Source organism: Gordonia sp. 852002-50816_SCH5313054-c, from assembly GCF_001665925.1.
Classification (GTDB): domain Bacteria; phylum Actinomycetota; class Actinomycetes; order Mycobacteriales; family Mycobacteriaceae; genus Gordonia; species Gordonia jacobaea.
In genome coordinates this window covers 172658-229242 of the sequence record NZ_LZTE01000058.1, presented here as the reverse complement: position 1 = coordinate 229242, position 56585 = coordinate 172658, and the positions used below count along the sequence as shown (strand labels likewise).

Sequence of the window (56585 nt, the reverse complement as noted above, 5' to 3'; positions counted from 1 at the left end):
TCGCGTGGTTGCGTATCGCCGGGGCCGCGCTCGTCCTGCTGGTCGTGGTGCGTCCCGGCCGCGCCGCGTGGCAGTGGTCGCGACTGCGCCTTGCGGGCGTGTTCGGCCTGATGACGGCCGCAATGAATATCGCGTTCTACCTCGCGCTCGATCACCTACCACTAGGCACGACAGTCGCACTGGAGTTTCTCGGTCCCATCGCGGTGGCGGCGGCCGGATCACGCACGAGGCGCGATGTCGCGGCACTGTTTGCTGCCGTGATCGGCGTGGCGCTCATCGTCGACGTGCACTGGTCTGGGAGCGTGCTCGGCGTCGTGCTGGCCCTCGTGGCCGCCGCGTGTTGGGCGGGCTACATCCTGCTCGGCCGTCGCGTCGCGGTGCGCGGAGCGGGGATCGAGGATCTGACAACGGGTTTCGTTGTCGCGGCGATCGTGACGTCGCCGCTGGCGCTGACCGTCGGACCGGCGGTGAAGGCCGGCGAGAACGTGTGGTGGCTCATCCTGCTCGCGCTGGGGCTCGGAGTGCTGTCGACAGCGGTTCCGTATGCCCTCGATCAGGTCGTCCTACGGTCGGTGGGTCCGGCACGATTCGCCGTGCTGCTCGCACTGCTGCCGGTGACCGCCGCGGTGGTCGGCTTCATCGCGTTACGGCAGGTCCCCGCACTCACAGAGCTGCTCGGAATCCTCGCCGTGGCGGGGGCGATCCTGGTCCAGGCCGGTGGTCGGTCGCGGTGAAGACGGCGACCCCCGAAGAGCACCGCAAAACCCACTCCCACCTGTGTGATCGCGCTCTCATGGTCCGAGCAGATACCCTGTTGAGCGTCGTAGAGTCCACATCCGGTGCCCGAAACCGGATCGCCGACGGCCCGCACATGCCTTCGGGACGTCGAAAAAGATGAAAGAGAGCTCAGTGAGCGCTGTCCCCAACTTCCGCAATGTCGCGATCGTCGCGCACGTCGACCATGGCAAGACCACGCTGGTCGACGCGATGCTCCGCCAGTCCGGAGTGTTCGGTGAGCGTGCCGAGCTCGTCGACCGCGTGATGGACTCCGGAGACCTCGAACGCGAGAAGGGCATCACCATTCTCGCCAAGAACACCGCGGTGCATCGTCGTCAGCCCGACGGCACCGAGGTCGTCATCAACGTCATCGACACCCCCGGTCACGCCGACTTCGGCGGCGAGGTCGAGCGCGGCCTGTCGATGGTCGACGGCGTCGTGCTGCTCGTCGACGCGTCCGAGGGTCCGCTCCCGCAGACACGCTTCGTGCTGCGCAAGGCTCTCAGCGCATCGCTGCCGGTCATCCTGCTGGTCAACAAGACCGACCGTCCCGACGCACGTATCTCCGAGGTCGTCTCCGAGACCCACGACCTGCTGCTCGACCTCGCCTCCGACCTCGACGACGAAGCCGCCGCCGCTGCCGAGCAGGTCCTCGACCTCCCGGTCCTGTACGCGTCGGGCCGCGCAGGCATCGCCAGCACGGTGGAGCCCGCGAACGGCGAGGTCCCCGAGGGCGAGAACCTCGACCCCTTCTTCGACGTCCTGATGGAGCACGTCCCCGCGCCCAAGGGCGACGCGGATGCTCCGCTGCAGGCGCACGTCACCAACCTCGACGCCTCGCCGTTCCTCGGCCGCCTCGGGCTGGTCCGCATCCACAACGGCACGCTCAAGAAGGGCCAGACCGTCTCCTGGATGCGTGAGATCACCAAGGAGGACGGCACGGCGGAGCCCGTCGTCGAGCGCGCCAAGATCACCGAGTTGCTCGCGACCGTCGGCGTCGAGCGCAGTCCCGCGGAGTCGGCCGTCGCAGGCGACATCGTGGCCATCGCCGGCATCCCCGAGATCATGATCGGCGACACCCTCGCCGACGCCGAGAACCCGGTCGCGCTGCCGCGCATCACGGTCGACGAGCCGGCCATCTCGGTCATCATCGGTACCAACACCTCGCCGCTCGCCGGACGGGTGAAGGGCCACAAGCTCACCGCGCGCATGGTCAAGGACCGCCTCGACTCCGAGCTCATCGGTAACGTGTCGCTGCGCGTCGTCGACATCAATCGCCCCGACGCCTGGGAGGTCCAGGGTCGTGGTGAGCTCGCCCTGGCGATCCTCGTCGAGCAGATGCGCCGCGAGGGCTTCGAACTCACCGTCGGCAAGCCGCAGGTGGTCACGCGCAAGGTCGACGGCAAGGTGCACGAGCCGTTCGAGCACCTGACGATCGACGTGCCCGAGGAGTACCTCGGCGCGGTCACTCAGTTGCTGGCCGCGCGTAAGGGTCGGATGGACCAGATGAACAACCACGGATCCGGTTGGGTCCGCATGGAGTTCCGGGTTCCCTCTCGCGGCCTGATCGGCTTCCGCACCGACTTCCTCACCGAGACCCGCGGCACCGGCATCGCCAACGCCGTGTTCGACGGCTACGACGCCTGGGCGGGCGAGATCCGCGCACGCCACACCGGTTCACTGGTCAGTGACCGCGCGGGCAGCGTGACGCCGTTCGCGATGATCCAGCTCGCCGATCGCGGAACGTTCTTCGTCAATCCGGGCGACGACACCTACGAGGGCCACGTCGTCGGCATCAACCCGCGTGCGGAAGACCTCGACATCAACGTCACCCGTGAGAAGAAGCTGACCAATATGCGTCAGTCGTCGGCAGACGTGATGGAGACGCTGGCCAAGCCGATGCACCTCGAGCTCGAGGGCGCGATGGAGTTCTGCGCCGCGGACGAGTGTGTCGAGGCGACCCCTGAGGTCGTGCGGGTGCGTAAGGTGCACCTCGATTCGTCGACGCGTGCCCGTGAGCGTTCGCGGGCCAAGTCGCGTGATCAGGCGGCCGGCTAGTCGACCTCGCGAGTGTTGGGGTGAGTGCTGGGTGAACATCGGGACGTGATGGTGGGGGTGAGTGGGTGACCGGCAGGAGGCCGCCGATGCGGGCGCGAGCGGATGACCGTTCTCGACGGCGTAGGCACCTCCTGTTGGCGGTGCTGAGCGCTGTAGTGGTGGCGACGATGGCCGGGTGTATGTCCGACCCGCCGCCCCCGGTCCGCGAGACCGAGGCGCCACCGCAGACCCCCGCCGAGTACCCGACGGAGAAGACGATCTACGTCGCCACCGACTCGGTCGGCCAGGGATTCAATCCGCACCTGGCCGCCGATCAGAGCCCTGTCACGACGGCGATCGCCTCGATGACGCTGCCGAGTGCGTTCGAACCGGTTCAGACGCCGAACGGCGTCGTCTGGCAGCGCTCCGAAGCTCTGCTCACCTCGGCGGAGGTCACGTCACAGCAGCCGTTCACGGTCACCTACAAGATCCACACCAACGCGCAGTGGTCCGACGGCCTGCCCGTCACCGGCGACGATTTCAGCTACCTGTGGCAACAGATGTCGCGACAGCCCAACGTCGTCGCTCCCGCCGGCTACCGGTTGATCGACTCCGTGGAGTCGAGCAGCGGCGGCAAGGTGGTGACGGTCAAGTTCGCGCGTGCCTACCCGGCGTGGCGCGAGATGTTCACCTGGTTGCTTCCCAGTCACGTGCTGAAGGGCGCGCCCGCCGGATTCCAGACCGGTATGGACAGCGGAAAGCCGGTGTCGGCGGGTCCGTTCTCGGTGTTCTCGATCGACACCACCCGCGACGAGGTGCGCCTGATCCGCAACGACCGTTTCTGGGTGAAACCGTCGATCCTCGACCAGGTGGTGCTGCGCAGGGCGGGCACGGCGTCGCAGATGGTGGAGTCCGTACGTTCGGGCGACTCGTCGCTCGCGACGCTGGCCACCGGGCCTGCGAGTAGCGCAGAACTCGCCGCCGTCCCGGGTATCGCGACGCAGCGCTCGGCGACGTCACGAGCGTTGAGCATCAGCGTCAACGCGCGCACCCCGGTGATGAATTCGGTGGCCGTTCGTCGAGCGATCCTGGGAATGATCGACCCGGCGGTCGTCACCTACGCGGGCGCGGGCGACACGGTCGTCACGCCGTACGCGAACACCGTTCTCGCGCCGTCGGATCCGGGATACTTCGCGGTCGACCGTCAGCGCCCGGGTGCGGAACAGATCGACGAGTTGCTCGCCTCCGCTGGGTACCGGCGTGGGGCGGCAACTCCGACGTCGACGTCGTCCAACGGTTCGTCGGCTCCCTCGAGTGCACCGGCCACCAGCTCTGCATCGCCCTCGTCGGGAGCGCCGTCCTCCTCGACGCCACCCGACCCCGCGTCGACGATGTCGCCGGTACCCGACGGTGTCGCCGGTTTCTCGAAGGACGGGCGCGACCTGGCCGTGCGCGTCGGTGCGATCAGCGGTGACGCGAGGTCGACCGCGGCTGCCGCCAACATCGTCGACCAGCTACGCAACGCCGGTGTCCGTGCCGCAGTGGTCTCGCTGCCCAATAACGAGCTGTACGGGGTAGCCCTGACCGAATCGCGCGTCGACATGGCCGTCGGCTGGACCGGACTCGGCGTGCCGCCTGCCGCTGCACTGGCGTCCCAGGTCGACTGCGATCAGCCCAAGCCGGGTACGGCACCGAGCCTCTCGACGCCGCCGACACCAACCAGCGACGCTCCCGACCAGCAGCAGCAGTCGTCGAATCAGGACGTCTACGCGTCCAATCCCTCGGGGGTCTGCGACAACGTGCTCATCGGTCTCGCGCGCGACGCGATGGCATCCGACGACCCGCTGCCTCAGCTGACCGAGGCAGAGCCCCTGCTCGCAGCGCAGTCGATTTATCTGCCGCTCTATCAGGACAGCATGATGGTGGGTGTGACGCGCAAGGTGACTGACGTTCCGCTGTCCGGACCGATTCAGGTCTCGATCTTCGGCTCGGCGAGCACATGGAACCTCCGGTGAGCGACCAGCGATCCGATCGTCGTATGTTGCTGCTTCACGCGCACCCCGACGACGAGACAATCATGACCGGTGGCACCATCGCGCGGTATCTCGCCGACGGCGTCGACGTGCGCGTGCTCACGTTCACGCTCGGCGAAGAGGGCGAGGTGATCGGTGACGAATGGGCACAGTTGGTCGCCGACGGAGGTGCCGATCAGCTCGGCGGCTATCGGATCCGCGAGCTGACCGACGCGCTGGCCGCGCTCACCCCGGAGGGCGCCGCGCCACTGCGTCCGGAGTTCCTCGGCGGAGCGGGGCATTGGCGCGATTCGGGAATGGCCGGTTCGCCGTCGGCGGAGCACCCGCGTGCGCTCGCCCAAGCGCGCTTCGACGATGTCGTCGCAACTCTCGCGAACGTCATCGCCGACTTCGACCCGCAGGTCCTCGTCACCTACGACATGGCGGGCACCTACGGCCACCCCGACCACAAGATGGTCCACACGGCGTCGATGGCCGCGATACCGCTTGTCGAGGCCCGAACCGGGCGCGAGCTCATCGTCTGGGAGTCGGTGACCGAACACAGCGCGCTGCACCAGGGATTGGCCTCTGCGCGCAGCGTTCCTGACGGATGGCGGATGCCCGAGGCGGGGGAGTTGCCCAGCTACGCCGACGACGAGATCGACGCCGCGATCGACATCAGCGCCGCGTACGACCGCAAGGTCGAGGGCCTGCGTGCTCATGCCACGCAGGTGACCGTCGCGCCGTCGGGAACCGAGTACGCGCTCAGCAACAACATTCTGCAACCGATCATGAGTGACGAACACTTCGTGCTGCGGTCGAGCCGTGAGGGCCTCACGTCGGGACGCCGTGCCACGGATCTCTTCTTCTCAGATTCCTCGGACGACTCGTCTGAAGGCTCTTCTGGCGGAGTGGCGTGATGCGCGTCGCCGATCGTGTGCTCCTCGGATTCCTGATCCTCGATGGATTCATCGTCGGGTTGCTCTCGGTCGGCTTCGTCTACCTGCGCCTCGGCGGAACACCCGTACCGGTCGCTGCGATCGCCGCAGGCCTGCTCAACTGCCTGCTGCTGTGGCTGGCCGCGAAATACACCGACGGCCCGCTGCGGTACGGCCCGCTGGTGGCGTGGCTGATTGTGCTCGCTGTGGCAGGCATGGGCGGCCCGGGAGGCGACGTCATGCTCGCGTTGCAGGGCAGCACCACACTCGCGACGTTGCTACTCGTGATCATCGGACTCGGCGCACCCGTCGCGTTGGTCTGGTCGAGGCGGCTGCCTGAGGCCGAGGCCTGACCCGGTCCCGCGTCGGCCGCTGAGTCTTCTGGGTGGCGTCCGCCGGGGAAGCGGTAAGCGTGATCGTTAGAGTGTTCTGCATGGTGTTGCGCGCGTGGGCGAGTGACCGCCCCGCCCCAGTCGAATCGGTTCGGTCGGCGTTGGCCGCTGTGCGAGCCGACGCGGCGTCGGTGACCGACGCCGAGTGGGCGGCCTTGCTCGGCGCCGATGGCGACGAACTGCTCGAACTGTGCGCAGTCGCCGACACCGCCCGCAGGGACGTCACCGATCCCGACGTCATGACCTTCGTGGTGAACCGAAACTTCGACACCGCGGTGGTCGCGGCCGACGATTCGGCCGTCTCGATCGAGGCGCTCGTCGCGGAGGCCTGGTCGCTCGGAGCCACCGAGATTTGCATGCAGGGTGCTGTACCGGGCGACGATCGCGGCGACGTCTACCTGCGAATCATCGAAAGAATCCACGCCGCATCGCCGGACATGCACCTGCACGCCTTCCGGCCACCCGAGATTCGCGACGGCGCCGAGCGCATGAACCTCGACGTCCCGGAGTTCCTCGAGCTGGCGCGCAACGCGGGGCTCGGGTCCGTCCCGGGCACCGCGGCACAGATCCTCGACGACGAGGTGCGGGCCGCACTGCATCCCGCAGGTGCGCCGCAGCCGGTATCGGAGTGGGTCGAAACGATCCGCGCTGCCCATCGTGCAGGGCTGTTCTCCACCGCGACGCTGCTCTACGGCCACGTCGAGACGCCCGAACAGGTGGTGGCACACCTGCGACTGCTCGCCCGCATCGCCGACGAAACCCGCGGCTTCCACGAGTTGATCGTCATGCCGCTGCTGCCCGAGAACGCACCACCTCACCTCGCCGACGCTGCCACCCACTCGGTCGGCGTGCGTGAGACCCGGGCTGTCCACGCGGTCGCGCGTCTGATGATGCTCGGACACATCGACCACATCCAGGTCGCCTGGACCAAGCTCGATCGCGACGTCGTCCTCGACGTCCTCGCGGGCGGCGCCGACGACATCGGTGGCTTGCTGCTCGACGGCGAGCTCTCACCCGAATCCGGCCAGGAGGCCGGTCGGACGTTGTCCGTCGACGACATCTCGGAGATCGCTCACGAGGTCGGTCGGCTGCCCCGGCAGCGACGTACCGATTACGGCGAACCGCCGCAGGGGCGTCGAATCACGTTGCCGCAGAACGAGAATGCGCGGGCCTGCGGGTGACTGCCGACCTCTCGAGCACGCCTGACCGTCGAACTGTCGCAGAGTTCGACGTCGATGTCGTGATCGTCGGTGCGGGGTTTGCCGGGATCGGGATGGCCACGGGACTCGCCCGACGTGGCCGCGAGTCGTTCGTCGTTCTCGAGCGTGCCGACGCCGTCGGGGGAACGTGGCGCGACAACACCTATCCGGGCATTGCCTGCGACATTCCGGCGCATCTCTACTCGTTCTCGTTCCGTCCGCCTGCCGATTGGTCGTCGGTCTATCCCAGCGGTGCCGAGATCCGCGAGTATCTCGAACGGACTGTCATCGACGAGGGATTCGACGACCGACTCCGTCTCGGTTGCGAACTACTCGACGCCACCTGGAATCCCGCAGCGGCCCGGTGGACGATCATGACGTCGGACGGTGAGATCACCTGCCGCGCATTGGTTCTCGCCGTGGGGCGGCTGTCGGAGCCGCGCATCCCCGACATCGAGGGACTCGACTCGTTCACCGGCGAGGTGGTCCACACCGCCGCCTGGCGCGACGACCTGCCGCTCGACGGTGCGCGCATCGGTCTGGTGGGTACGGGTGCGTCCGCGGTGCAGATCGCCCCGCATCTCGCCGAGAAAGCCGAAGAACTCGTCGTATTCTGCCGGACGCCACCGTATGTCGTGCCGCGCGACGATCGGCAGTACACCGTCGAAGAACGCGCCACCTACCTCGATCCCGCCGTCGCGGACGATGTGCGCGATCAGCTTCTGCGCGACGCCGATGCCGCGTTCCGTCAGCGACTCGCCCTGCACCCGGACATCGACGAGATCCGTTCGCGCGCAAGAACTCATCTGCATTCTCAGATCGGTGATCCCGAACTCCGGTCGATCCTCACCCCCGACTACGAGATCGGATGCAAGCGCATCCTGTTGAGCGACGATTTCTATCCGACACTCGTGCGCGACAACGTGATCCTCGAGCCGAGCGCTCTCGACACAGTGCGCGAATCCAAGGCTCGCGCCGCGAGCGGACGCTGCTACGACCTCGACCTGCTCGTGATGGCAACGGGATTCGAGGCTGCCCGGCCTCCCGTCTCCACACGCATCACCGGCGCCCGCGGCGAACGGCTCGACGCGCATTGGTCCGACGGGATGACGTCGTACGCGTCGACCACCGTTCACGGTTTTCCCAACATGTTCGTGCTCGACGGCCCCAATGCCGCGCTCGGTCACAACTCCGCCATCTACATGATCGAGACCCAACTCGGCTACGTTCTCGGCGCGCTCGATGTGCTCTCCGACGACGGCATCCGTTCATTGGAGGTCACCGCGGACGCTGAAGCCGCCTACACCGCCGAGATCGATGACCGCGCATCGTCGACGGTGTGGTTGACCGGCTGCAACAGCTGGTACGTCGATCCCGACAGCGGGAGATTGACGCTGCTGTGGCCTGGTACGGCCGTCTCGTTCCGAGAGAGAAACGGTACGTTCGATGTAGAGCCGTATGTCGTCGAGACCCGCGAGGGGTGAGCGTGGATGACAACTGACATGACTGCAGGTAAGGCGATGACTGCACGTGAGGCGCTCGACGTGGTGCGCGCGGGCGGCAACGTCGGGCTCGCCGAGGCAACAGCGCTGCTGTCGGCGTCGGGCGACGACCTGGCCGCAGTGGCGGCGGTCGCGTCTGCGATGCGTGACGAAGGGCTCGCCGAGGTGGGTCGGGAACGGCAGATCACCTACTCGCGCAAGGTATTCGTGCCGTTGACGCGGTTGTGCCGCGATCGGTGTCACTACTGCACGTTCGTGACCGTGCCGGGCAAACTGGCCCGGGCGGGCGAGGGAATGTTCCTCGAAATCGACCAGGTGCTGTCGATCGCGCGCCAAGGGGCGGCGCTCGGCTGCAAAGAAGCGCTTTTCACGCTGGGCGACCGGCCAGAGGATCGCTGGCCGCAGGCCGCCGAATGGCTTGCCGCACGCGGATATTCGTCGACGCTCGACTACGTACGCGCAGCAGCGGTTGCTGTCCTCGAAGACACCGGCCTGCTGCCGCATCTCAATCCCGGCGTGATGAGCGCCGAGGAGATGGCGGTGTTGCGTCCCGTGGCGCCGTCGATGGGCATGATGCTCGAGACCACCTCGCGCAGGCTGTTCACCGAGAAGGGGCAACCGCACTACGGCAGCCCCGATAAGGACCCGCTGGTCCGGCTGCAGGTGCTGCGCGATGCGGGGGATCTGCGGATTCCGTTCACCACGGGCATCCTCGTCGGCATCGGCGAGAGTCTGACCGAACGCGCGGAATCGCTACTCGCACTTGCCGATATCGCGCGTGCCGGTCACATCCAAGAGGTGATCGTGCAGAACTTCCGCGCCAAGCCCGACACCGCGATGCGCGGCACTCCCGACGCTGAGATGACGGAGTTCCTCGCGGCCGTGGCGACCGCACGCATCGTGCTCGGATCGCGGATGCGGGTGCAGGCGCCGCCCAACCTGGTGTCGGGGGAGGAGTGCGCGGCGCTGATCGCCTCGGGCATCGACGACTGGGGCGGCGTGTCGCCGCTGACGCCCGACCACGTCAACCCCGAACGCCCGTGGCCGAACCTCACCACGCTCGCCGAGATCACCGCCGAGTCGGGATACGTTCTCGCCGAGCGGATCACGGCCCAGCCGCCCTATGTGCTCGACGCCGAGAAGTGGATCGACGGCGGGTTGATGAAATACGTTGCTGCGGTCTCGAATCCGGTGACCGGTTTGGCCGCCGCCGGCTCCACGGCGTCTCAACTGTCTCTGAATCGTTAATCGGGCGCTGTCGAGGCTTTTAGCTCAGATGCTGAGAGGAAAGCAGACCGAATTGGTTGGCCAGGGATGCAAGCGCGACCCTATTAGGCGAGTTCGTCTTACTGAGGGCATGTTCGATGTGGTGGCCGACCGTTTTCGGGCTGATGCTGAGGGTTTGCGAGATGTTCTGCGTCGTCATGCCTTTCGCCACCAGTGTGACTATCTCGAGCTCGCGTCCGGTCAGTCCGAACGGGAGTGGCTGAGGTGCGGCGATCACCAGCGCAGTAGGTACTGCGGAGTCGTGACGCGGAGTTGCGGGCAGGGCACGCACCAGGTGCCATTTGCCGTTCGCGTCGCACCAGCGGAATTGGCGCTCGCTCCCGGCAATCGGGGCGACTGCAGCTAGGAGATCGGAGTCCAGAGTCTCCGGCTGACAGATGTCATCACGGAGTACTCGGTAGTTACCGGTGCGGTCGATTAACCATGCGGGTTGGCCCGGAGCAAGGAAGTCCGCGACAAGTCCAGGGCGTGTGGTGACCTCGAGAAGCGAGGCGACGCTGAAGCGAAGTCGGTTGATCTCTGCGACGTCGCTGTCACTCGGGCACCGGCGATTGTCCGAGTTCACGTGCAAGGTGCCAGCGTAGAAGCCGTTTGCTGTCACCAGCCTTGCAGATAGCCCCTCGTCGAAGCCGGCACGAGTGAAGATCTCCGTCACCGAGTACGACTGACGGTAGTCGGGGAAGTCTTGCCAGCGGAGGGCGCCGGACCGTGTGCGTTCCATCTGCTTAAACAACGGATCGTTCGCGACAAACCAGCTGTTGAAGTGCGACATTACCTCGGCGGGATAGCAATGATTTGCGAGGGTGGTGTGGCTCCGAGTCAACGGATTCCATAGGCAGATGGCGCTGGCCGATGAGTGAACCTGCTCCTCGAGGGCATGAAGCAGCTCGTCGGCTCGTGTATTGAGACTGTCGGACGAGCCAACAACTTCCTGGTAAACGCTTCCGCTGTGTACATGCATTCGGTACCCCCATCGAGCTGATCCAGCGGTGACCATTGTCGCGGACTGATTTGTCGTGCGCATTACGCATGCGGTGCTCATGTCATCTCTTGGTCGCGACCCGGACATCTGCCGGTAACGAACGGGAGCGAAAGATGGGGCGTTCTCCCGATGCTCCGAATGCCCGCATCTCCGTACGTTCTTTACATCGACGGTATGTCGGTGTCCGCTCCTGGGTGTACAAGGAGCGGATCTCCGTTGGCACGTAAGGACCTCTCCAGTCAGGAGCTTCATTTGATGTCCTCGCAACCTCAGCGCGGTCTCAACCGGGCAGCGCACGCAGCGGTGCTTGTCAGCATCGTTGTCGTGGTCGGCGTGCTGGCGTCCGGATGTGGACGATTGGCCACCAACACGCAAAGCGGGTTGGGGCGGGTCAACTGTCTCGATACGGCAGGCGCGACGGTCAAGATCGGATCGCTCAACTCCCTGACCGGTGGTCTGGCGGCCAGCGAGACCGTGATTCATGATGCGATCACCATGGCGGTCGATGAGATCAATAGCGGGGGAGGGGTTCTCGGTAAACAGCTCCAGCAGATCTCCGAAGACGGCGCGTCGGACCCAACCATCTTCGCGCAGAAGGCGCAGAAGCTCGTCAGTAGTGACTGTGTGGCAGCTGTCTTTGGTGGATACACCTCAGCGAGCAGAAAGGCGATGCTTCCGGTATTCGAGAACACCGGCGGACTCCTCTACTACGGACAGCAGTATGAGGGGCTCGAGGCATCGCCGAACATCTTCTACACCGGTGCGACCACCAATCAGCAGATCATTCCGTCGCTTGATTACTTGAAGTCGCGGGGAGTCAGATCGCTGTATCTGGTCGGGAGCGACTATGTGTTTCCGCGGACGTCGAATGCCATCGTCAAGGACTACGCGCGCGCCAATGGTATAGAGATCAAGGGCGAGGATTACGCGCCACTGGGTACGACGAATTTCGCAACGATAGTCAACAAGGTCCGCGGTTCGGGAGCCGATGCCGTCTTTAACGTAGTCGTTGGGGATTCACTTGTCTCATTCTTTCGTGAATACAATGCCGTCGGTCTGACGCCGGCAAAGATGCCGGTGATGTCGATGTGCGTCGGTGAGGAGGAAGTCAAGAGCATCGGTGCGGCCTCGATCGAGGGGCAGTTCGCGTCATGGAACTACTACCAGTCTCTCGCGACGCCCGCGAATAAGAAGTTCGTTGCAGACTTCAAGGCGAAGTTTGGTGCTGGCCGGGTCACATCGGATCCGATGGAGTCTGCATACACCGCGGTCTACCTGTGGAAAGCGATGGTCGAGAAGGCGCACAGCTTTTCGCCCAAAGCTATCGTCGGGGCCGCAAAGGGCGTCACCATCGATGCCCCGGAGGGCGAGGTTGTCGTCGATGCCGAGAACCATCACGTGACCAAGACCGCGCGCATCGGCAAGGTCGCTTCTGACGGATTGATTCAACAGGTATGGCAATCGCCGGAGCCGATAAAGCCAGATCCATTCCTGACTACCTACAGCTGGGCCAAGGGCGTCGCCCGGTGATCACGAAACTTCTCGCTGTCTTCGCAGTTTCGAACTCTCAAAGGACTCATCCGTGGACACTCTCATAGGACAACTGTTCATCGGCCTCAGCCTCGGCTCGATTCTTCTGCTTGCTGCACTGGGACTCTCGCTGACCTTCGGGCAGATGGGCGTCATCAACATGGCGCACGGCGAGATCATGATGGTGGGTGCGTACGCAGCATTTGTGGTCGGCAAGGCGCTGTCGTCGTCCGGTCTCTCGCTGTTGATTTCGTTGATCGTCGGTGCCGTCGCAGCTGCGTGTGTCGGAGGCATTCTCGAGGTGTTGCTCATCAGTCGCATGTACGACCGGCCGCTCGATACACTTCTGGTGACATTTGGTGTCGGGCTGATTTTGCAGCAACTGGCGCGGCAGATCTTCGGGGCGCCTGCGGTGAGCGTTGCACCGCCCGCATGGTTGACAGGAGATGTGTCGGTACTCGGCGCTGCGGTGCCCAAGGCGCGGTTGTTTATTCTCGTGCTCGCCGTTGTTGCTGTCGCTGCACTGGTTGCTACGCTACAAGCCACCCCAGCTGGCAGGCGAGTGCGCGCGGTGATCGACAATCGGCAACTTGCCCAGACATCCGGAATCTCCTCTCGCACAACAGATCTTGTCACCTTTATGATCGGTTCGGCGCTGGCCGGCGTCGCAGGTGTGGCGCTGACACTCATTGGTCCAGTGAGCTCGACACTGGGGCAGTACTACATCGTCGACGCATTTCTCGTTGTGGTCATCGGCGGGCTCGGGCAGATCAAGGGTGCGGTGATAGCTGCGTTTGGACTCGGACTTCTCAACTCCTTTGTCGAGTTCGGAACGACGGCGTCTGCGGCGAAGGTCATCGTGTTCCTGATCGTCATCGTCTTTCTGCAAATCCGTCCGCAGGGACTTTTCGCTGTCAAGACCAGGAGCCTGGCATGAATCGCATCAACATCGACCGCTTTCGACCATGGATCGTGCTTGGCCTTGGGGCGTTGATCTTGTTCTGCCTCGCCCCACTTGCTTTGTCGGACTACAACCTCGGCTTGCTGGCGAAGTTCTTGTGCTTCGGACTAGTGGCCACCGGTATAGGTCTGGCATGGGGCCGTGGCGGAATGCTCACGCTGGGGCAGGGAGTGTTCTTCGGCCTCGGCGCATACATGATGGCCATGCACCTCAAGTTGGCCGACGCCGCGTTGCAGGGCAGTGAGGTACCAGATTTTCTGCAGTTCGGCGGTGCGACTGACGTCCCGATGTTCTGGGAGCCCTTTCGATCCGGCGTATTCACGGTGCTCGCGATCATCATCGTCCCGACGGTGCTAGCGGTAGCTCTTGGGTTGTTGGTCTTCAAACGACGCGTGAAGGGTGCCTATTTCGCGATTCTGAGCCAAGCGCTTGCGGCGGCATTTGCAGTGTTCCTGGTGGGACAACAGTCGCTGGGCAGCAGCAACGGCATCAACCGATTCAATTCGTTCTTCGGTTACGACCTGGCCGATCCGGTCAATCGGCGCATGCTCTTCTTTCTCATCTCCGGTGCAGTTCTACTTGCCCTGCTCGTAGCTTGGCAGCTCCGTCGCAGCAGGTACGGGAAACTGCTTGTGGCAGTGCGTGATCAGGAGGAGAGGGTTCGTTTCCTGGGGTACGACCCTGCGAATGCGAAAGTCGGGGTGTTTGCACTCGCGGCGCTTCTCGCATCGGTCGGCGGTGCGCTGTTCGTTCCGATCGTCGGGATCATCTCTCCAACCGATGTCGGGGTTGTTCCGTCGATCGCGTTCGTCATCGGTGTGGCCATCGGTGGCCGAGACACCTTACTCGGGCCGGTTCTCGGAGCGGTGGTAGTCGCCCTCGCCCAGACCTACCTCTCGGACAACCTTCCGCAAGCATGGCCATATCTGCAGGGTTTGCTGTTCATCGTCGTCATCGGATTCGTACCGGCAGGACTGGCGGGGCTAGGGCTGCTCGTCAAGCGCCGCAGCGCCGTTGTACGTCCTGACGCGACTTCAGACCTGGCCACCGCAACCACCACGATAACGACCGAACCGACGGCTTCTGAGGAGGTCTCCCGATGATATCGACACCGACAGCAGAACCGAGTCCACGGTCCGGCGGCAACGTCGGAATGGGATCGCAGTATCTCGAGATCCGTGATCTCGTGGTGGATTTCGACGGATTCCGCGCCATCGATGGCGTCGACCTGACGCTGTTCCAAGGGGATCTGAGGTTCTTGATCGGACCCAACGGTGCCGGGAAGACAACCCTGATCGACGCGATCACCGGTCTTGTGCCTGTTACTGGTGCGATTGTGAAATCCGGTACTCAGCTCGCCGGAATGAAGCCACACCGCATCGTGCGTGAGGGTGTGGTACGGACTTTCCAGACCCCGAGTGTGTTCGAAAACCTTTCTGTCCTCGAGAATCTCGACATCGCCGCCGGCGCTAGGCGCGGCGTGTTTGAGCGGCTGAGGGCTCGCACTGCTATCCCGCCGGCGGTCGACGATGCACTGGAGGCAACTGGCCTGACCGCGGTAGCAGATTCGCTTGCAGGCACGTTGGCGCATGGACAGAAGAAGTGGCTAGAGATCGGAATGCTGTTGGTGCAAGAGGCCAATGTCCTCCTCCTTGATGAGCCCGTGGCTGGAATGAACCATGACGAGCGACTTGAGACAGGAGAACTCCTGCGCCGACTGGGTGGATCGCGGACGGTTCTTGTAGTCGAGCATGACATGGAGTTCATGCGGAGCTTTGCCACATCAGTGACCGTTATGGCGGCCGGGCGAGTGTTGTCGGAGGGGTCGGTCTCCGATGTGCAGAAAGATCCGCGTGTTCAGGCGGTCTACCTGGGCACAACGAATGCTTCGGAAGGCTGAGAAATGTTGACCTTGAAGGGCGTTTGCACTGGTTATGGTCGTACAACGATTGTGTCGGATGTCGACCTGACCGTTGCCGAGAATTCGGTGACGGCGGTGCTCGGGCACAACGGTGCTGGGAAGAGCACCCTGATGCGAGCATGCATGGGATTGCTCAAGCTGACATCAGGAACGATCGACTTCAATGGCGAGAACATCAGCACACTCCGCCCACATCTGCGGGTGCGGCGTGGAATTGCTTACGTCCCGCAGGGGCAGGTGGGCTTCGCGCAGTTGTCGACCGCGGACAATCTTGCGGTGGTCGCAGAAAGCCGGAAGAAGGGCTCGCGGACCATCGACGATGTCGTCGATCTCTTCCCAGCGCTATCGACGATCATGGATCGCCGGGCTGGCTTGCTCTCCGGCGGTCAGCGCCAACAACTGGCCATCGCCCGAGCCCTGCTCACCGACCCGAAGCTCCTGATCCTGGACGAACCGACCGAGGGCATCCAGCCCAACGTTGTCGCCGAGATCGAATTGGCGATTGCCCAGCTCACGCAGAGCAATTCACTTGCTGCATTGCTTGTCGAGCAACATGTCGGTTTCGCGCTGGCATCTGCGGAGCGCTATTACGTGCTGCAATCGGGACGAGTTGTCTCGTCAGGCGAAGGCGGTACTGCGGACGTATCCGCAGTCCGCGAAGCGATGGCCATTTGATGAGGAGGCAGTGGAACAACTATGCATCTCACACCCAAGGATGAGGACCGTCTGCTGTTGTTTCTCGCAGCGGAATTGGCACGTAAGCGGCGCGCACGTGGATGGGCATTGTCATACCCGGAGGCGCGTGCTTTGATCGCCGACGAGGTGGTCGAGGCCGCCCGAGGAGGCGCATCTGTCGCTCAGGCTGCCGCGCTCGGCGCCTCGTTGCTTACCGACGATGACGTACTGCCGGGTGTGGCTGAACTGATCGGGTCGGTACAGGTCGAGGGGTTCTTCGACGACGGTCAGAAGTTGGTGACGGTGCACGATCCGATCAGGCCGGGGGTCAGAGCTCGTGGTGGACAGTTGTCGGGGGATGAGCACAGTCCGGGCGAAGTCCTGCCCGCTAACGGTGAGATCACCATCAACGCTGGGCGTCAGACCTGCACGCTCATCGTGACAAATACCGGCGATCGCCCGATACAGGTTGGCTCGCATTTCCACTTCTTCGAGGCAAACAGAGCACTCCGCTTTGATCGGCGCGCGGCCTTTGGGATGCGTCTCGATGTCGCGTCGGGAACCGCCGTCCGGTTCGAACCGGGAGCCGATCACGAGGTCGCCCTGGTCACGTACGGGGGCTCACGCATGATCACCGGACTCAACGGCATGACCAACGGTGACACCACAGGATCGTTGCCGATGGGAACTCTTGAGCGACTGCTGGATACGGGATTCCTGGACCGTGGAAGGGCAAACTGATGGCGCAGCGTCTATCGCGTAAGCACTACGCCGAACTCTTCGGGCCGACGACTGGCGATCGCGTTCGGTTGGCTGACACCGAGTTGTTGGCGCGCGTCGACTCAGATGCAACCGTCTACGGCGATGAGTCGGTCTTCGGGGGCGGGAAGACTATGCGCGAGGGTATGGCTGTCAACAACGCAATGACGAATGCTGAGGGTGCTCTCGACTTCGTGATTACCAACGTCCTGATCATCGACGCGGTGCTGGGAATTCGCAAAGCGGATATCGGCATCAAGGATGGTCGAATTGCTGGGATCGGGAAGTCAGGCAATCCGGCGACGATGGACGGAGTTCACCCAAATCTGATCATCGGCGCTGGCACCGATATCCGTGCCGGTGAGGGGATGATCGCGACAGCCGGTGCAATCGACGTGCACGTGCATTTCGACAGTGCGGGATTAGTCGAGGAAGCCATTTCCAGCGGTGTCACCACCATGATAGGCGGTGGCTTGGGTCCAGTCACGGTCGGCATCACCACATCTGGACCGACAAACCTCGCACGGATGCTGCGAGCGGCCGAGGCATTCCCGATGAACTTCGGGTTTATCGCGAACGGTAGTGCGGCATCGACCGCTCCGTTGATCGAACAAGGATTGGCGGGGGCCATCGGATACAAGATTCATGAAGACTGGGGTGCCACCCCCGCCTCGATTCACGCGTCGCTCGATGCCGGCGACGAACTCGACCTACAGGTTCAGATTCACAGCGACACGTTGAACGAGTCGGGGTTTTACGAGGACACGATGCGCGCGATTGGCGGCCGCGTGATTCACACCTACCATGCAGAGGGTGCTGGGGGAGGCCATGCGCCGGATGTGATGAGAGTTGTCGGCGAGGCCAATTGTCTTCCCTCGTCGACAAATCCGACTAACCCGTACACTCTCAACACTTTTGATGAGCACCTCGACATGGTGATGGTGTGCCATCACCTGAATCCTCGAATCCCTGAAGATGTTGCATTCGCCGAGTCGCGCATTCGCCGCGAGACCATCGCGGCCGAAGACGTACTGCACGATCTCGGTGCCATTTCGGCGATGGGATCAGACTCCCAGGGTATGGGCCGAATCGGTGAGACGATCGCTAGGACCTGGCAATTGGCATCCCATATGCGTATGACCAGAGGTCCGTTGGACGACGATGCCGGGACAGGCGCTGATAACCAGCGCATTCTGCGCTACGTCGCGAAACTCACGATTAATCCAGCAAAGATGTTCGGCATCGACCACGAGGTGGGTTCGCTGGAACCAGGGAAGCTCGCCGACATCGTGCTGTGGGACCCGAAGTTTTTCGGCATCCGACCAGAAGTGGTCTTCAAGGGTGGATTCCCCACATGGTCGGTCATGGGCGAGTCGAACGCCTCGCTCATGACTTGCGAACCGCTGAAGTACCGCCCACAGTGGGCCGCCTATGGGAAGGCTCCGGTGGACGTGTCGGTGAACTTCGTCGGAGCGGCAGCAGCTGAATCCGGGCTGGCTGGATCGCTGGGGCTCGACAAGCGGCTTGTCGTCTGCCGCGGGTCGCGGTCGTTGTCGAAGGCGGATTTCGTGCATAACTCGTATCTGCCCGATATCACCATCGAACCGGATACCTACCGGGTGATGGTCGACGGTGAGCCCTGTGTCAGTACCCCGATGTCCAGCGTTCCGTTGGGCCGACGCTACTCGATCAAGTGAAGGATGTTGCATGACTACGGATCCCGTTCGTATCGGTATCGGCGGCCCCGTCGGCTCCGGGAAGACGAAACTTGTGGAGTCGTTGGTGCCGGTCCTTGCCGAGCGAGGTATCGATCTCGCAGTGATCACCAACGACCTGGTGACCGATGAGGACGCTCAGCGGGTGCGGCGTAGCGGCGTTATCGATCCAGCCAGGGTTATTGCGGTGGAGACCGGTGCATGCCCGCATACCGCAATTCGGGAGGACCCTTCGGTAAATCTGTCGGCAGTCGACCGACTTGCCTCGGCGTTCACAGGGCTTCAGGCCATTCTGATCGAGTCGGGAGGCGATAACCTTGCAGCGACCTTCTCGAGTGACCTGGTGGACTTCTGGGTCTTCGTCATCGATACCGCTGCAGGTGACGACATCCCACGGAAGCAAGGGATCGGGCTGCTGCAGGCAGATCTGTTGATCGTCAACAAGATTGACCTTGCTCCCCACGTCGGTGCCGATCTCCAACAGATGCGGCGCGACTGCGCGATCGCCCGGCCTCGCAAACCGACCCTCTTCACTGATCTGCGCCGGCAGGTCGGGTTGACAGAGGTCGCCGATCAGATCGTCAGCGGAGCGATGATCCCCACAACGTCGCGGGCATGAGCGCACGCGGTGTACTTGATGTCGAGGTACGGCCGGATACGCGAGGAAAGACTCGGGTTCATCGGCTCATGCAGTCCTTCCCGCAACGCGTCACAGCGCCGATGTACCCCGACGACGATCCCCACATTGCCTACCTGTGTGTGCAGAACCCGTCGAGCGGAATCTTCCCCGACGATGACTTGGTCACATCCGTGACAGTCAACGAGGGTGGGCACCTGACCATGACCTCACAGGGTGCGACCCAAGTATTCGCCGGTGATTCTGGACCGTGTGCGCGCCACAGCCAGACACTGACGGTACGGTCCAAGGCGACGCTCGAATACCTTCCGCGAGAAATCATTCCGCAATCTGCGTCCCGACTGGATCAACGAACCACGATCGACGTGGCCACCGGAGGCGTCTACGTGGGTTGGGAGATGGTGGCGGCGGGGCGGATCGCTCACGGTGAACGGTTTGCGTACCGAGATCTCGGTTTGCGGACATCGGTTGCCGTCGACCGAGAAGTGCTCGTACGTGAGTGCGTTCGCCTTTCCGGGCGGCGTCGTGCGTCGCGACTCGTTGGTGTGGACTACTTTGCGACGTTGCTGATCGTGTGTCCCGGTCGCGACCACGTGCCACTGCGTGCGGTCTTGACGGACGTGACAGATGCGTGGGTCGATGTCACTGCCGGCGTCAGTGAACTGCCGTCTTCCTGCGGTGTGATTGTCCGGCTCATAGCTGGGGCCGCCCCGCCTCTACAGCGCGGGCTGGCCGAACTGCTCGGCGCCTATCGCGCAGCCTTGTTCGGTATGGCTGCGCCGTCCTCGCGGTTGGTGCGTTGACGGCGCAATCGTTCATTTACACCCGATTGCCAGGAGAGATTATGAAGACAAATTGCGGGTCGACAACAACGGGTCCTCTCGAGGTCACGGAGCTGCTCGGTGACGTACACGACGCCCGTCTCGAAGGTCGTGAGATCGTCTACGTCGAGGTGGAGTGGGGGGACGCGCGAAAGCACCGTCAAGTGCTCATCGCCGAGGACGGCACCGAAATGCAGGTGCGGTTGGCGCGGGGGTCATATCTGGCTGACGGTCTCGTCGTCGCCGATGATGGTCAGCGCGTTATAGCAGTCCGGCGTCCGGCCCAGGCAGCAGTGCGCGTGGACTTTGCGGCGAACGCGGGTCCCGATGGCGCCCGACGCCTGCTTCTGTTGGGCTACCTGCTGGGAAACCAGCATGCGCCGCTGGACGTGACCGCTAGTCGTCTTGCGACACCGCTGATGACCAGCGCCGCCGCCGCCAACGAAGTGCTTGCCTCGCTCCACATTGAGGGCGAAGTCACCGACGTCGTGCTGGCTGCACATGGGTGGACGAACACGTCGTCGGACCACCACGGTGCTCACTCACACGGCCACAGTGATCATTCGCATGGGTGAGTCGCTGCGTGCCGAAGCGATGTGGCTGACGTTGCAGGACAGTGCTTTTCCTGCTGGTCGGATGGTTCATAGTAACGGCATCGAAAGCTGGCTACGGGCGCATCCTGACGTCCCACCAGCAATGGTCGTTGATCTCGTCATCGATTTGGTTGTCGAGTCCGTCGCAACGTTGGACGCAGTGATTCTCGCGCACGCATGGGCCGCCGAAGGGTATCCGGAGCTGTTTGATCTGGACCGACTCCTGCTGAGCTACAAGACTTCCGAGCAGGGCCGGTGCGCGTCAGTTGACCCGGGTCGGCGCTTTGCTGAGACGGTGCAGCGGGTCGGTGTGATGCCGGCAGAGAACAAGTATCTGAACGCTGTCATTGCCGAGGAGGTACCGGGCAACCTGGCAGTGGTCGAGGGCATCGTGAGTCGCGCGATAGGAATTGATCAGCCGTTAGCGGTGCTCGGTGCGCTGAGATCGTCCATGGCGTCGGCGCTGAGTGCCTGCGTTCGGCTCGGTCGACTGGGTGCGATGGCGGCTAATCGAGCCCTGGTAGGTGCGGCGCCTCATGCGACGAGCAAGGTCAACGCAGTGCTTGCAGTGCGGCTGGAGGACCTGCGGTCAAATGCGATCGAGATCGACACGTGGGCGATACGCCACGACCGGTACACCCCAAGGCTTTTCGCGAGCTGACGATGCATAAGAAGACCCGCATCGCGGGCTATGTCGAAATCGAGAGCACTGACGAGTTGCGACGCGGGCTGCTCAACGCTCGGAACGTCAGCTGTCGAGTGACCGCAGCGCGCGGTAACCGCCGACGACGTCGGTGGCGCGGTGTAAACCCAACTGCTGCAACGATGCCGCGGCCAAGCTCGACGTGTAGCCCTCCGAGCACAGGATGATCCACCGCACGTCGTGATCGACTGCCTCGTCGATCCGGGCGTCGCTGGCGGGATCGCAGCGCCACTCCAGGACATTGCGCTCGATGACGAGGGCGTCGGGATGCTCTCCTTCGGCGGCGCGCTGCGCGGCCGGCCGGATGTCGACGAGGACCGCACCGCTCTCGAGTTCGGCGGGCAGATCCGCGGCGTCGACTCGCTGGAGGCTTTCGCGGGCGTTCAGCAGGAGGTCATTGATCGTCATCGGCACATCGCAAGGTTATCGGGGTCATTCGGGTTCGTCGGTGAGTTCTGTGCGCGTGCGTCGCAACCGGCTCGCGTCGGTGACCTCGTAGAACGACATCGCCGTCAGCGGTGGCGAATAGGCGTGCACGCTGAGCGTGGGGCCGGGCTCGTTCACCGAGCCGAGGCGGTGCGAGGTTGCGTGCGCCTGGTTGAGGCCGCGCAGTGGAGGTGCGCTGGCGTGATGCTGCACGTCGTGGACCCAACCGAGGGGAAACGACGCCTGGTCGCCCGCTGACAGGATGCGCAGTGCGAGGTCGTTGCCGGTCCAGCGGTACTCGCGCAGCGCGCCGGAGAGCACGGTCAGTGCGCCGAGCGAGCCGGCATGGTCGTGCAGGTCCGTCGACCTGTCGGGTGTCCAGCTGATCAGCCAGAGGTCGAGGTCGTCGTCGGATTCGAGGCGGGTCGACCAGCGTTCGACGGGGTCCCAGCTCGGGGGCAGGAGGTGGTTGTATCGACCGTCGAGAACGTCCGCGACGCCCTGATCTGTGATGCGCAGGAGGTCGGCGGGTCGAAGTCTGGTGGGAAGGGTGGCACTCGTCGGTCGTGTCGCGGCACGGTGCACGGGATCGAGGGTCGAGGTCATGAGCACTCCGGACGAAGGTGGAGAGGGGTCGGGGATCGGCGGGTGATCAGCGGCGTCGACAGTGCGCGATCGCCAATCCCACACTGATCTGCTGGGCCCCGTTCCGGGCGATGATCAGACTCACCAGAACAGGATGCTCCCGACCTCTGCGCCGCGGGAGGGTTGGCGTCACGCTGAACGCAAACCGACCATCGGAGTTCGCGGAGGGAAGGAAACGTCGAAACTGTGATCTTCGTCGTGCCGAGTTGCCCTGACCGGGACAGATGTGAGCGATAGCACGGGGCGATGTGGGCCCGGGCTGGGCCAGGCAGATAAGGTTGACGATGCGTGTGTGCTCCGCGCCTGCTTCGGGGGAGGTCGACGGTGTGCGCATGCGACGCGATCAGCCCTCGCGTCAAGGTCTGCCGCCGCGTGAGCACACGCGGGCGCGAGCGGACACATGAACGTTATGCGGAGAAGGAGAGAGTGGTGACGTACATCATCGCGGAGCCCTGTGTGGACGTGATGGACAAGGCCTGCGTCGAGGAGTGCCCTGTCGATTGCATCTACGAGGGTGGCCGCAGTCTGTACATCCAGCCGGATGAGTGCGTTGACTGCGGTGCCTGCGAACCGGTGTGTCCCGTGGAAGCGATCTTCTACGAGGACGACGTTCCCGACGAGTGGGAGCCCTACGTCAGCGCGAACGCCGACTTCTTCGACGACCTCGGCTCGCCGGGTGGTGCGAGCAAGGTGGGCAAGACCGACTACGACCCGCCGTTCATCAAGGAACTCCCCCCGATGAACGAGGGCGAGGACTGACTTGCGAACGGCCCGCCGGGCACGTGTGAGTGAGGCGCTACCCGATTTTCCCTGGGATTCGCTCGCCGAGGCCAAGGCGACCGCTGCTGCTCACGAGGACGGCATCGTCGACCTCTCAGTCGGTACGCCCGTCGATCCCGTCGACACGCTGATCCGCGAGGCGTTGGCGTCGGCGTCGGATTTCCCCGGCTATCCGACAACCGTCGGCACACCTGAGCTGCGCAAGGCCGCCGTCGACGCGTTGGCGCGCCGGTACGGCGCAACAGGACTCGACGAATCGTCGATTCTCCCGGTCATCGGAACCAAAGAGGCCATCGCCGGGCTGACCTCCGCGCTCGGTATCGGCGTTGGCGACAACGTCGTGATCCCCGAGGTCGCCTACCCCACGTACGAAGTGAGTGCGCTGCTCGCGGGCGCGTCGGTGACACGAGCAGATTCGACGCTGCAGCTCGGCCCGGTCATGGGCAGTTCGGCACCCGCGCTCATGTTCATCAATTCACCGTCGAATCCGACGGGCCGCGTGCTGGGCGTCGACCACCTGCGCAAGGTGGTTGCGTGGTGCCGCGAGCACGACACGATCCTCGCGTCCGACGAGTGCTACCTCGGATTGTCCTGGGACACCGAGGCCGTCTCGATCCTCGACCCCCGGGTCAGCGACGGCGACCATACCGGGCTGCTCGCGATCCACTCCCTGTCGAAGATCTCCAACCTGGCGTCGTATCGCGCGGGCTTCTTCGCTGGCGACCGCGACCTGATCGCCGAACTCCTTGCCGTGCGCAAACACTCGGGCATGATCGTGCCGTTCCCGATCCAGGCCGCCATGACCGCTGCGCTCTCCGACGACACGCACGTCGAGGCACAGCGCGCCCGCTACCAGTTGCGCCGCTCGCGCCTACTGCCCGCGGTGCGCGAGGCAGGTTTCCGCGTCGACGATTCGGAGGCCGGGCTCTACCTCTGGGCCACCCGCGACGAGGGCTGCCGCGACACCGTTGCGTGGCTTGCCGAGCGCGGCATCCTGGCGGCCCCCGGCGACTTCTACGGACCGCTCGGGGTCAACCACGTGCGCTTCGCCCTCACCGCCACCGACGAGCGCATCGACGCCGCCGTGGCGCGACTCACCGCCTGAAAGTCCGCTCGACCCGCGCCGGCTGGGCGCCTTGTCCGCCGACTCCCGCGGTAAATGTGTGTCGAACGTAAGGATGTGAGTGCTGCAGCACCCACATCCTTCGATTCGACACACAACCCGGCCCGACGATCCGCTGGATCGAGCCGCCTCACCCGCTGATTGAGCCGGCCCCGCCCGCTGATTGAGCCGGCCTCACCCGCTGATTGAGCCGGCCGCGAGCGAAGCGAGCTGCCGAGTCGAAATCACACGCCACCACGAAGGCGTCCGCAATGCCGACTCGGCAGCCCCGGGTCAGTTGTTCTTGTGCAGCGCCTCGTTGAGCGCGATGCCGTCGCCCTTCCACGGCACCACCTCGACGGCGCCGGTGAGACTGTTGCGACGGAACAGCAGATTCGACTGCCCGGAGAGCTCACGCGCCTTGATCGACGCGCCGTCGGGACCCGTCACCTTGGTGCCTGCGGTCACGTACAGCCCTGCCTCGACGACGCAGTCGTCGCCGAGGGCAATGCCGCAACCGGAGTTCGCGCCGAGCAGGCAGCGCTTGCCCAGCGAGATGATCTCTTTGCCGCCGCCCGACAGCGTGCCCATCGTCGACGCTCCGCCACCGATGTCCGAACCGTCGCCGACGACGACGCCCGCGGAGATACGCCCCTCGACCATCGACGAGCCGAGCGTTCCCGCGTTGTAGTTCACGAATCCCTCGTGCATCACGGTGGTGCCGGGGGCGAGGTGTGCACCGAGACGCACGCGGTCGGCGTCGCCGATCCGGACTCCGCCCGGTGCGACGTAGTCGACCATCCGGGGGAACTTGTCGATGCTCAGTACGGTCACGTGTCCGCGCGCGCGAAGGCGTCGTCGAACCTTCTCGAATCCCTCCACCGGGCACGGGCCGAAGTTGGTCCAGACGACGTTGGACAGCAGGCCGAAGATGCCCTCGAGATTCGCCTCGTGTGGCTCGATGAGTCGATGCGACAGCAGGTGCAGGCGCAGGTAGACGTCATAGGCATCCGACGGGGCGACCGACAGATCAGCGATGGAGGTGCGGACGGCGACGATCTTGACGCCGCGTGCCTCGTCGAGGCCGACCAGATCGTTCAGGTCGGCGGGAATGTCGTCGCCCTCGAGGATCTTGGTATCGGCCAGATCCGGCGTTGCGAGTTCGGGGTCCGGATACCAGACGTCGAGGACAACGCCGGGATCGGCGGACCCCCCGTTGGTCACGGTTGCGATGCCTGTTGCGAAAGCGCCATTCGTCGTCACGGGCAGGAGTTTACCGGCGACCTCCGCACGGGCTGGGCCAGGTCGCCCGCATCGACCGGAATCAGTGCTGGTGATACATGTGGTCGTACTCGACGCGGTCGTGCTCGGTGTTCACCGGGAAGAACGCGCTGTGATACATCTGTCGGCTCAGCGCGATCAGCACAGCCGCGCCACCCGCGAATGCTGCCACCATCACCACCGCCCAGACGATGCCGGCAGTGGTTTCACCCGTCGCCAACATGGTCAGCGAGATTGCCAGCGACAAAAAGCCCGCCAGCACGAGAACGAAGGCGACAACACCCATCGGATGATTGCCGTGTGACACGTGAGATCTGTGGAAGGCCGTCATGGCGCCATCTCCTCGATTCGACGACGCACCCAGCCTAGTGTTATCCAGGTCACAGTCCGGTGGTTGATTAGGGCAAGATCCGACGGTCAACCGCAGAAAGCGCAGCGAGGTCGACGCCCCGCCCAACCCGGGACCCCGACCTCGCGTGCGTGCGGCAGGCTAGGCGACCTGGTGGCGGTAGACCTCCAGGTAGTGCTGCTCCTCTTTCGACGTCGCATCGGGCAACAGCGCGCTGTGCTGGAGACGTCGTGTCATCGCCGAGACGATGCCGATCCCGATCGCCATTCCGATCACCGCCACGATCGCGGCGACGAGAGCGGCAGTGCCACTCCCGAACGCGAGCGCTGTCAGGGCGAGCGGTGCGGCGCCGAAGCCGATCAGGAAGATCGCGAACCCGACGATGGCGGCAGGGTGCTGCGGGTTGTCGGTGTGCGTGCGGCGGATGGACATCGGACATCATCTCCTCGACGAGTGGTCTACGTGTCCAATGTTCGACCTCGGTTGGCTTGGGGGAGAGGGTCTTTCGTCCCAAGCTGACAGGGCCTTGTGTCCAGTGGGAAGACAGCGTGTCCAGCGGGCTGACACCGTCGCTCGCCGTGGGCGACACTGGACGAATGACGTCATCGGCCGAGCGAGTCGCAGCAGTGCACGCGTGGCGAAGTGCCGTCGACGTCGGCGAAGCGACGGTTCTGCCCGACGGCTGCATGGATGTCATCTGGACCGGTGATGGCCTGTTGTTCGCGGGCCCGGACACTCGTCCGAATGTCTTTGTCGCACATCAACCGCATGAGATGGTCGGGCTCCGGTTCTTTCCCGGACACGCGCAGGGTCTGCTCGGGGTACCGGCCGTCGAACTTCGTGATCAGCGGGTCGACGCCGACACCCTCTGGCAGCGACCACGCGTCGAGCGCTGGTGTGAGCTGTTGGAAGCCTCCGACGACAAGGTCGCCACGCTGACCGAGTTGTGCACCGCTGATCGGCACACGGCCCCGCCGCCCTGGTCACGGCACCTCGTCGACCTGCTGCGTCGTCGTGTCGCGGTCGCCGAGTGTGCAGCGGAACTGTCCGTCACCGAACGGACGCTGCATCGAATGTCGTTGCAGTACTTCGGGTATGGGGCCAAGACGCTGGGCAGGATTCTCCGGATGCGGCACGCGATGAGTGTGCTCGGTGATGAGGATCTGTCGGCGGTGGCGCATCGCACCGGATACGCCGACTACGCCCATATGTTTCGCGAGTTCGTCGCGCTGGCCGGTGCGTCTCCGACAGCGTTCGTGCCACCGGTGGCCGACGCGGCTCAGCTCAGGGCGCAGTAGAGATCCACCGGGTTGTCGTCGGGGTCGAGGATGACCGCGTAACGCTGTCCCCAGACCGCGTCGAACGGGGTGAGTAGCGACCGGTAGCCGAGGTCGACGAGGCGACTGTGCTCGGCGTCGACCGCTGCGGGCGAAGAACATTCGAACGCGAGAGCTGCGCGGTGGCCTCCCTCCGGCACGTACCAGTCGGGCATGAATGACAGCACGACGGCGCGCGTGTCGAACATGATCTGCATACCTGCGACGGTGGCTTGCGCGTGCGGGGCGTTCGCGGCGTCGGGGTCGAACTCGAGGCCGAGTTGCGAGTAGAACTCGACCGTCGCCGCCATGTCGGCGACGACGAACGAGATGGCGTTGAGAACCGGTCGTGGCGTGATGTCTTCGCTCATGGCCGCGACACTATGCGACAGCCGCCGGCCACACATGAACCTTTCGGACAGAGTGTGGGCCTCAGGGTTGCAGCAGGGTCTTGATCGCCCGTCGCTCGTCCATCGCGGCGTAGCCCTCGGCCACGCCGCTCAGTGGCAGCGTGAGGTCAAAGACCTTGCCCGGGTTGATGTCTCGATTCATGATGCGCGTGATGAGATCCGGAAGGAACTGACGGACGGGCGCCGGGCCGCCGTGGAGGTGGACGAGTTTGTAGAAGAGCTGGTCGCCGGGAATCTCCACCCCATGCGCCACCCCGACGAAGCCGACGTGTCCGCCCGGGCGCGTCGAATCGATGGCCTGCGTCATCGATTGCTGCGTGCCGACTGCCTCGATCACCGAGTGCGCGCCGAGTCCGTTCGTCAGTTCCTTCACCGCCGCGACGCCCTCGTCGCCGCGTTCGGCCACGATATCGGTGGCCCCGAACTCCAGAGCGAGCTTCTGGCGCTGCTCATGCCTGCTCATCGCGATGATCCGCTCGGCGCCGAGTTGCGCCGAAGCGAGCACGGCCAACAGTCCGACGGCGCCGTCGCCGACCACGACGACGGTCTTGCCCGGCCCGACCTGAGCTGCGGTGGCACCGAACCAGCCGGTCCCGAGGACGTCCGACGCTGCGAGGAGGTCGGGCACGATCTCGTCGTCGGGAACCTCGGGTGTCGCGACCAGCGTGCCGTCGGCGAGCGGGACGCGGAGGTACTCGGCCTGCGCACCACGCACCGGTGCACGATGCACGCAGCCGGTCTGATATCCGGCACGGCAGATGTCGCAGGTGTTGTCGGAAGCGAAGAACGAGCCGATCACGAACTGCCCTGGCCGCACGTTTGTCACCGCCGACCCGACCTCCTCCACGACGCCGACGTACTCGTGTCCCATCGGGACCGGACGCGTGATCTCGTTGATGCCGCGATAAGTCCACAGATCCGACCCGCACACGCACGTCGCCGACAGGCGGATGATCGCGTCGGTCGGCTCGACGATCGCGGGCCGGTCGAGCTCCTCGAAGCGCACGTCGAACGGCGCGTGGATGACGGTTCCCAACATGCGGTCCACCATGCCACCGGTGCTCGGTGCCTGCTACCGAACGGGTTGCGAGCCGGAATGCGAAAGTCGGGTGGCGGCCGCACGCGCGATAAGTTGGAGAGGTGAGCACCACCGAGAACGCCGTCGCCGACCTCGACCTGCATGCCGATCCCGTCGAGCTGACCGCAGCGCTCGTCGACATCGAGAGCGAGTCGCACAACGAATCGGCCATCGCCGACGGCGTCGAGAAGGCTCTCCGCGAGCAGACGGTCGGGTTCGAGGTGCTCCGACACGGCAATCGCGTTCTCGCGCGCACGAATCGCGGTAAGCCGAGCCGGGTCATCCTCGCGGGCCACCTCGACACGGTGCCCGTCGCGGGCAACCTGCCCAGTCGACGCACCGTCGACGATGCCGAGGGCGACGTACTGCACGGCTGCGGAACCGTCGACATGAAATCGGGCGACGCCGTCTTCCTCCACCTCGCCGCAACTCTCGACGATCCGTCGCACGATCTCACGCTCATCTTCTACGACTGCGAAGAGATCGCAGCCGAGTACAACGGGCTCGGATTTCTCGAACGCGAACTGCCCGAATGGCTTTCGGGTGACGTAGCGATCCTCGGTGAACCCACTGCCGGGCAGATCGAAGCCGGCTGCCAGGGCACCCTGCGTGTTCGGCTCACCGCCTCGGGCACCCGTGCCCACTCTGCGCGATCGTGGATGGGCGACAACGCAATTCACAAACTGGCCGGAGTGCTCACCACGCTCGCGAACTATCAGCCGCGCTACGTCAACATCGACGGCTGCGAGTATCGCGAGGGGCTCTCGGCCGTCGGCATCGACGGGGGAGTGGCGGGCAACGTGATCCCCGACAGCGCCTCGGTGACCATCAACTTCCGATTCGCGCCTGACCGCAGCGTCGACGACGCACTCGACCACGTCCGCGATGTGTTCGCCGAAGATCTCGACACCGAGATGATCACACTCGAACTGACCGATGCCGCGCCCGGCGCGCTGCCAGGACTCAGCCATCCCGCCGCAGCCGCGCTGGTTGACGCCGCTCACGGGCGGTTCCGTGCGAAGTACGGCTGGACCGACGTGTCGCGGTTCTCGGCACTCGGAATCCCGGCCGTCAACCTCGGCCCGGGTGATCCCAACCTCGCGCACCGCGTCGACGAGCGCGTGCCCGTGGCCCAGATCGCCGAGGTCAGCGACCTCCTCAGGGCGTATCTGTCCTGACCGTGTCTGCCGTGAAGGCCCCGGAGTCGAGTGCGGCGAGTGTTGCGTCGACCGCCATTCGCGCATCGTGCTCGGTCGGCGTGCGGACGCCCGTGAGCATCAGGTAGTACAGCGGCGCCGACACGGATCGGATCACCGCAGACGTGTCGGTGTCGTCGGGGATGTCGCCCCGAACTATCGCGTCTTCGACGCAGCTCACCCATTCCCTCACCCGCGTGCGGTAGAACTCGGCGAGCGCCTCGCGCGTGCGGTCGTCACCGGTGGCCGCCGCGATGAGCGCGCCGAACAGCGGGCCCTGCCTCCGATCGCGCAGCGTGTCGACGACGAGCCGTGCGTTTGCCAGTAGGTCGTCGGCGAGATTGCCTGTGCGCGTTGCAGATACGGACTGTGTCGCCATCTCTCCCAGTAGATCGGCCACCAACGCCTCGGGCGTACCCCAACGTCGGTAGACCGTTGTCTTGCCGACACCAGCCGCAGCGGCGATCGCGCTGAGGTCTATACCCGCGAAGCCCGCGTCGATGAGTGCGTCCTCCGTCGCGGTGAGCACCGCGGCCCGGACCGCCGCTGTGCGACCGCCCGGCCGCGGTGGTGCTGTGCGACCTTCCGGACGCGGTGTCGTGGTGTCGACCATTCGTAGAGCGTACTCACCGGCGCCCCTTAACGGAACAGGGGTTCCGTTAAGGGGCGGCATGTGCTACTTTCTTAACGGGAAAATGGTTCCGTTAAGGAGGAAACATGGAATATCGCACCGTGGGGAATTCCGGGCTCGTCGTCTCTGAGGTCGGGTTCGGGGCTGCGACGTTCGGCGGGGTCGGCGACTTCTTCGGCGCGTGGGGAAGTGTCGGCGTCGACGAGGCGCGAGCGATGGTCGACGCGTGCCTCGACGTGGGCGTGACACTGTTCGACACCGCAGACGTCTACTCGGACGGGGCGTCGGAAGAGATCCTCGGCGCAGCGTTGAAGGGGCGACGCGACGATGTGATCGTGTCGACCAAGGCCGCACTTCCGACCGGCGCGCGGGCGACCGATGCCGGAACGTCGCGATCACGCCTTATCAGCGCGGTCGACGCAGCACTTCGACGCCTCGACACCGATCGCATCGACCTCTTCCAACTCCATGCCTTCGACGCCCGCACTCCGATCGAGGAGACGGTCGACGCCCTCGACGACCTCGTGCGTGCGGGCAAGATCCGGTATCTGGGAGTGTCGAATTTCAGTGGGTGGCAATTGATGTCGTCACTCGCGGTTGCGGAGCGGCGTGCGCGTGCCCGCTACGTCGCACACCAGGTCTACTACTCACTCATCGGTCGTGATTACGAGTGGGAGCTGATGCCGCTCGGAGTGGCTCAGGGTGTCGGCGCGATCGTGTGGAGTCCACTCGGCTGGGGTCGGCTGACGGGCAAGCTGCGTCGCGGGGTGACGTCGTCCGGACCGTCCCGGTTGTCGGTAACCGCGGACGCGGGACCTCCCGTCGACGACGACCTCCTGTACGACGTCGTGGATGTACTTGCCGATATCGCCGAGCAGACCGGCCGGAGCATTCCGCAGGTGGCGCTCAACTGGTTGCTGCGTCGGCCGACCGTGTCGAGCGTGATCATCGGTGCGCGCACGCAGACGCAGTTGGCCGACAACCTCGGCAGCGTCGGCTGGTCACTCGACGACGCCCAGGTGGCCCGCCTCGACGCGGTCTCCGAGCGCGAGGCGCCCTATCCCTACTTCCCGTACCGGCGGCAGGAGGGCTTCGCGCAACTGTCGCCGCCGCTGGTCTGACGGCGGTCGCGGATTCGTCGGCGCCACATTCGACGCGACCATCGATGATCCGCACCTCATCTGCCGCTCGGCACCTTCGGCAGTGCAGAAGGTAGATCGTCACAGATGAGGTGCGGTCCCCAGGGCTGCCGGCCTCCGAACCTCGACGACGTCGATCCGCACTCATCGACGCTCGCGGCGGTAGTGCGCATGCGCGAGTGAGCATCGGTGACACCTGAAGGCTTGCTAGCGTGACCTGCATGTCATCCGTACCTGAAGATGCTTCGTCCGAGGCTGTGCCGAGCACGCCGCAAGGCGCCACCGACTCCGACGCGAGCGGCGACATGCCGGGCGGCGAGGTGGTGATCGACGAGGAGGGTGCCTGCTACGTCGGACCGATGCGCATCCGACGAGATCTGCAGCGACCGGAGACCACCGATCGGCGGCTGCTGCAGTGGGTGAACCCCCGCGATCAGACGCTTCGAGCAGAACGCACCATGCGCGACTCGTGGCGGGTGCTGCGCATCCAATCCGAGTTCGTCGCGGGCTTCGACGCGATGAACGACGTCGCCGAGGCGGTGACGGTGTTCGGGTCGGCTCGGACCCCCGAGGGAACCCCGGAGTACGACCTCGGTGTCCGGCTGGGCAAGGCGCTCGGTGAGGCGGGTTACGCGGTCATCACCGGAGGCGGCCCGGGTGTCATGGAGGCCGCCAACCGCGGTGCCGCACATACTGATTCGCGCTCCATCGGCCTGAACATCGAGCTGCCGTTCGAGCAGCATCTCAATCCGTGGGTCGATCTCGGGATGAACTTCCGGTACTTCTTCGTGCGCAAGACGATGTTCGTCAAGTACGCCCAGGCGTTCGTGTGCCTGCCCGGCGGGTTCGGAACACTCGACGAACTCTTCGAGGCGCTCACCCTGGTGCAGACCAAGAAGGTGGTGCGCTTCCCAATCGTGTTGCTCGGTCGTGAGCACTGGGCGGGGCTCGTCGATTGGATGCGCGACCGTCTCCTTGCGGGCGGGATGATCTCCTCCGACGACCTCGACCTGTTCCACGTCGTCGACACACCCGAGGAAGCGGTGAAGATCATCGTCGACGCGACTCCCACCCGATGACCGCGATCTGCGTGTACTGCGCGTCGGGTCCGGTCGACGAGCGCTACCTCGACCTCGCCGCAGACCTCGGGACCGCCATCGGCGCCGCGGGACACACCCTGGTCTCGGGTGGCGGCAACGTGTCGATGATGGGCGCGGTCGCGTCGGCGACACGCGCGGCAGGCGGCTCGACGATCGGCATCATCCCGCGGGCGCTGATGGAGCGCGAGGTCGCCGACCTCGACGCCGACGAACTCGTCGTCACCGAGACGATGCGACAGCGCAAGCAACTGATGGACGACCGCGCAGACGCATTCATCACGTTGCCGGGAGGCGTCGGCACCCTGGAGGAGTTCTTCGAAACCTGGACGGGCGGCTACCTCGGGATGCATGCCAAACCGGTCATCATCTGCGATCCCTTCGATTTTTACGCGCCGCTGTTCGACTGGCTGCGGCGTTTGCAGGGCCAGGGGTTTGTGTCAGAGCGGTCACTGGCGAGGCTGAAAGTGGCGGACACGGTGCCGACCGCCATCGCGTTTGCTACTGAGCGGTAAGGTGTCGAAGAACACGTTTTGACGCGTGTTGGCACACGTAGCGGAGGGTGGAAATAGATGTCAGGTGACGCCACCAAGGTCGTCGGAATCTCAGACTTGCTGAAGGGTGTCGCCAAGATGGCTCCCGACGCCGTCGGCATGATCAAGGCCGCGCCGGGCCTCATCAGGCGCCCGCCCGACGCCAAGCGCACGATCGGGTCGATCTTCGCCAAGCGTGCTGCAGACCATCCGGAGCGCCCGTTCATCCGCTTCGAGGGCAAGACCATCACCTACGGCGAAGCGAATCGTCACGTGAACCGGTACGCCGGGGTGCTTCAAGAAGACGGCGTGACCAAAGGCGACGTCGTCGCGATCCTGTCGAAGAACTGCCCGACCGACCTGATGCTCATGCTCGCGACGGTCAAGCTCGGCGCAATCGCCGGAATGTTGAACTACAACCAGCGCGGCGACGTTCTCGAACACAGCGTGGAGCTTCTCGGCGCGCGCGTCCTGGTCTTCGACCCGGACTGCAGCGAGGCACTCGAGTCCATCAGTGCCGACGTGCTGCCGTCGCATGTCTACGACTTCGAGCAGTTCGAGAAGGAAGCCGACCAGAAACCGGAAACCAACCCCTCGATCACCGCGGACCTGCCCGCATCCACCGAGGCGTTCTACATCTTCACGTCGGGCACCACGGGCATGCCCAAGGCGAGCGTGATGAGCCACAACCGTTGGCTTGCAAGCCTTTCCGGAATCGGTGGGCTTGCCGTTCGGCTCAAGCACAGCGACACCATGTACGTGCCGCTACCGCTGTACCACAACAACGCGCTCAGCGTTTCGCTCTCTTCTGTCCTCGCGGCCGGCGCGTGTATCGCGATCGGCAAGCACTTCTCGGCGTCGAAATTCTGGGACGACGTGATCCGCAATCGCGCGACAGCGTTCTGCTACATCGGTGAGCTCTGCCGGTACCTCCTCGCCCAGCCCGAGAAGCCAACCGATCGCTCGCACGACGTCCGGCTCATCGTCGGCAACGGCATGCGCCCCGATATCTGGGACGAGTTCCAGCGACGCTTCGGCATCGAGCGCATCGTCGAGTTCTACGGCGCGAGCGAACTCAACCTGGTGTTCGTCAACGCCTTCAGCGTCGAGCGCACCGCCGGGTTCTGCCCACTGCCGTACGCGATCGTCGAGTACGACGACGAGGGCAAGCCTCAGCGCAATGCCGACGGCCGACTGACCAAGGTCAAGCGTGGCGGAATCGGACTGCTGATCTCCGGCATCAACGACCGCGTCCCGATCGACGGATACACCGACCCGGCGGAGACCGAGAAGAAGATCATCCGCGACGCGTTCAAGGACGGCGACGAGTGGTTCAACTCGGGCGACCTCGTCCGCGATCAGGGCTTCTCCCACATCGCTTTCGTCGATCGCCTCGGCGACACGTTCCGCTGGAAGGGTGAGAACGTGGCGACAACCCAGGTCGAGGCGGGACTCGACGGGTTCTCCCAGGTCGGCCAGTCCGTCGTCTTCGGAGCCGAGGTCCCCGGAACCGACGGCAAGGCGGGCATGGGGGCGATCACCCTGCGCGACGGAGGTGAGCTCGACGGCAAGGAACTCGCGGCGCACCTCTACGACGCCCTGCCCCCGTACGCGATTCCGCTGTTCGTCCGCGTCGTCGACCAGCTCGAGGCCACGTCGACGTTCAAGAACCGCAAGGTCGAACTTCGCGACGAGAGCTACTCCGACACCGGCGACGATCCGCTCTACGTGCTCAAGGGCCGCTCGGAGGGTTACGTCAAGTACTACGACGGTTACGCCGACGAGGTGGCGAACGCGACGGTGCCCAAGAACTGAACAGGCGCGCAACCGCCAGTGCAGGCGGTCGCCGTCGATCTGTGACGCGCGGCGATCGCTACGCTGGCTCCCATGAACGCGACCCTGTGCGGTAGGCCGGTGCCCGCCGATCGGGCCCTGGTGATGGCCATCGTCAATCGCACGCCCGATTCGTTCTACGACCGTGGATCGTCGTTTTCCGACGACGCGGCGAAGGTCCGTATCCGGCAGGTCGTCTCCGAGGGTGCCGACATCGTCGACATCGGTGGTGTGAAGGCGGGGCCCGGCGAAGAAGTCGACGCCGCGACCGAGACCGAGCGGGTCGTGCCGATGGTCGAGTGGATTCGTGAGCGCTACCCGGATCTGCTGATCAGTGTCGACACCTGGCGCGCCGAAGTCGCCGATCGCGCGTGCGCTGTCGGGGCCGACCTCATCAACGACACCTGGGCGGGTGCCGATCCCGATCTGGTGAAGGTCGCCGCGGCACGGCGTGCCGGGATCGTGTGTTCTCACACCGGCGGCATGGAGGTCCGCACGCGTCCACATCGCGTCGCCTACGGCGAGAAACCGACCGATGTGGTGGCAGAGGTGATCGCACAGGTGACCCGGGCGGCCGAAGCGGCCGAAGCGCAGGGCGTGGCTCGCGACTCAATCGTTATCGACCCGACACACGACTTCGGCAAAAACACTCACCACGGGCTGCTCCTGTTACGCCACGTAAAAGATCTTGTTAATACAGGCTGGCCAGTGCTGATGGCACTGAGTAACAAGGATTTCGTGGGGGAGACTTTGGGTGTGGACCTCGACGAGCGCGTGGAGGGGACACTGGCCGCGACAGCGTTGAGCGCCGCTTCTGGAGCTCGAATCTTCCGCGTCCACGAGGTCGCCGCCACACGTCGAGTCGTCGACATGGTCGCTGCAATAGCGGGAACACGGCCACCCGCCCGAACAGTCAGGGGACTCGCATGACCGAACAGGTACGTCGAACCCAAGCTCGCCACAGGGCGACCGCTTCAAACAATCGCGACCGCACAGCCATGTGGCCGACCCCCGCCGACGCGATCGGCGAGGAGCAATCATGGTCGAGTACGCACACGTGGGAACAGCCGGACTGGACCATCGAAGAACTCGTGGCAGCCAAGCAGGGACGCACCGTGTCGGTCGTACTGCCGGCGCTCAACGAGGAGGAGACCGTCGCCGATGTGATCGCGACGATCCGGCCCCTCCTCGGCACGCTGGTCGACGAACTCGTCGTCCTCGACTCCGGGTCGACCGACGCCACCGCGGAGCGGGCCATCGCCGCCGGCGCCCGGGTCATCAGCCGCGAGGAGGCCGTCCCGGAACTCGAGCCGGTGAAGGGCAAGGGGGAGGTGCTGTGGCGGTCCATCGCCGCGGTCACCGGCGACCTCATCGCCTTTGTCGACTCCGACCTCATCGATCCCGATCCGATGTTCGTGCCCAAGATGCTCGGACCGCTGCTCGTCAACCCGGACATCCACCTGGTCAAGGGCTACTACCGACGTCCGCTGCGGACCGGAGCCACCCAGGACGCCAATGGTGGCGGGCGAGTCACCGAACTGGTGGCCCGGCCGTTGCTCGCATCGCAGAAACCTGAGTTGACCGCAGTGCTCCAACCGCTGGGCGGCGAATACGCGGGTACGAGGGAGTTGCTCTCGGCCGTCCCATTCGCGCCGGGGTACGGAGTGGAGATCGGGCTGCTGATCGACACCTACGACCTCTACGGACTCTCCGGCATCGGCCAGGTGAACCTGGGCGTCCGCACGCATCGCAACCGCCCGCTGATCGAATTGGGCGTCATGAGCAGGCAGATCGTCGGCACCTTGATGCGACGCTGTGGCATCGAGGACTCGGGCGCAGGGCTCACCCAGTTCACCGCGGAGCCCGACGGCACCTTCACTCCGCACACCACCGACCTCTATCTCGAGGACCGTCCGCCGATGAACACCATTCGCGGCGACGACGCGACGGCCGAGGAGATGGCCAGCTGACCTGAGCGTCGCCACGGCGGTCATAGACTTCTCTCCATGCAGACGCTGTTGCTCTACCTGCTGATCATGGTGGTGGTCGTGGCCGCCGTGTTCGCTGTCGTGTGGTTCGTGTTCGGGCGTGGAGAAGAACTGCCGCCGATCGACGACGAGACAACCCTGACCCGCCTGCCCGCCGCGGGCATCGCGGGCGACGATGTGCGGTCACTTGTGTTCGCCCAGACCGTGCGTGGCTACAAGCCCCGTGAGGTCGACTGGGCGCTCGAGCGGCTTGCCGCGGAGATCGACGAGCTGCGTGCGGTGGTGCTCACCCTGCAGGCGCGTGACGGCGCGGAGCCGGTGTCGACCGAGAGCAGGTCGGTGTACGACTCCACGCACGCCGGTGACTCGCCGTCGGAGAACGACCGCGACTAGGGGTTTTCGCGTCCGTCGGTCGGGCCGATTCAGTGAACACGTATCATTAACACGGCAGCCGTGCGCTGTCGTCGAATCCACCACGGCGAGAGAACTCTGAAGGGAGTTTGCGAAATGGCGGCGATGAAGCCACGTACTGGGGATGGACCCCTGGAAGCAGCCAAGGAGGGGCGTGGGATCGTTGTCCGCATTCCTATCGAGGGTGGCGGCCGTCTCGTCGTCGAACTGACCGCGGACGAAGCCGCAGCGCTCGGCGAAGAACTGCGCGGGGTCACCGGCTGACTCAGGAGTCGCGAGCCGAACCATCGAGCACGGGGCCCGACGGCGATATCACCGACTTTGTCGACCTGCTCCGTTGTCCGGTCTGCGGCGAGTCCCTCACCTTCGATGAACCGGGTAGACGTCTGTTCTGCCCGCTCCGGCACTCGTTCGACATCGCCAAGCAGCGGTACGTGTCCCTGCTCGACGGTCGATCGGGTTCGCTCAAGTCCGACACCGCCGACATGGTGTCAGCACGCCTGCGCGTTCACGACGCAGGTGTCCTCGATCCTGTCGTGAACGCGGTCGCCGAGGCGGCTGCAGCTCGGAGCACCCAGGCGCAGTCCGTCCACACGGGTTCACCGGTGATCGTCGATCTCGGTGCCGGGCCGGGCCACTACCTGTCGGCCGCACTCGGCAGCGTCGAACACGCTCGCGGTGTCGGTGTCGGTGTCGATCTCTCGAAATACTGTGCCCGCGCGTTGACGCGCAGAGTTCCCGGAGCCGGTGCAGTCGTCGCCGACGTCTGGCGCGACCTCCCATTCGTCGACGACTGCGCCGACGTCGTGCTGTCGGTGTTCGCTCCGCGCAATGTCGACGAGACCGCCCGTATTCTGCGCGAAGGTGGGCGGTGGATCATCGTCACCCCGCAACCGGACCATCTCGCCGAATTGATCGAGCCGATGTCGATGCTGTCGGTGTCTGCCGACAAGTCCGACGCCGTGTCCGCCGCGGTCGGTCAGCGGTTCGAGATCGTCGAGCAGACGGTGGTTCGCGAGCATCGCGACGTGACGGCGTCGACCATCGCCGACCTCGTGTCCATGGGGCCGACGGCCTTTCATCGTGATCGTGACGAGATCGAGCGAGCCGCACGCACATTCGCGCCGGGATCGACGACGACCCCGGTCACCGTCGCGGTGACGGTCACGGTGTGTCAGGCGAGCGTCGACCGGTAGACGTCGAGCGTCTGTTCGGCGATGGAGTCCCAGGAGAACTCGGATTCTGCGCGTTCGCGTCCTGCTATGCCCATCGCGGTGGCGGCAGCCGGATCTCCCACGACGTCGTTGACGGCCTCGGCGATTCCGTGTTCGAAGCCGACAGCGTCGGTGGGGTCGTAAGGGACGAGGCGTCCGGTGACGTTGTCGCGCACCACTTCCGGGATTCCACCGACGGCCGACGCGACGACGGCCGTCTGGCATGCCATCGCCTCGAGATTGACGATCCCGAGCGGCTCGTACACCGAAGGGCACACGAAAACATCTGCTGCGGTGAGGATTTCGCGGATTCGGGGTAGCGGGAGCATCTCGCGCACCCAATGGACTCCGTCGCGTGCGGCAGCCAGTTCGGCGACGGCGGCCTCGGTCTGTGCCGCGATCTCGGGGGTGTCGGGGGCGCCCGCGCACAAGACGAGCTGGATCGCCGGATCAAAGTGATGTGCGGCGGCGATGAGATGCCCGACGCCCTTCTGGCGCGTGATGCGCCCGACGAACGCGACGACGGGACGCGACGGATCGACCCCCAGCCGCACCAACGTCGACTCCTGGTTGTAGGGCTCCTCGACCGGGTACCACAGCGTCGTGTCGATTCCGTTGCGCACGACGTGAACTCGCTCGGGGTCCAACCGCGGGTAGGCGTTCACCACGTCGGCGCGCATGCCCGAACTGACCGCGATGACGGCGTCGGCGTACTCGACGGCGTTGCGTTCCGACCAACTCGACACCTGGTAGCCACCGCCGAGTTGTTCGGCCTTCCAGGGCCGCAACGGTTCGAGGGAGTGGGCGGTGAGGATGTGTGGGATGCCGTACAGGCGAGCCGCGAGGTGCCCGGCGGTACCGGTGTACCAGGTGTGCGAGTGCGCGATGTCGGCGTCGGCCGCTCCCTGTGTCATCCGAAGGTCTGTCGAGAGCATCGACAGCGCCGGATTGGCGTCGGCCAGCGCGGGGTCGGGGGAGTAGACGAACGCGTCGTCGCGCGGAACACCCATGCAGTGCACGTCGACGGTGACGAGACTTCGGAGATGCCGGACCAGTTCTGTGACATGGACTCCGGCGCCGCCGTAGACCTCGGGTGGATACTCCCGCGTCATCATCGCCACCCTCATGGGTCCTGACGCTAGTGCCATGCGTCGGAGTTCGCCATTCGCGTGTGGAATCGCTCGGGAACGGACCCGCGATTCGTATGGCCCCACTGGTGGTTGGCGGTTAAGTTGGGAGTGTGAGATCGCAGCCGCACGTTCTCGGAATCGTCCTCGCCGGTGGCGAGGGAAAACGCCTGTACCCGTTGACCAAGGACCGCGCCAAACCGGCCGTTCCGTTCGGTGGTGCGTACCGGCTGATCGACTTCGTGCTGTCGAATCTGGTCAACGCGGGGTACGAACGAATCTGCGTGCTGACACAGTACAAGTCGCACTCACTCGACCGTCACATCTCGCAAACCTGGTGGACATCAGGATTTCATGGCGAGTACATCACGCCCGTTCCAGCGCAGCAGCGTCTCGGTCCGCGGTGGTACACGGGCAGCGCCGACGCGATCTACCAGTCGCTGAATCTGATCTTCGACGAACAGCCGGAGTACATCGTCGTGTTCGGTGCCGATCACGTGTACCGAATGGATCCGTCGCAGATGGTCGAGGCGCACATCGCGTCCGGCGCCGAGGTGACAGTCGCCGGTATCCGGGTGCCGCGCGTCGAGGCGTCGGCCTTCGGTGTCATCGACTCCGACGACTCGGGCAAGATCACCCGCTTCCTGGAGAAGCCGAGCAATCCGCCTGGGACACCTGACGATCCGGACGTCACCTTTGCCTCCATGGGCAACTATGTGTTCACCACCGATGCGCTTGTCGAGGCGATCATCAAGGACGCTGCCGATGCCGACTCCGATCACGACATGGGTGGCGACATCATCCCGAGCTTCGTCGACCGCAAGGCCGCCTACGTGTACGACTTCAAGGACAACGAGGTTCCCGGGGCCACGGAACGCGACAAGGGCTACTGGCGTGACGTCGGAACGCTCGACGCGTTCTACGACGCCCATATGGATCTCGTGTCGGTGCACCCCGTCTTCAATCTCTACAACCAGAACTGGCCGATCCGCGCCGAGTCGTTGAATGTTCCGCCCGCCAAGTTCGTGCAGGGTGGCTCCGCGCAGGATTCCGTCGTCGGCGGCGGCAGCATCATCTCGGGTGGGACGGTGTCGCAGTCGGTGATCTCCGCGAACGTGCACGTCGAAGACGGCGCGATCGTCGAGGGCAGTGTGTTGATGCCCGGTGTGCGGATCGGCAAGGGCGCCGTCGTGCGGCACGCGATTCTCGACAAAAACGTCGTCGTCTCCGACGGCCAGCAGGTCGGCGTCGACATCGCCGCCGACCGCGATCGTTTCGCCGTCAGCAACGGCGAGGTGGTCACCGTCGGCAAGGGCATCCGCATCTAGAGCGCATGCCCGCGGCAGGGTGCTCTCAACCCTCTGCTCTCAACGCTGCTGTCGGGCCTCGAGCTGCGCCAGCGCGGCGGCGACGAGGGATTCGATCTCGGTGCCGTCGTCGGCGGGTAGCGCGTTCACCGGCCACCAGCGCAGGTCGTCGGACTCCGAGCTGATATCGAAGTCGGGGAGGGCGCCACCCGGTTGCGGCTGCGCGACCGCGGCGAAGCGCACGTCGAGGTGTCGGGTGGGCACGCCGAGAGAACAGGTGATGGGGTGGGTGTGGAGTTGGGCCAGCGCGCCGAGTGTGAGGTCGTCGATTCCCGACTCCTCGCGCGCCTCGCGGAGTGCGGCGTCGGCGATCGAGTCGTCGGACTCTTCGCAGTGCCCACCGAGCTGAATCCATTTGCCCACACGCGGATGCAGCGTCAGTAGGACGTGGGTGTGCGTGGCATCGAACACGATTGTCGACGCGGTGAGATGTCCGGGAACGTTGCGACGGAGACACGCATCCGGCTGCGCGTCGAGGAAAGCGAGATAGGCGTGTCGCAGCGAATCCTGCTCGGGCGCCTGCGCACTCCATGACCGGAGAAGTTCGACGGCCGATGAGTGAAGGGATTCAGCGCTCATTTCTCGATCACCCACTCGTCGGTCGGAGCCGGCTCGCGTAGCTGCTGCGGCTGGGCGGGGTATCCGATCGCGATGGCGCCCAACGGTTCCCACGAGGGGTCGACGTCGAGCTCGCGACGCACGACGTCCGGTGCGAAGATCGTCGATCCCACCCAGCAACTACCGAGCCCGCGGACCGACAGCGCGACGAGCAGGCTCGCGACAGCGCCGCCTGCGGCGACGGTGAACATCGTGTGCTCTGCGGCGTTGCAACGTGAATCGGGGTAGGTGTGCGCGCCGTCGCCGGTAAGCATCGGGATCACCAGTTCCGGTGCGTCGTAGAGGATCTGGCCGCGCCGCACACGCTTGGAGATCGACTCGGGTGACTTGTCGTCCGACGAGAGGTCGGCTCGCCACGCGTGTCCCATCGCGTCGAGCAGACGGACTCGACGCTCACGAGATCGCACCCAGACGAAACGGAACGGATGGGTGTGGTGCGGCGCCGGCGCTGTCAGCGCGTCGGCTAATGCGGCCCTGAGATCTTCGGGCGCAACGGGTTCCGACGAGAATTCGCGGATAGATCGTCGGGTCAGGATCGCCTCGACCCTGCCCTGCGTGATGGCTTCGGCGGTGCCGAGGCGGAACAGGTCCTCGTCGGCCGGTCGCACGAGTCGCGCGGCGGTCGATCCGTCGTCGTGCACGCGAAGCCCGCGCACCACCGCAACCGGAACGCCGTCGAGCTTTCCCTTCACCAGGTCTGCGGCGGACGCGATCTCGTCGGCGACGGCGATGTCGGTGACGATCAACGGGTTGCCGTACGAGTCCTCGCCGCCCTCGTAGGGGTGGCTCACGGCGATTCCCGACGCACCGATCGCGACGTCGGTCTGTCCGGTACGCCAGGCGCGGCCCATCGTGTCGGTGACGATGACCGCGACGCGGTGACCCGTGAGTCTCGCGATGGCTTCGCGCAACAGTCGTGCGCTGCCGTCGGGGTCTTCGGGGAGTAGCGCGATCTGGTCGGTCGGCACATTGGAGCCGTCGACGCCCGCGGCGGCCTGCACGAGGCCGAGTTTGTTCTCGGTGATCAACGTGCGGTTCTTGCGCGCGAGGACGCGCACGGACTCGGCGTCGATCAGCTTGCGCCGCAGCGCATCACGCTCGTCGAGGTCGGTGGGTGCCGGAATCATGCGACCCTCGGTCTTGGAGAACACCTTGCTGGTGACGACGACGACATCGTCGTCGCGCAACCACGGGGCGCGGCGTGTGATCTCCGCTGCGAGGTCGGTCGTGGTGTCGAACTCGGGCAGACCGGTGACGGGGATGATCTCGAGAGCCGCGGGGGCGCGGTGGTCGCGGAGTGCTCCGCCTCGCGACGCTGCGCCGGCGTCGGCCGTCATCGAGCGTCTCCGGTCGCGTCGGGGTGCGCAGCCTGCGGAATGTCGACGCCGACGAGGGCGCATGCGTCACGGACCATCACGGCGGTGGTCTGCGGGTCGGTCATGAGCAGCGGTGCCGTCCCGATGGCGATGCCGTCGACGTGTGCGGTGTCGCCCTCGGCGATCAGCCATCCGTCGAGGATTCCGTTGGCGCTGCGGGCGCCGTAGTGGGCGGCGATCGCCTCAGCGGACGACTCGACGCCGATGACCGACAGGCACTCGTCGGCCATTCCCCGCAGCGGACGATTGTCGATCACCGGGGAGATGCCGACCACGGGCGCTGACGTGGTGCGCAACGCGCTCCGGATGCCGGGAACGCTGACGATCGCCCCGATGCTGACCACGGGATTGCTCGGCGCGAGCAGGATGATGTCGGCGTCGGCGATTGCCTCGGCGACCCCTGGTGCCGGTGCGGTGTCGTCCGACCCGACCTGTGCGAACCCGAAGGTCGGGATCTGCGCACGGTGTTTGACCCACCATTCCTGAAAATGGATCGCGACGCGTTCGCCTTCGCTCCCATCGGGTTTGGCGACGACGACGTGTGTCTCGTGACGTTCGTCGGTTGCGGGCAGTAGTCGCACGCCGGGCTGCCATCGCCGACACAGTGCGGCGGTCACATCGGCGAGCCGGTAGCCCGCATCGAGCATCTGGGTGCGGATCAGGTGCGTCGCCAGGTCGCGGTCGCCGAGTCCGAACCAGTCCGGGTCTGCGCCGTATGCGGCCAGTTCCTCCTTGGCGTGCCACGACTCGTCGGCTCGACCCCAACTGCGCTCCGGGTCGATTCCACCGCCGAGCGTGTACATACAGGTGTCGAGGTCGGGACAGATGCGCACGCCGTGCATCCATGCGTCGTCACCGACGTTGACCACCGCGGTGATCTCGTTTCCGTTGCTCGATGCCGAGTCGCCCGCGGCAACCGGAAACGGCGTCGGACCGAGCAGTTCGCGGACCCCGGACAAAAATCGTGCGCCGCCGACACCGCCGACGAGTACCGTCACCTTCACAACGACCCACTCTAGTGAGTCGGGATCGAGTCGATATCATGGACCACGACGCCGCGCCCGCCATTCGCATCTGATGTGACATTGATGTGTCCGCGCAACACAACTCGTGTCTTACGGGGAGTTCTTGTCGGTCGATGGTATTAAGGAATATTTTGATTCAACTTGACCGGACACGTCTCTGGCGTGTCTAATCACATCAGTGTCATTTCTGGTTCGAGATCGAGAATCGGTGCATCGCAACGAAGTTCGATCACTTGTTCGAATTCGGAAAGGTTGATCGGACACCGTGGTGGTGCCAGATCGCGCCGGACACTTGGTGAAGATCGAGAATGTACGGGTATGAGTGGTGGTGTGGCACCGATGCCGCGCCGCTGTGACGACAGAGAACAACGACTTCCCAGGCAGGAGGCGCCGACGATGGCATTCGACAACGCGATCGGCAATCCCCTTGAACCACACGGACATTCAGAGATCGCGTCCCCGTTGAGTGGGGATGCGAACTACACAACCCTTGGGCCCGTTGATGATTCGTTGATCGGGACACCTGAGATCGGGACACCTGAGGTTTCACTTGGCGCTGACGAGAACTCGCAGCGTCGTCATCTTTCCTTGGTGCCCAACGACTTCGAGGGCTTGTTCGACGCAATCGAAGACCAATGGCAAGATCGCGCGCTGTGTGCGCAGACCGATCCGGAGGCGTTCTTCCCCGAGAAGGGCGGCTCCACTCGTGAGGCGAAGCGTATCTGCCAGGGCTGCGAGGTGAAGGCCGAGTGCCTCGAGTACGCCCTGCACAACGATGAGCGTTTCGGGATCTGGGGCGGCCTGTCCGAGCGTGAGCGTCGCCGCCTCAAGCGCGGCATCATCTGACGGTTACTCGGGTCCCCGGTCGATGATGTCCTCGTCGAGACCCAGGTGTGTTGCGACCTGCTGTACCAAGACCTCGTGAACGAGATCGAGTAGGTCCTCGCCCTTCTTCGCCCTGCTCTCCAGCGGCCGGCGGAACAGGATGATCTGCGCCCTGGTCGGCGCTCCGTGGACATCGACCCCCGCGGGCATCAGACGCGCAAGCGGGACGGCTCCGTCGGCGGTCACCTCGTCGGGCCACTGCACGGTTTCGGGGTCGCGGGGCAGCAGACGTGGGATTTCGTCGACGGCGATGTCGAGTCCCGAGAGCTCGTCGTGCCAGCGAGCATCAATCTCCGCGAACGCCTCGAGGACAACCGTGTCGAATTCGTCCGATTTGCTGCGCCACGCAGGCACGCCCTGCGGCAACAGCGGGGAGCGCAGCCCCCGGCCCCGTCGGTCGCGGCGTGCTCGACGCGCTGCGTGCACAGCCGAGAGCCGCATATCGGACACCCGGTTCTCCGAGGAGCGCACCGGCGAACCCTGGCCTCGATCGCGCGTTGCGCGCCGCCGTTCGATACGCATGCCGAGATTGTAAGTCTCCACCCACCGGTGTCGACTCGGAGGCGTCGCGCCGCGTGTCGGGCCGTCCGCGCCGCGTGTCGGCCCTCGCGTCCCATGTCAGACCTCGAGCCGCGTGTCGAAACACCGTTCGCCGGGGCGTGGGACTAATCTTTCTGCTGTGAAGCTTCCCCGACAATGCTGCCGCCCGGCTTGCTCCCGGTCGGCGGTTGCGACCCTGACCTTTGTGTACGCCGAGTCGACGGCGGTCATCGGTCCTCTCGCCACGTCGGATGAGCCGCACTCGTGGGATCTGTGTGACGAGCATGCACGACGCATCACCGTGCCGCGCGGGTGGGAAATGCTCCGCAGCGAGCGGGGATTCTCGGCGCCGGTCGCCGAAGACTACGAATTGACGGCCCTTGCCGAGGCTGTCCGTGAAGTCGGTGGGCGCGAGGTCGGTGCGCGCGGCATCGCAGGTGCCGTGGGCCGCGCGCCGGGTTTCGACCAGGAGGCGTTCGACGACGTTCGGGCAGGCCGTCACCGCGCAGGTACGTCTACGACCGATCTCCGCCCGAGCCCCGACGTGCGTTCGGGGGCCGACGCCGCGCGTCGTAGCGGGGGTGTGAAGCCGCGTCCTGGCAGGCGCGGGCACCTTCGGGTGCTGCCAGACCCGGTCGACTGACGCGCCCGCGAGATCTGGTGGATCAGAATATGGCTGTGTGTGGGCAGCGACGCCATGCGTCGCTAGGCTGACTCTATGCGTACGGATGCCGCCGACCTCGATGATGTCGACGACCTGATTGCGGGCGACTCCGAGGGTCTACTGCAGGCGGCGGCGTTGACCGGTGCGCAGGTGCGTGCGGTTGCCGAGGCCATGCGTGAGGGCGTACTCGAGCCGCTGGCGGCACTGCGGCCCCGAAGCGTTGTGATCGTGCACGGAACGTCGAGTGTTGCCCGCGATGCGGTCGCGCTGGTCGTGGCCTGCGTGGCAACCCGTGTCGACGTGCCCATCGTGTCCGCACCCGCCCTGCCGGGCTGGGTCGGCCCGCTCGACGTGGTCGTCGTCGCCGGTGACGACGCGGGCGACATGGCGCTCGCCGATGCCGCGGCGCGGGCGCAGCGTCGACGCGCCGAGGTCGTCGTCGCAGCACCCATCGAGGGGCCGTTGCGAGATGCGTTGGGCGGCGGCGGAATCGACCTTTCGCCTCGTCTGCGCGTCGACCCGCGCTTTCGATTCGCGGCGTACGTCGCGACGTTGCTGGCGGTATTCGCGTCGCTGTCCGATGTGCGGTTCACCGGTCCGGCGCCGCTCGTGAGCGACATCGCCGACGCACTCGACGACGAGGCGGCGACAGACCATCCCGCCCGCGAGACGTTCCACAACCGCGCCAAGATGTTGGCAGCTCGGCTGGCCGAACGTCGGGTCGTGTGGACCGGCGACGGCCCGGCAGCCTCGGTGGTCGCCGCCCGCAACGCGAAGTCGCTGCTCGCATTGTCCGGAAAGGTTTGCGGCACAGCCGATATCGACGCCGTGGCGAGCATTTCGCTGCAGTCGTGGAGTGCGGGGGGCGCGTCCCCCGTCGACTCGATCTTTCACGACCCACAGATCGACGGACCGTTGGCGGCCGAACCGCCGCGGGTGCTCGCGGTCACGACGGCGTCGAGGCAGTGGTATGCCGAGCGCAGAATTGTCGGCATTCCGGATGCGGAGGCGGTGTTCGGCGACGTCGACGGTGCCGATCCGGCTACGCATCCAGCAGGACCTGTCGGTCCCGAGGATCTGGCAGACGGACCCGCCGACCTGGTCGGCTATGTGCTTCTCGCTTTGCGTGTCGACATCGCCGCGGTGTATCTGCGCCTGACCGGAATCGGAGACTGATGAAACTGCTCGACGGGGTGGTCCGCCCCTACGCCTGGGGGTCGAGAACGGCTATCGCGTCGCTGCGTCAGAAGCCGGTTCCCTCGCCGCATCCGGAGGCAGAACTCTGGTTCGGCGCGCACGCGGAGGGGCCTGCAACGGTCCTCGGCGCCGACGGCGGGCCGGATGGCACGCTGCTCGACGTGATCGACGACGATCCGCAGCAGGCGCTCGGTGCCGCAACCACAGATCGGTACGGCAACCGACTTCCCTTCTTGCTCAAGGTACTTGCCGCTGACGAACCGTTGTCGCTGCAGGCTCACCCCAGCGCTGAGCAGGCCCGTGAAGGATTTGAGCGTGAAGAGGCCGCCGGGATACCCATCGATGCGCCGACGCGCAACTACAAGGATGCTTCGCACAAGCCCGAGCTGATCGTCGCCATCTCCGAGTTCGACGCGCTGGCCGGTTTCCGTGATCCCGCGCAGACGATCGACTTGTTGCGCGAACTGCAGGTCTCAGAGCTCGACCCGTACCTGGGATTGCTGGCGGGCCAACCGGACGCCGAAGGGCTGCGCGCGGTGTTCACCACGTGGCTGACCTTGCCCGAATCACGGTTGCGCACCGTGGTTCCCGCCGTACTCGCGGGAGCGGTCGATGCGCTGAACGCGGGATCGCGGTTCGGCCCGGAACTGCGTACAGCTCTCGAGCTCGGCGAGATCTACCCCAACGACCCGGGTGTCCTCGCGTCGTTGCTGCTCAACCGGATTCACCTCTCGCCAACCGAAGGGCTGTACCTGCCCGCCGGGGTACTCCACGCCTACCTGAGCGGTACCGGAGTGGAGATCATGGCCAACTCCGACAACGTGCTGCGTGGTGGCCTGACCCCCAAACACATCGACGTGCCCGAGTTGCTGCGCGTCCTCGACTTCACCCCGGTCGACGCCGACGATCTCAAGCCGAGAATCCGCACTGTCGGCACCGAACGGATCTACTTGACGCCTGCGCCCGAATTCCGGCTCTCGCGTGTCGAGCTGGAGGGTACGGGTCTTCACCAACCGTCGTCGATCTGCTTCGACATGCCCGGTCCGCAAATCCTTGCCACGCTCGGGGGAACCATCGAGGCACGGCTACCGGGCGACACGCCACTGTCGGTCCCGTCGGGTTACGCGGCGTGGATTCCCGACGATGACCCGGACGTCGTCGTGCGAGCGTCGTCGAGTCGGGCGCTGTTCTTCCGCGCACGAGTTCCGGTCAACGACCCCGCGGGGTCGTTCGCGGAGGAATAGCTGCGGCACTAATCGATGCCCGAGGCGAAGCTGTTCTCAGACAAGTAGTCCGGATCGTTCGGGACGGCCGGGGTAGGGCGTCGGCTGCCCGGGCAGCGGGCCGGTGAAGCTCGACTCCTCCGGCGTCGCGACCATCGTGACGCGGACGCAGGCATCGGATGTTCGCAGCGTCACGTCGTGCGGTTGTGTCCGATCTTGTCTCACTTCGACCGTGTTCAATTCGATTGCAGTGGCGGCAGATTCGTTGTCTGACCCCTGATCGTGGGTGACGACGATCCGTGTCGCACCCGCAGACACGGGGCGTGGCGCGGCACCGTCGAAGAGGTGAATCCGACCGCCGCCGTCGCGACCACCGTGGGGGTCGGCGAATGCCAGGACTCGGTGATCGCCGACGCGCGCGACGAGGTGCTGCCATCCATCCGGACGCGAGGTGTGCACCACGACTCGACCTCCGGTCGCGACGATCCGTAGCACGACCTGTGCGGCAAGGCGTGTATCGCCGACCAGGGAGACCTCTGATATGCCGGGGCCGAACAGCCGCGACGTGACGGCACGACCGGTGTGATCGGCGCCGATCAATTGCCCGCAGCCACTCACCTGAATCCGCAGGGCGTCGAGCAGGGTGTGTGCCTGTGCGCCCGATGTCGCGTGCAGTCCGCGGTGCACCCGATGCGCGGCGGCATACGGAAGCGACGCCGCGAGGGCGTCGAACTGCCGTCCGTCGAGCGGGGTCGCCCCTGTCGGCCAGGTGTCGACGACGCGTCCGGCGTCCGGGACGTCGTCGACGCGCATGAGCGCGCGCACCCGGAGGTTGCCGTCCTGTCCGTGGGAAAGAGTGAGGGTGAGCGTCGTCGCGAGCGCCGCGGGGCAGGGCGTACCGAATACGCTCGGTAGCTCGCGGGGGTCGATGGTCGCGGTGCGGAAGCGGATTCGTCCCGCCATGACCTGCGACCATTCTTCTCTCATCGAGCTCAGCTCCGAGCCATGCGTCAATTGCGTTGTGAGCGAGTCCATCTCGCTTGCGGTGAGCGGGGTGGCGACGAGGCCGCATTCGCGAAGTCGACGCGCCACGCGCCGCGTGGTGATGGTCGCGGTCCGCAGCGCGCCGGTCGCGCCTCCGCCGCGGCGGGCGACCGCGCTGGGGCATTGGGTTGGATCGAGTCGCAGGACGACGAAGGTGCTGCGGTGCGTCGTCGCGGGAAGCGGGCCGAGGGTGCGTTCGTAGATCGCGGCCGCTTGTCCCGCTCCGCCGACTCGGACACCGTGGCTGATCACGTCGATCGACGAGAGAGGGATGTCGAAGGGGTTGATGCACCCGGCGAGGGTCGCCAGCGGCAGCTCTGGTTCGGCCGTGTCGCAGCCGAAGGGGGACAGGAACGTTGGGGTGCAGCGTGCGGGGGAGACCCTTAGGACGGTGATCATCGTGCCCCCTGCCCAGCGGACACCGAGAGGGCCATCTTCTGTGGATAGACCAGTCGGCGAGGTGCGCTGTTGGCGACCAGATGTCGGGACGTCGAAGGGGGCGGGTGCGAGTTCGGGGAGACGACGCCTGGCTCGGGACCAGTAGAAGCCGAGTCGACGGATCATGTTGCCCGCCAAAGACTGTCGGCCGGTTATCGGGACAAGCGTCAACGCCACGAGCGCTGCCACACCGAGCGCGGCGACCCCCGCTCGGCCGCCCGCGACCCACCAGCCGACGAACCCGGCTGCCAGCAGCGCCTCGATCCCGACCAGCGTCGCGAATCCGGGCAGCCGTGATCGTGCGGACGGCCCCGTGTCGAACGCCATGTACTTGCTCCCCTCTCGCCACACCCGGTACCGGCCCGCGCACCGGCGGCCCATATACGTATCACCCAGTAGTAGAGCGTTTTCCGCGCCGCTGCGCGTCGAATCGCGCGTTGTCCACAGGCGAGGTGCAACGTCGGATTGTCGGTTTTGTGCGGGTCTGGTTCGGTTAGGCTACTACCGCGCCGGTCAGCCGTCGCGACGTTGTGCCGCTACGTGTCACGCGAGAAGTCCCCTGACACAGGCGGTGCCACGGGAGTGCGCGGGTGACGAAGTGGGGGAGGGAAGCGATGGCGCGTCAACTGACCACCAGAGCGCAGGTCAACGGATACAGATTCCTGTTGCGGCGACTCGATCACGCGCTGATCCGTCGAGATGTGCGCATGTTGCACGATCCGATGCGATCACAGGGGCGTGCGCTGGCGGTCGGGGCGGTACTCGGCGTGCTCGTGCTCGCGGGATTCGCGGTGTGGGGCCTTGTCAGTCCGCAAGGCTCCGTTGGCAAGTCGACCATCATCGCGGCGAAAACCGGCGGCACCTACGTCGTCATCGACGGCACCGTGCACCCGGTATTCAACCTGGCGTCGGCACGACTCATCACGGGCAGCGACGAGAAGCCGGCATCGGCCTCGGAGAAGAAGCTGGCCCGCTACCCGCGCGGTCCGTTGCTCGGCATTCCCGGTGCGCCGTCGGCCCTGCCGGTCTCGCGCGTCTCCGCGTGGACGGTATGCGACAGTATCGATGCGAGTGCGGCCGATGGGACGTCGGGGATCGGTGCGGGGTCGGGACGCGCGGCGGCCGGAGCGCTGTCGGTCGTCGCGGGCGAACCGGTACTCGGGACGGACATCCGCGCCGCACGCGCTGACGACGCCCTGTACGTGACCGACGGCTCGGGTGCGTTCCTGATCTACCAACTCGACCGTGACGGCCACCCGACACCCGTTCGCGCGCAGGTGGATACCTCCAGTGTTCCGGTGCTGCGGGCGCTGGGACTCGAGGGCCGGACGCCACGGCCGATCAGTCGCGGACTACTCAACACCTTTCCCGAAGTCGACCCGTTGACACTCCCCGACATTCCGGGTCAGGGTGGCGTGAGTTCACCCGCGGACGTCGGTTCACCGTGGGCCGGGGGCGCACGCGTCGGCTCGGTCATCAAGACATCCGCGGCCAACGGTGTCGTCGAGTACTACGTTGTGCTGCGCGGCGGTGTGCAACCCATCAGTGCCGCCGCGGCAGAGATTCTCCGACTCGCGGAACGCGACGACGCCGCGCCCGTGGCAACCGTCGCGCCGGGCGTCGTCGCATCGACACCGATGCGCGACGAGTTGCCGATCGCCGATTTCCCCACGACGACACCGCATCTCGTCACTCCCGGCGACGGCACCGTGTGCCGGGCATGGGTGCGCGGTGCTGACGCCGACGCCGCTCGGACAACGCTGCTCGTCGGGGACTCGCTGCCGCTGCCGGACGGATCGAAACCGGTGCGGGTCGCGAGCGCCGACGGATCGGGCCCCGGCGTCGACCAGGTGTACGTGCGACCGGGGTCGGGCGCCTACGTTCAGGTCACCGGCAACGAATCAGACAGTGCGCGTGCGGAATCGCGCTTCTACGTCGCCGATACCGGTGTGCGCTACGGCGTGCCGGACGCGAAGACGGGGTCGGTTCTGCGACTCGGCGCATCGCCGACGCCCGCTCCGTGGGATGTGATCTCACTGCTCGTCGCGGGGCCGACGCTCTCGCGCGAGAACGCGCTCGTCGCGCACGACGGCGTGGCTCCCGACCCGGCAGGCATCGCGGTCAACCCGCCGGAGAGCGCGCAGCAGACCGGCGGCTAGAGCGCCCCGCGGTTACCCGCTACTGGGTGCTCAGGTGACCGGACCGCCGACGATGTTGCCGACGATGCCCCGAATGATGTTGGTGCCGTCCTCTTCTCGGAGTTCGGAGTACCACTGCGCTGTCTTCTCGGGGTCCTTCGCGTGTGTCACGTCGCAGCGCTTGCGTGCGCGCAGGACGAGGTCGCCCGCGCGCTCGGCGCGCGCGGCCTGGTAGTCGGCGAGCGCGGCGTACACGTCGTCGGGGTGATCGCGGAAGGCGAACTGCAGTGCCACGGCGTCTTCCATCGCCGAACAGCCGCCCTGCCCGATGTCGGGAGTGGTGTTGTGCGCGGCGTCGCCGAGTACCGCCACGCGGCCCTTGACCCACGTGTCGAACGGGTCGAGGTCGAGGATCTCCACGCGGTTCGTCGTTGCGGGATCGAGCTTCTCGATGAGCGTCTGCACCCCTGGTGCCCAGCCGTCGAATTCCTTGGTGAGCACCTCGCGGGCGGTTCCCCGCTCGAAGGGCTGCCCCTCGGGCATCGGGACGTCGAAGAAGAAGTAGAAGCGGTCGCCCGCGACCGGCATGACCGAAACCCGTTTGCCGTCACCGACGTACGTCGTCCACTCGGTCGACGGGCCGATGGCGGGATCGGTGGCGACGAGGCCGTTGAAGTTCACGTATCCCGCGTAGCGTCGGGTGACCGGGCCACCAAGAACATATTCGCGAGTCAGCGACTTCGCGCCGTCGGCGCCGATCACGATGTCGCCGCTGGCACTGGTGCCGTCGGCGAAATGCACTGTGGCCGCGTCAGGTCCGTCTTCAACGGACACCATCTTCATGCCGAAGTTGATGTCGTCGAATCCGTAGGCGTTCATGAGCATGAGCTGCAGCTCGGCCCGCGCGATGGGGTAGGGGCGTTGGCCCACCTCGTCGATCAGCGGCTGCATGCTGAACCGGCACATCGTCTCGCCGGTGTGGCCGTCGATGTAGCTCATGGTCTCCACGATGCCTCCGAGCGCCGCGGTCTCTTTCTCGAGTCCGAGGTGATTGAGGCACTTGACGCCGTTGGACCACACCGAGATCGCGGCGCCGACCGGCTTGTTCTCGGTCACCTGCTCATAGACCTCGACGTCGAATCCGAGTTGCTTCAGGGCGATGGCGGCGCTCATGCCGCCCATGCCTGCACCGATGATGACTGCCTTCACGTTGTCTTCCCTTCCACCATGAACAGGCTAGGGCCGATCGTGGCGTCGCGCGCGGCGAGGTCGATTGTGTGTCGGCGTGTGATCGTCAGTCGAGTGGCAAGCCGCCGACCATCGAGGTCACCATCGTTTGCCACTGCGTGATGATCGTCTCGAGGTCGAGGCCGACGACCTCGGTCAGGTGCTTGACGGCGGTGGCACCGAGCGGAGTCAACAGGGCGATCGCCGTCACCTCGACGGGATCCGGGAAACCCAACTGCCGCAGCAGGATCTGGACGTGCATGCTCGACGCCTGGGATACCGGGTGGCTCCAGAACTCGGTGCCCGGTAGGTCTGCCTCGAGCAGGATGTCGAGGTGAGCCGCGTTCATCTTCAACCGGGCGGCACCGTAGGCGAGGAGGCGTTCGAGGGGAGCGGCGCCCGGTCCGAGTGGTGCGGGACCCGAGAGGTAGGACTGCTGTAGCTCCGATTCGGAGTGGTCGAGGAGGGCGAACATCAACCCGGTTCGGCTACCGAACCGCCGGAACACGGTGCCCTTACCGACGCCTGCCTCGCGCGCGACCGCATCCATCGTGACCGCGGCGGCGCCGTGATTGTCGATGAGGTTCTTCGCTGCGGCGAGCAGCAATCGCCGATTACGCGCCGCGTCAGCGCGCTCGACGCTGTCGGGTTGGGTCAACTGCAGTGACCGTGGTCCTCCCTCGACCTCTTTACGCATGTGATGAGCCTAACGGTTGACGGATCCGCACTGCGGATCGAATCTGGTGGAACAAATCGGACCGCGGTCCGGTTTACCAAGCAAGTGTAACGCCATGTAAAGGAGAAGTCTCGTGCCAGATCACGACATCACAGCACAGAACGCCAACGTCACGGTCGCGGTGTTGGTCGGCAGCCTGAGGTCGGCGTCGATCAACAGGCAGCTCGCTGAGTCCGTCGTCGACAAAGCCCCCGCGGGCATCGAGTTCTCGGTGGTCGACAACATCGGTCGTGTGCCGTTCTACAACGAAGACATCGACTACGCGCCGGGTTCAGGCGATGGCGTACTCGATCCCGAGGTCGTCGCGCTCCGGGAGCGCGTCGCCGCCGCGGATGCCGTGTTGATCGTCACGCCCGAGTACAACGGGTCGGCTCCCGCGGTGTTGAAGAACGCCATCGACTGGCTGTCCCGGCCTTACGGCTCGGGCGCGCTGACCGGTAAGCCGGTCGGTGTCATCGGGGTGGCGCTGGGCCGCTTCGGAGGCGCGTGGTCGCGTGAGGACATTCGTAAGTCGGTGAAGATCGCGGGTGGGCAGGTCGTCGAGGAGGTGGAGTTCGGAGTATCCGGAAGCCAGCTCGGCGACTCGGGCCGACTTCCCGCCGAGGTCATCGACGGGGCCGTCGACGCCGTGCGGGTGCTGGGGTCCGAGGTTGCCGTAGCTGTATGAGGTGCTGATCGGCGAGAGCCTGTAGCGGCCGCCCGTGTCGGAAGAATCACAAATGTGTGAGTCCCGACCAGGGCGGCCGTTGCGTTTCGCGGGGCGACACGCCGGAGTTCACGATCGTGTAGGCCCGCGACCTGCGACTTTCATCAATGTGATTACAAGCTCTAGTGGTGCAACCAAATGTCAGACACAAGGTGTAGTGTTTGGGGCACCAGCAAGGCCGACGACGGGGATCGCTTGTAACCCTCAGCGACGGCGGTGAGGTCGGTGACCCAGATCACTATCTTCACGCTGGAGAATCACCTGAGGCAGTACGACGTCACCACGACCGAGGAGCAATCTGATGGCCATCACCGTCTACACCAAGCCGGCCTGCGTGCAGTGCAATGCCACCTATAAGGCTCTCGACAAGCAGGGGATCGAGTACGAGGTCGTCGACATCACCCAGGATGCGGACGCTCGCGATTACGTCATGGCTCTCGGTTACCTGCAGGCCCCCGTCGTCGTCGCCGACGACGAGCACTGGTCGGGCTTCCGTCTCGATCGCATCAAAGCTCTGGCAACACGCGCAGCCTGAAGCCTCCGCATCACGATCCGAAGGGGAAGCCGGATCGAATGTCTCTCACAGCACCATCTCTTAGTCCGCACACGTCTCTCGAGTCACCGCTGATCGTTTACTTCTCATCGGTGTCGGAGAACACGCATCGGTTTGTCGAGAAGCTGGGAATGCGCGTCGCGCGCATCCCGGTTCTCGACGGCGAGCGGCGAGGGGGTGCGGTGTTCGAGGTCGACGAGCCCTACGTCCTGATCTGTCCCACCTACGGTGGCGGCAAACCGTCGTCGACGGGAAGCAACGGTTTCGTGCCGAAGCAGGTCATCAAATTCCTGAACAACACACACAATCGTTCGCTGATCCGTGGCGTCATTGCCGCTGGGAACACGAACTTCGGCGAGGAGTACTGCCTCGCGGGCGACATCATCTCCCGTAAGTGCTCCGTTCCGTACCTCTACCGATTCGAGCTCATGGGCACTTCCGACGACGTCGACCGCGTCCGTAGCGGGCTGGCCGACTTCTCGCGAAGCGACGCCTTCGTCGATCCCGAGACGGCCGTCAACGTCCGCGCCTGAGTGTCGGTAGCGCCCGCTATCGTCTCGACCATCCGGCAACCCTTCCACCACCTCCACACGCACCCCATCTCCGAGGAGTCTCTTCGTGTCGCCTACCGCATCCGTCTCGGAATCCACAGTCCCGGACACCACTACGTCGGCGAGTGTGTCGGGCGTACACGCCGGCCCGGCCGATCACGACCCGGGCGAGCTCGACTACCACGCGCTCAACGCGATGTTGAACCTGTACGACATCGACGGGAAGATCCAGTTCGAGAAAGACCGCGAGGCTGCGCATCAGTACTTCCTGCAGCACGTCAACCAGAACACGGTGTTCTT

Annotated in this window: 59 protein-coding genes (2 of these 59 running past the window's edge); 42 read left to right on the top strand and 17 right to left on the bottom strand. The window is 65.2% G+C overall.

Features of this window, described 5'->3' with window-relative positions; genetic code table 11:
• The 8 genes from A5788_RS14920 to cofG form a co-directional block, all read left to right on the top strand.
• Positions 1 to 734: the 3' portion of an EamA family transporter gene (locus tag A5788_RS14920; protein WP_231894284.1), read on the top strand. Its footprint begins 58 nt before the window's first position; the window shows 734 of its 792 coding nt (coding positions 59–792); the start codon falls outside the window, past its left edge; its stop codon occupies positions 732 to 734.
• Positions 735 to 909: 175 nt separating this feature from the next.
• Positions 910 to 2835, top strand: coding sequence for a translational GTPase TypA (typA, locus tag A5788_RS14915; protein WP_064870355.1), 1926 nt, complete (start codon positions 910 to 912; stop codon positions 2833 to 2835).
• Between the two features lie 86 nt (positions 2836 to 2921).
• On the top strand, positions 2922 to 4829 hold the full coding sequence (locus A5788_RS14910) for an ABC transporter family substrate-binding protein (protein ID WP_064907307.1): 1908 nt from the start codon (positions 2922 to 2924) through the stop codon (positions 4827 to 4829).
• Between the two features lie 23 nt (positions 4830 to 4852).
• The gene (mshB, locus tag A5788_RS14905) at positions 4853 to 5746 is read left to right on the top strand and encodes an N-acetyl-1-D-myo-inositol-2-amino-2-deoxy-alpha-D-glucopyranoside deacetylase (RefSeq protein ID WP_197494576.1); all 894 of its coding nucleotides are present in this window, start codon (positions 4853 to 4855) and stop codon (positions 5744 to 5746) included.
• Positions 5746 to 6117, top strand: coding sequence for a hypothetical protein (locus A5788_RS14900; protein WP_049698480.1), 372 nt, complete (start codon positions 5746 to 5748; stop codon positions 6115 to 6117). The genes mshB and A5788_RS14900 overlap by 1 nt, the downstream gene beginning before the upstream one ends.
• Positions 6118 to 6197: 80 nt before the next feature.
• Complete coding sequence (locus tag A5788_RS14895) at positions 6198 to 7337, top strand: radical SAM protein (RefSeq protein WP_064870353.1); 1140 nt, start codon at positions 6198 to 6200, stop codon at positions 7335 to 7337.
• Positions 7334 to 8839 (top strand): flavin-containing monooxygenase, encoded by a 1506-nt coding sequence (locus A5788_RS14890; protein ID WP_064870352.1) that lies wholly within the window; start codon positions 7334 to 7336, stop codon positions 8837 to 8839. Before A5788_RS14895 ends, A5788_RS14890 begins: the two co-directional genes overlap by 4 nt.
• A 36-nt stretch (positions 8840 to 8875) precedes the next feature.
• Entirely contained in the window at positions 8876 to 10105 is a 1230-nt protein-coding gene (cofG, locus tag A5788_RS14885; protein ID WP_064870422.1) for a 7,8-didemethyl-8-hydroxy-5-deazariboflavin synthase CofG, read from the top strand.
• A gap of 19 nt (positions 10106 to 10124) precedes the next feature.
• Here cofG and A5788_RS14880 read toward each other — a convergent pair whose 3' ends face one another.
• The gene (locus A5788_RS14880) at positions 10125 to 10865 is read right to left on the bottom strand and encodes a helix-turn-helix transcriptional regulator (RefSeq protein WP_231895596.1); all 741 of its coding nucleotides are present in this window, start codon (positions 10863 to 10865) and stop codon (positions 10125 to 10127) included.
• A 516-nt stretch (positions 10866 to 11381) separates the two neighbouring features.
• On the opposite strand from A5788_RS14880, the gene urtA reads away from it, so the two are divergent.
• The 11 genes from urtA to A5788_RS14825 are packed head-to-tail and all read left to right on the top strand — an operon-like array spanning position 11382 to position 21399.
• A complete protein-coding gene (gene urtA / locus A5788_RS14875) occupies positions 11382 to 12656 on the top strand; it encodes an urea ABC transporter substrate-binding protein (RefSeq protein ID WP_064870350.1) in 1275 nt (424 codons plus the stop codon).
• Positions 12657 to 12708: 52 nt separating this feature from the next.
• Positions 12709 to 13593, top strand: coding sequence for an urea ABC transporter permease subunit UrtB (gene urtB / locus A5788_RS14870; RefSeq protein WP_064870349.1), 885 nt, complete (start codon positions 12709 to 12711; stop codon positions 13591 to 13593).
• Complete coding sequence (urtC, locus tag A5788_RS14865; protein WP_064870348.1) at positions 13590 to 14720, top strand: urea ABC transporter permease subunit UrtC; 1131 nt, start codon at positions 13590 to 13592, stop codon at positions 14718 to 14720. The genes urtB and urtC overlap by 4 nt, the downstream gene beginning before the upstream one ends.
• Positions 14717 to 15517, top strand: a complete 801-nt coding sequence (urtD, locus tag A5788_RS14860; RefSeq protein WP_064870347.1) for an urea ABC transporter ATP-binding protein UrtD — start codon at positions 14717 to 14719, stop codon at positions 15515 to 15517. Before urtC ends, urtD begins: the two co-directional genes overlap by 4 nt.
• Positions 15518 to 15520: 3 nt before the next feature.
• Positions 15521 to 16213: an urea ABC transporter ATP-binding subunit UrtE gene (gene urtE, locus A5788_RS14855; protein WP_064870346.1), complete on the top strand. Its 693-nt coding sequence runs from the start codon at positions 15521 to 15523 to the stop codon at positions 16211 to 16213.
• A gap of 21 nt (positions 16214 to 16234) precedes the next feature.
• The gene (locus tag A5788_RS14850; RefSeq protein WP_064870345.1) at positions 16235 to 16954 is read left to right on the top strand and encodes an urease subunit beta; all 720 of its coding nucleotides are present in this window, start codon (positions 16235 to 16237) and stop codon (positions 16952 to 16954) included.
• Complete coding sequence (ureC, locus tag A5788_RS14845; protein WP_064870344.1) at positions 16954 to 18669, top strand: urease subunit alpha; 1716 nt, start codon at positions 16954 to 16956, stop codon at positions 18667 to 18669. Before A5788_RS14850 ends, ureC begins: the two co-directional genes overlap by 1 nt.
• Positions 18670 to 18679: 10 nt before the next feature.
• The gene (gene ureG / locus A5788_RS14840) at positions 18680 to 19306 is read left to right on the top strand and encodes an urease accessory protein UreG (RefSeq protein WP_064870343.1); all 627 of its coding nucleotides are present in this window, start codon (positions 18680 to 18682) and stop codon (positions 19304 to 19306) included.
• Complete coding sequence (locus tag A5788_RS14835; RefSeq protein ID WP_064870342.1) at positions 19303 to 20127, top strand: urease accessory protein UreD; 825 nt, start codon at positions 19303 to 19305, stop codon at positions 20125 to 20127. The genes ureG and A5788_RS14835 overlap by 4 nt, the downstream gene beginning before the upstream one ends.
• A gap of 41 nt (positions 20128 to 20168) precedes the next feature.
• Positions 20169 to 20720 carry an urease accessory protein UreE gene (locus tag A5788_RS14830; RefSeq protein ID WP_064870341.1) on the top strand — a complete coding sequence of 184 codons (552 nt, stop codon included), beginning with the start codon at positions 20169 to 20171 and terminating at the stop codon, positions 20718 to 20720.
• Entirely contained in the window at positions 20713 to 21399 is a 687-nt protein-coding gene (locus tag A5788_RS14825) for an urease accessory protein UreF (protein ID WP_064870421.1), read from the top strand. The genes A5788_RS14830 and A5788_RS14825 overlap by 8 nt, the downstream gene beginning before the upstream one ends.
• Before the next feature lie 87 nt (positions 21400 to 21486).
• Here the strand turns inward: A5788_RS14825 and A5788_RS14820 are convergent, their stop codons facing one another.
• On the bottom strand, positions 21487 to 21849 hold the full coding sequence (locus tag A5788_RS14820) for a rhodanese-like domain-containing protein (RefSeq protein ID WP_442902898.1): 363 nt from the start codon (positions 21847 to 21849) through the stop codon (positions 21487 to 21489).
• 24 nt (positions 21850 to 21873) lie between these two features.
• A complete protein-coding gene (locus A5788_RS14815; RefSeq protein ID WP_049698631.1) occupies positions 21874 to 22473 on the bottom strand; it encodes a cysteine dioxygenase in 600 nt (199 codons plus the stop codon).
• A gap of 465 nt (positions 22474 to 22938) precedes the next feature.
• Between A5788_RS14815 and fdxA the strand changes: the two genes are divergently transcribed.
• Both fdxA and dapC read left to right on the top strand, forming a co-directional pair.
• The gene (gene fdxA, locus A5788_RS14810; protein WP_049698476.1) at positions 22939 to 23271 is read left to right on the top strand and encodes a ferredoxin; all 333 of its coding nucleotides are present in this window, start codon (positions 22939 to 22941) and stop codon (positions 23269 to 23271) included.
• Between the two features lies 1 nt (position 23272).
• The gene (gene dapC / locus A5788_RS14805; protein ID WP_064870339.1) at positions 23273 to 24397 is read left to right on the top strand and encodes a succinyldiaminopimelate transaminase; all 1125 of its coding nucleotides are present in this window, start codon (positions 23273 to 23275) and stop codon (positions 24395 to 24397) included.
• A gap of 291 nt (positions 24398 to 24688) precedes the next feature.
• On the opposite strand, the gene dapD is transcribed toward dapC, so the two are convergent.
• From dapD to A5788_RS14790, 3 genes are all read right to left on the bottom strand, one after another.
• Positions 24689 to 25657, bottom strand: a complete 969-nt coding sequence (gene dapD, locus A5788_RS14800) for a 2,3,4,5-tetrahydropyridine-2,6-dicarboxylate N-succinyltransferase (RefSeq protein ID WP_082938049.1) — start codon at positions 25655 to 25657, stop codon at positions 24689 to 24691.
• A 61-nt stretch (positions 25658 to 25718) separates the two neighbouring features.
• The gene (locus A5788_RS14795) at positions 25719 to 26006 is read right to left on the bottom strand and encodes a hypothetical protein (protein ID WP_064870338.1); all 288 of its coding nucleotides are present in this window, start codon (positions 26004 to 26006) and stop codon (positions 25719 to 25721) included.
• 159 nt (positions 26007 to 26165) lie between these two features.
• Complete coding sequence (locus tag A5788_RS14790) at positions 26166 to 26456, bottom strand: hypothetical protein (RefSeq protein ID WP_064870337.1); 291 nt, start codon at positions 26454 to 26456, stop codon at positions 26166 to 26168.
• A gap of 164 nt (positions 26457 to 26620) precedes the next feature.
• Between A5788_RS14790 and A5788_RS14785 the strand changes: the two genes are divergently transcribed.
• Complete coding sequence (locus A5788_RS14785; RefSeq protein WP_064870419.1) at positions 26621 to 27322, top strand: helix-turn-helix domain-containing protein; 702 nt, start codon at positions 26621 to 26623, stop codon at positions 27320 to 27322.
• On the opposite strand, the gene A5788_RS14780 is transcribed toward A5788_RS14785, so the two are convergent.
• Both A5788_RS14780 and A5788_RS14775 read right to left on the bottom strand, forming a co-directional pair.
• The gene (locus A5788_RS14780) at positions 27304 to 27711 is read right to left on the bottom strand and encodes a VOC family protein (protein ID WP_064870336.1); all 408 of its coding nucleotides are present in this window, start codon (positions 27709 to 27711) and stop codon (positions 27304 to 27306) included. The genes A5788_RS14785 and A5788_RS14780 overlap by 19 nt on opposite strands.
• A 61-nt stretch (positions 27712 to 27772) precedes the next feature.
• A complete protein-coding gene (locus A5788_RS14775; RefSeq protein ID WP_064870418.1) occupies positions 27773 to 28789 on the bottom strand; it encodes a zinc-dependent alcohol dehydrogenase family protein in 1017 nt (338 codons plus the stop codon).
• Positions 28790 to 28890: 101 nt separating this feature from the next.
• On the opposite strand from A5788_RS14775, the gene dapE reads away from it, so the two are divergent.
• Positions 28891 to 30006 (top strand): succinyl-diaminopimelate desuccinylase, encoded by a 1116-nt coding sequence (gene dapE, locus A5788_RS14770; RefSeq protein WP_064870335.1) that lies wholly within the window; start codon positions 28891 to 28893, stop codon positions 30004 to 30006.
• On the opposite strand, the gene A5788_RS14765 is transcribed toward dapE, so the two are convergent.
• Positions 29987 to 30637 (bottom strand): TetR/AcrR family transcriptional regulator, encoded by a 651-nt coding sequence (locus A5788_RS14765; protein ID WP_064870334.1) that lies wholly within the window; start codon positions 30635 to 30637, stop codon positions 29987 to 29989. The two genes, dapE and A5788_RS14765, sit on opposite strands and share 20 nt — an antisense overlap.
• A 104-nt stretch (positions 30638 to 30741) precedes the next feature.
• Here A5788_RS14765 and A5788_RS14760 point away from each other — a divergent pair, with 104 nt between their 5' ends.
• The 9 genes from A5788_RS14760 to A5788_RS14720 all read left to right on the top strand — a co-directional run bounded on the left by A5788_RS14760 (position 30742) and on the right by A5788_RS14720 (position 38852).
• Positions 30742 to 31776, top strand: a complete 1035-nt coding sequence (locus tag A5788_RS14760) for an aldo/keto reductase (protein ID WP_064870333.1) — start codon at positions 30742 to 30744, stop codon at positions 31774 to 31776.
• A gap of 323 nt (positions 31777 to 32099) precedes the next feature.
• Complete coding sequence (locus A5788_RS14755; protein ID WP_064870417.1) at positions 32100 to 32873, top strand: TIGR00730 family Rossman fold protein; 774 nt, start codon at positions 32100 to 32102, stop codon at positions 32871 to 32873.
• Positions 32870 to 33406 carry a TIGR00730 family Rossman fold protein gene (locus A5788_RS14750; RefSeq protein WP_064870332.1) on the top strand — a complete coding sequence of 179 codons (537 nt, stop codon included), beginning with the start codon at positions 32870 to 32872 and terminating at the stop codon, positions 33404 to 33406. Before A5788_RS14755 ends, A5788_RS14750 begins: the two co-directional genes overlap by 4 nt.
• 57 nt (positions 33407 to 33463) lie before the next feature.
• Positions 33464 to 35239: a long-chain-acyl-CoA synthetase gene (locus A5788_RS14745; RefSeq protein ID WP_049698467.1), complete on the top strand. Its 1776-nt coding sequence runs from the start codon at positions 33464 to 33466 to the stop codon at positions 35237 to 35239.
• 72 nt (positions 35240 to 35311) lie between these two features.
• Positions 35312 to 36187: a dihydropteroate synthase gene (gene folP, locus A5788_RS14740; protein WP_064870331.1), complete on the top strand. Its 876-nt coding sequence runs from the start codon at positions 35312 to 35314 to the stop codon at positions 36185 to 36187.
• On the top strand, positions 36184 to 37227 hold the full coding sequence (locus A5788_RS14735; RefSeq protein WP_064870330.1) for a glucosyl-3-phosphoglycerate synthase: 1044 nt from the start codon (positions 36184 to 36186) through the stop codon (positions 37225 to 37227). The genes folP and A5788_RS14735 overlap by 4 nt, the downstream gene beginning before the upstream one ends.
• A 36-nt stretch (positions 37228 to 37263) precedes the next feature.
• On the top strand, positions 37264 to 37638 hold the full coding sequence (locus A5788_RS14730) for a DivIVA domain-containing protein (protein ID WP_049698464.1): 375 nt from the start codon (positions 37264 to 37266) through the stop codon (positions 37636 to 37638).
• A gap of 114 nt (positions 37639 to 37752) precedes the next feature.
• Positions 37753 to 37920 (top strand): DUF3117 domain-containing protein, encoded by a 168-nt coding sequence (locus A5788_RS14725; protein WP_004019232.1) that lies wholly within the window; start codon positions 37753 to 37755, stop codon positions 37918 to 37920.
• Complete coding sequence (locus A5788_RS14720; RefSeq protein ID WP_064870416.1) at positions 37917 to 38852, top strand: putative RNA methyltransferase; 936 nt, start codon at positions 37917 to 37919, stop codon at positions 38850 to 38852. Before A5788_RS14725 ends, A5788_RS14720 begins: the two co-directional genes overlap by 4 nt.
• Here the strand turns inward: A5788_RS14720 and glgA are convergent.
• Positions 38831 to 39997, bottom strand: a complete 1167-nt coding sequence (gene glgA / locus A5788_RS14715) for a glycogen synthase (RefSeq protein WP_197494575.1) — start codon at positions 39995 to 39997, stop codon at positions 38831 to 38833. The two genes, A5788_RS14720 and glgA, sit on opposite strands and share 22 nt — an antisense overlap.
• A gap of 113 nt (positions 39998 to 40110) precedes the next feature.
• On the opposite strand from glgA, the gene glgC reads away from it, so the two are divergent.
• On the top strand, positions 40111 to 41325 hold the full coding sequence (gene glgC / locus A5788_RS14710) for a glucose-1-phosphate adenylyltransferase (RefSeq protein WP_049698462.1): 1215 nt from the start codon (positions 40111 to 40113) through the stop codon (positions 41323 to 41325).
• A gap of 39 nt (positions 41326 to 41364) precedes the next feature.
• Here glgC and A5788_RS14705 read toward each other — a convergent pair whose 3' ends face one another.
• Genes A5788_RS14705 through cofD form a run of 3 tightly spaced genes read right to left on the bottom strand, consistent with a single transcriptional unit; the run spans position 41365 to position 44362 of the window.
• A complete protein-coding gene (locus tag A5788_RS14705) occupies positions 41365 to 41943 on the bottom strand; it encodes an NUDIX hydrolase (RefSeq protein ID WP_064870328.1) in 579 nt (192 codons plus the stop codon).
• Entirely contained in the window at positions 41940 to 43319 is a 1380-nt protein-coding gene (locus A5788_RS14700; protein ID WP_064870327.1) for a coenzyme F420-0:L-glutamate ligase, read from the bottom strand. The genes A5788_RS14705 and A5788_RS14700 overlap by 4 nt, the downstream gene beginning before the upstream one ends.
• Positions 43316 to 44362 carry a 2-phospho-L-lactate transferase gene (gene cofD, locus A5788_RS14695; RefSeq protein ID WP_049698459.1) on the bottom strand — a complete coding sequence of 349 codons (1047 nt, stop codon included), beginning with the start codon at positions 44360 to 44362 and terminating at the stop codon, positions 43316 to 43318. Before cofD ends, A5788_RS14700 begins: the two co-directional genes overlap by 4 nt.
• 609 nt (positions 44363 to 44971) lie before the next feature.
• Between cofD and A5788_RS24085 the strand changes: the two genes are divergently transcribed.
• Positions 44972 to 45229, top strand: coding sequence for a WhiB family transcriptional regulator (locus A5788_RS24085; RefSeq protein WP_197494574.1), 258 nt, complete (start codon positions 44972 to 44974; stop codon positions 45227 to 45229).
• Positions 45230 to 45232: 3 nt separating this feature from the next.
• On the opposite strand, the gene A5788_RS14685 is transcribed toward A5788_RS24085, so the two are convergent.
• On the bottom strand, positions 45233 to 45709 hold the full coding sequence (locus A5788_RS14685; RefSeq protein ID WP_049698626.1) for a metallopeptidase family protein: 477 nt from the start codon (positions 45707 to 45709) through the stop codon (positions 45233 to 45235).
• Between the two features lie 238 nt (positions 45710 to 45947).
• On the opposite strand from A5788_RS14685, the gene A5788_RS14680 reads away from it, so the two are divergent.
• From A5788_RS14680 to manA, 3 genes are all read left to right on the top strand, one after another.
• Complete coding sequence (locus tag A5788_RS14680; protein ID WP_064870324.1) at positions 45948 to 46451, top strand: DUF3499 domain-containing protein; 504 nt, start codon at positions 45948 to 45950, stop codon at positions 46449 to 46451.
• 75 nt (positions 46452 to 46526) lie between these two features.
• The gene (locus A5788_RS14675; protein ID WP_064870322.1) at positions 46527 to 47648 is read left to right on the top strand and encodes a hypothetical protein; all 1122 of its coding nucleotides are present in this window, start codon (positions 46527 to 46529) and stop codon (positions 47646 to 47648) included.
• On the top strand, positions 47648 to 48913 hold the full coding sequence (gene manA, locus A5788_RS14670; protein WP_064870321.1) for a mannose-6-phosphate isomerase, class I: 1266 nt from the start codon (positions 47648 to 47650) through the stop codon (positions 48911 to 48913). Before A5788_RS14675 ends, manA begins: the two co-directional genes overlap by 1 nt.
• A gap of 36 nt (positions 48914 to 48949) precedes the next feature.
• Here manA and eccE read toward each other — a convergent pair whose 3' ends face one another.
• Positions 48950 to 50701 carry a type VII secretion protein EccE gene (eccE, locus tag A5788_RS14665; protein ID WP_064870319.1) on the bottom strand — a complete coding sequence of 584 codons (1752 nt, stop codon included), beginning with the start codon at positions 50699 to 50701 and terminating at the stop codon, positions 48950 to 48952.
• A 287-nt stretch (positions 50702 to 50988) separates the two neighbouring features.
• Here eccE and eccB point away from each other — a divergent pair, with 287 nt between their 5' ends.
• Positions 50989 to 52533, top strand: coding sequence for a type VII secretion protein EccB (eccB, locus tag A5788_RS14660; RefSeq protein ID WP_064870317.1), 1545 nt, complete (start codon positions 50989 to 50991; stop codon positions 52531 to 52533).
• A gap of 30 nt (positions 52534 to 52563) precedes the next feature.
• On the opposite strand, the gene hpxO is transcribed toward eccB, so the two are convergent.
• Together hpxO and A5788_RS14650 are read right to left on the bottom strand one after the other, a co-directional pair.
• Positions 52564 to 53721 (bottom strand): FAD-dependent urate hydroxylase HpxO, encoded by a 1158-nt coding sequence (hpxO, locus tag A5788_RS14655; RefSeq protein ID WP_064870315.1) that lies wholly within the window; start codon positions 53719 to 53721, stop codon positions 52564 to 52566.
• 85 nt (positions 53722 to 53806) lie between these two features.
• A complete protein-coding gene (locus A5788_RS14650) occupies positions 53807 to 54436 on the bottom strand; it encodes a TetR/AcrR family transcriptional regulator (RefSeq protein ID WP_064870313.1) in 630 nt (209 codons plus the stop codon).
• Between the two features lie 112 nt (positions 54437 to 54548).
• Between A5788_RS14650 and A5788_RS14645 the strand changes: the two genes are divergently transcribed.
• From A5788_RS14645 to nrdE, 4 genes are all read left to right on the top strand, one after another.
• On the top strand, positions 54549 to 55142 hold the full coding sequence (locus A5788_RS14645) for an NADPH-dependent FMN reductase (RefSeq protein ID WP_049698450.1): 594 nt from the start codon (positions 54549 to 54551) through the stop codon (positions 55140 to 55142).
• Positions 55143 to 55482: 340 nt separating this feature from the next.
• A complete protein-coding gene (nrdH, locus tag A5788_RS14640) occupies positions 55483 to 55716 on the top strand; it encodes a glutaredoxin-like protein NrdH (protein ID WP_005174646.1) in 234 nt (77 codons plus the stop codon).
• 38 nt (positions 55717 to 55754) lie between these two features.
• Entirely contained in the window at positions 55755 to 56267 is a 513-nt protein-coding gene (nrdI, locus tag A5788_RS14635) for a class Ib ribonucleoside-diphosphate reductase assembly flavoprotein NrdI (protein WP_197494572.1), read from the top strand.
• An 85-nt stretch (positions 56268 to 56352) separates the two neighbouring features.
• On the top strand, positions 56353 to 56585 hold the beginning of the coding sequence (nrdE, locus tag A5788_RS14630; RefSeq protein ID WP_064870311.1) for a class 1b ribonucleoside-diphosphate reductase subunit alpha. The gene runs 1978 nt beyond the window's last position; 233 of the gene's 2211 nt are visible here — the first part of the coding sequence; it begins with the start codon at positions 56353 to 56355; the stop codon falls past the right edge of the window.

Coding starts and splice junctions, on each gene's coding strand:
- A5788_RS14825 (WP_064870421.1), top strand. CDS start 20,713: ATGGGTGAGTCGCTGCGTGCCGAAGCGATGTGGCTGACGTTGCAGGAC.
- A5788_RS14745 (WP_049698467.1), top strand. CDS start 33,464: ATGTCAGGTGACGCCACCAAGGTCGTCGGAATCTCAGACTTGCTGAAG.
- urtD (WP_064870347.1), top strand. CDS start 14,717: ATGATATCGACACCGACAGCAGAACCGAGTCCACGGTCCGGCGGCAAC.
- A5788_RS14765 (WP_064870334.1), bottom strand. CDS start 30,637: ATGGTCGACACCACGACACCGCGTCCGGAAGGTCGCACAGCACCACCG.
- A5788_RS14725 (WP_004019232.1), top strand. CDS start 37,753: ATGGCGGCGATGAAGCCACGTACTGGGGATGGACCCCTGGAAGCAGCC.
- urtE (WP_064870346.1), top strand. CDS start 15,521: ATGTTGACCTTGAAGGGCGTTTGCACTGGTTATGGTCGTACAACGATT.
- A5788_RS14750 (WP_064870332.1), top strand. CDS start 32,870: ATGACCGCGATCTGCGTGTACTGCGCGTCGGGTCCGGTCGACGAGCGC.
- A5788_RS14830 (WP_064870341.1), top strand. CDS start 20,169: ATGAAGACAAATTGCGGGTCGACAACAACGGGTCCTCTCGAGGTCACG.
- A5788_RS14820 (WP_442902898.1), bottom strand. CDS start 21,849: ATGACGATCAATGACCTCCTGCTGAACGCCCGCGAAAGCCTCCAGCGA.
- A5788_RS14730 (WP_049698464.1), top strand. CDS start 37,264: ATGCAGACGCTGTTGCTCTACCTGCTGATCATGGTGGTGGTCGTGGCC.
- nrdI (WP_197494572.1), top strand. CDS start 55,755: ATGTCTCTCACAGCACCATCTCTTAGTCCGCACACGTCTCTCGAGTCA.
- A5788_RS14755 (WP_064870417.1), top strand. CDS start 32,100: ATGCCGGGCGGCGAGGTGGTGATCGACGAGGAGGGTGCCTGCTACGTC.
- A5788_RS14815 (WP_049698631.1), bottom strand. CDS start 22,473: ATGACCTCGACCCTCGATCCCGTGCACCGTGCCGCGACACGACCGACG.
- A5788_RS14760 (WP_064870333.1), top strand. CDS start 30,742: ATGGAATATCGCACCGTGGGGAATTCCGGGCTCGTCGTCTCTGAGGTC.
- eccB (WP_064870317.1), top strand. CDS start 50,989: ATGGCGCGTCAACTGACCACCAGAGCGCAGGTCAACGGATACAGATTC.
- A5788_RS14910 (WP_064907307.1), top strand. CDS start 2,922: ATGCGGGCGCGAGCGGATGACCGTTCTCGACGGCGTAGGCACCTCCTG.
- A5788_RS14895 (WP_064870353.1), top strand. CDS start 6,198: ATGGTGTTGCGCGCGTGGGCGAGTGACCGCCCCGCCCCAGTCGAATCG.
- manA (WP_064870321.1), top strand. CDS start 47,648: ATGAAACTGCTCGACGGGGTGGTCCGCCCCTACGCCTGGGGGTCGAGA.
- A5788_RS14785 (WP_064870419.1), top strand. CDS start 26,621: ATGACGTCATCGGCCGAGCGAGTCGCAGCAGTGCACGCGTGGCGAAGT.
- folP (WP_064870331.1), top strand. CDS start 35,312: ATGAACGCGACCCTGTGCGGTAGGCCGGTGCCCGCCGATCGGGCCCTG.
- ureC (WP_064870344.1), top strand. CDS start 16,954: ATGGCGCAGCGTCTATCGCGTAAGCACTACGCCGAACTCTTCGGGCCG.
- cofG (WP_064870422.1), top strand. CDS start 8,876: ATGACTGCACGTGAGGCGCTCGACGTGGTGCGCGCGGGCGGCAACGTC.
- urtC (WP_064870348.1), top strand. CDS start 13,590: ATGAATCGCATCAACATCGACCGCTTTCGACCATGGATCGTGCTTGGC.
- A5788_RS14850 (WP_064870345.1), top strand. CDS start 16,235: ATGCATCTCACACCCAAGGATGAGGACCGTCTGCTGTTGTTTCTCGCA.
- A5788_RS14795 (WP_064870338.1), bottom strand. CDS start 26,006: ATGACGGCCTTCCACAGATCTCACGTGTCACACGGCAATCATCCGATG.
- A5788_RS14775 (WP_064870418.1), bottom strand. CDS start 28,789: ATGTTGGGAACCGTCATCCACGCGCCGTTCGACGTGCGCTTCGAGGAG.
- mshB (WP_197494576.1), top strand. CDS start 4,853: ATGTTGCTGCTTCACGCGCACCCCGACGACGAGACAATCATGACCGGT.
- A5788_RS14900 (WP_049698480.1), top strand. CDS start 5,746: ATGCGCGTCGCCGATCGTGTGCTCCTCGGATTCCTGATCCTCGATGGA.
- A5788_RS14650 (WP_064870313.1), bottom strand. CDS start 54,436: ATGCGTAAAGAGGTCGAGGGAGGACCACGGTCACTGCAGTTGACCCAA.
- A5788_RS14675 (WP_064870322.1), top strand. CDS start 46,527: ATGCGTACGGATGCCGCCGACCTCGATGATGTCGACGACCTGATTGCG.
- A5788_RS14835 (WP_064870342.1), top strand. CDS start 19,303: ATGAGCGCACGCGGTGTACTTGATGTCGAGGTACGGCCGGATACGCGA.
- glgA (WP_197494575.1), bottom strand. CDS start 39,997: ATGAGGGTGGCGATGATGACGCGGGAGTATCCACCCGAGGTCTACGGC.
- A5788_RS14880 (WP_231895596.1), bottom strand. CDS start 10,865: ATGGAACGCACACGGTCCGGCGCCCTCCGCTGGCAAGACTTCCCCGAC.
- A5788_RS14705 (WP_064870328.1), bottom strand. CDS start 41,943: ATGAGCGCTGAATCCCTTCACTCATCGGCCGTCGAACTTCTCCGGTCA.
- eccE (WP_064870319.1), bottom strand. CDS start 50,701: ATGGCGTTCGACACGGGGCCGTCCGCACGATCACGGCTGCCCGGATTC.
- nrdH (WP_005174646.1), top strand. CDS start 55,483: ATGGCCATCACCGTCTACACCAAGCCGGCCTGCGTGCAGTGCAATGCC.
- A5788_RS14780 (WP_064870336.1), bottom strand. CDS start 27,711: ATGAGCGAAGACATCACGCCACGACCGGTTCTCAACGCCATCTCGTTC.
- A5788_RS14790 (WP_064870337.1), bottom strand. CDS start 26,456: ATGTCCATCCGCCGCACGCACACCGACAACCCGCAGCACCCTGCCGCC.
- A5788_RS14735 (WP_064870330.1), top strand. CDS start 36,184: ATGACCGAACAGGTACGTCGAACCCAAGCTCGCCACAGGGCGACCGCT.
- A5788_RS14685 (WP_049698626.1), bottom strand. CDS start 45,709: ATGCGGCTCTCGGCTGTGCACGCAGCGCGTCGAGCACGCCGCGACCGA.
- ureG (WP_064870343.1), top strand. CDS start 18,680: ATGACTACGGATCCCGTTCGTATCGGTATCGGCGGCCCCGTCGGCTCC.
- urtA (WP_064870350.1), top strand. CDS start 11,382: ATGTCCTCGCAACCTCAGCGCGGTCTCAACCGGGCAGCGCACGCAGCG.
- A5788_RS14700 (WP_064870327.1), bottom strand. CDS start 43,319: ATGACGGCCGACGCCGGCGCAGCGTCGCGAGGCGGAGCACTCCGCGAC.